The sequence below is a fragment of the Chryseobacterium sp. AG844 genome (assembly GCF_003182335.1).
GTDB lineage: Bacteria > Bacteroidota > Bacteroidia > Flavobacteriales > Weeksellaceae > Chryseobacterium > Chryseobacterium cupriresistens.
Genome location: NZ_QGTV01000029.1, coordinates 1 through 57,671, shown reverse-complemented (window position 1 = coordinate 57,671; position 57,671 = coordinate 1). Strand labels below are relative to the sequence as shown.

51 protein-coding genes (1 of these 51 running past the window's edge) are annotated in these 57,671 nt (G+C 36.6%); 33 read left to right on the top strand and 18 right to left on the bottom strand.

Features of this window, described 5'->3' with window-relative positions; all coding sequences use genetic code 11:
• Together DEU40_RS20645 and DEU40_RS20640 are read left to right on the top strand one after the other, a co-directional pair.
• Nucleotides 1-1,037: the 3' portion of a GTP-binding protein gene (locus DEU40_RS20645; protein WP_110011591.1), read on the top strand. The gene continues 166 nt to the left of window position 1, outside the view; only the last 1,037 of its 1,203 coding nucleotides appear in the window; the start codon falls outside the window, past its left edge; the stop codon is at nucleotides 1,035-1,037.
• Between the two features lie 78 nt (nucleotides 1,038-1,115).
• Nucleotides 1,116-2,513: an alkaline phosphatase gene (locus DEU40_RS20640; RefSeq protein ID WP_110011590.1), complete on the top strand. Its 1,398-nt coding sequence runs from the start codon at nucleotides 1,116-1,118 to the stop codon at nucleotides 2,511-2,513.
• 83 nt (nucleotides 2,514-2,596) lie between these two features.
• Here the strand turns inward: DEU40_RS20640 and DEU40_RS20635 are convergent, their stop codons facing one another.
• Nucleotides 2,597-3,421, bottom strand: a complete 825-nt coding sequence (locus DEU40_RS20635; RefSeq protein WP_110011589.1) for an anti-sigma factor domain-containing protein — start codon at nucleotides 3,419-3,421, stop codon at nucleotides 2,597-2,599.
• 1 nt (nucleotide 3,422) lies between these two features.
• Nucleotides 3,423-3,932, bottom strand: a complete 510-nt coding sequence (locus tag DEU40_RS20630) for an RNA polymerase sigma factor (protein ID WP_228406587.1) — start codon at nucleotides 3,930-3,932, stop codon at nucleotides 3,423-3,425.
• A gap of 401 nt (nucleotides 3,933-4,333) precedes the next feature.
• On the opposite strand from DEU40_RS20630, the gene DEU40_RS20625 reads away from it, so the two are divergent.
• The 7 genes from DEU40_RS20625 to DEU40_RS20595 all read left to right on the top strand — a co-directional run bounded on the left by DEU40_RS20625 (nucleotide 4,334) and on the right by DEU40_RS20595 (nucleotide 15,737).
• Entirely contained in the window at nucleotides 4,334-4,903 is a 570-nt protein-coding gene (locus DEU40_RS20625) for a fasciclin domain-containing protein (RefSeq protein ID WP_110011588.1), read from the top strand.
• A gap of 78 nt (nucleotides 4,904-4,981) precedes the next feature.
• Nucleotides 4,982-5,692, top strand: a complete 711-nt coding sequence (locus DEU40_RS20620) for a ferritin-like domain-containing protein (RefSeq protein ID WP_110011587.1) — start codon at nucleotides 4,982-4,984, stop codon at nucleotides 5,690-5,692.
• A 22-nt stretch (nucleotides 5,693-5,714) separates the two neighbouring features.
• Nucleotides 5,715-6,530, top strand: a complete 816-nt coding sequence (locus tag DEU40_RS20615) for a ferritin-like domain-containing protein (RefSeq protein WP_110011586.1) — start codon at nucleotides 5,715-5,717, stop codon at nucleotides 6,528-6,530.
• Between the two features lie 403 nt (nucleotides 6,531-6,933).
• A complete protein-coding gene (locus DEU40_RS20610) occupies nucleotides 6,934-10,860 on the top strand; it encodes a response regulator (protein WP_110011585.1) in 3,927 nt (1,308 codons plus the stop codon).
• Between the two features lie 12 nt (nucleotides 10,861-10,872).
• The gene (locus DEU40_RS20605; protein WP_110011584.1) at nucleotides 10,873-11,229 is read left to right on the top strand and encodes a response regulator transcription factor; all 357 of its coding nucleotides are present in this window, start codon (nucleotides 10,873-10,875) and stop codon (nucleotides 11,227-11,229) included.
• 9 nt (nucleotides 11,230-11,238) lie between these two features.
• The gene (locus DEU40_RS20600) at nucleotides 11,239-12,306 is read left to right on the top strand and encodes a HEAT repeat domain-containing protein (RefSeq protein WP_110011583.1); all 1,068 of its coding nucleotides are present in this window, start codon (nucleotides 11,239-11,241) and stop codon (nucleotides 12,304-12,306) included.
• On the top strand, nucleotides 12,300-15,737 hold the full coding sequence (locus DEU40_RS20595; protein ID WP_110011582.1) for a sulfatase-like hydrolase/transferase: 3,438 nt from the start codon (nucleotides 12,300-12,302) through the stop codon (nucleotides 15,735-15,737). The genes DEU40_RS20600 and DEU40_RS20595 overlap by 7 nt, the downstream gene beginning before the upstream one ends.
• Here the strand turns inward: DEU40_RS20595 and DEU40_RS20590 are convergent.
• The gene (locus tag DEU40_RS20590; RefSeq protein ID WP_110011581.1) at nucleotides 15,734-16,969 is read right to left on the bottom strand and encodes a YaiO family outer membrane beta-barrel protein; all 1,236 of its coding nucleotides are present in this window, start codon (nucleotides 16,967-16,969) and stop codon (nucleotides 15,734-15,736) included. The two genes, DEU40_RS20595 and DEU40_RS20590, sit on opposite strands and share 4 nt — an antisense overlap.
• 189 nt (nucleotides 16,970-17,158) lie before the next feature.
• Here DEU40_RS20590 and xth point away from each other — a divergent pair, with 189 nt between their 5' ends.
• Nucleotides 17,159-17,938: an exodeoxyribonuclease III gene (xth, locus tag DEU40_RS20585; protein ID WP_110011580.1), complete on the top strand. Its 780-nt coding sequence runs from the start codon at nucleotides 17,159-17,161 to the stop codon at nucleotides 17,936-17,938.
• A 71-nt stretch (nucleotides 17,939-18,009) separates the two neighbouring features.
• On the opposite strand, the gene DEU40_RS20580 is transcribed toward xth, so the two are convergent.
• Complete coding sequence (locus DEU40_RS20580; RefSeq protein ID WP_110011579.1) at nucleotides 18,010-18,798, bottom strand: XRE family transcriptional regulator; 789 nt, start codon at nucleotides 18,796-18,798, stop codon at nucleotides 18,010-18,012.
• A 437-nt stretch (nucleotides 18,799-19,235) separates the two neighbouring features.
• On the opposite strand from DEU40_RS20580, the gene DEU40_RS22535 reads away from it, so the two are divergent.
• From DEU40_RS22535 to DEU40_RS20550, 6 genes are all read left to right on the top strand, one after another.
• Nucleotides 19,236-19,520, top strand: coding sequence for a bacteriocin-like protein (locus DEU40_RS22535; protein ID WP_002979306.1), 285 nt, complete (start codon nucleotides 19,236-19,238; stop codon nucleotides 19,518-19,520).
• A 181-nt stretch (nucleotides 19,521-19,701) separates the two neighbouring features.
• Complete coding sequence (locus tag DEU40_RS20570) at nucleotides 19,702-22,086, top strand: TonB-dependent receptor (protein ID WP_110011578.1); 2,385 nt, start codon at nucleotides 19,702-19,704, stop codon at nucleotides 22,084-22,086.
• A gap of 285 nt (nucleotides 22,087-22,371) precedes the next feature.
• Entirely contained in the window at nucleotides 22,372-23,865 is a 1,494-nt protein-coding gene (locus DEU40_RS20565; protein ID WP_110011577.1) for a BspA family leucine-rich repeat surface protein, read from the top strand.
• Nucleotides 23,866-24,245: 380 nt separating this feature from the next.
• Entirely contained in the window at nucleotides 24,246-25,880 is a 1,635-nt protein-coding gene (locus tag DEU40_RS20560) for an RNA-directed DNA polymerase (protein WP_110011576.1), read from the top strand.
• A 268-nt stretch (nucleotides 25,881-26,148) separates the two neighbouring features.
• Nucleotides 26,149-27,108: a DUF6624 domain-containing protein gene (locus tag DEU40_RS20555; protein ID WP_110011575.1), complete on the top strand. Its 960-nt coding sequence runs from the start codon at nucleotides 26,149-26,151 to the stop codon at nucleotides 27,106-27,108.
• A 727-nt stretch (nucleotides 27,109-27,835) separates the two neighbouring features.
• Nucleotides 27,836-28,297 carry a VOC family protein gene (locus DEU40_RS20550; RefSeq protein ID WP_228406586.1) on the top strand — a complete coding sequence of 154 codons (462 nt, stop codon included), beginning with the start codon at nucleotides 27,836-27,838 and terminating at the stop codon, nucleotides 28,295-28,297.
• 322 nt (nucleotides 28,298-28,619) lie between these two features.
• On the opposite strand, the gene DEU40_RS20545 is transcribed toward DEU40_RS20550, so the two are convergent.
• Nucleotides 28,620-29,402 (bottom strand): YdcF family protein, encoded by a 783-nt coding sequence (locus DEU40_RS20545; RefSeq protein ID WP_110011574.1) that lies wholly within the window; start codon nucleotides 29,400-29,402, stop codon nucleotides 28,620-28,622.
• A gap of 32 nt (nucleotides 29,403-29,434) precedes the next feature.
• Nucleotides 29,435-29,560 (bottom strand): hypothetical protein, encoded by a 126-nt coding sequence (locus tag DEU40_RS22795; protein WP_262510410.1) that lies wholly within the window; start codon nucleotides 29,558-29,560, stop codon nucleotides 29,435-29,437.
• Nucleotides 29,561-29,904: 344 nt separating this feature from the next.
• Between DEU40_RS22795 and DEU40_RS20540 the strand changes: the two genes are divergently transcribed.
• Complete coding sequence (locus DEU40_RS20540; protein ID WP_110011573.1) at nucleotides 29,905-30,693, top strand: O-methyltransferase; 789 nt, start codon at nucleotides 29,905-29,907, stop codon at nucleotides 30,691-30,693.
• Between the two features lie 241 nt (nucleotides 30,694-30,934).
• On the opposite strand, the gene DEU40_RS20535 is transcribed toward DEU40_RS20540, so the two are convergent.
• Complete coding sequence (locus tag DEU40_RS20535; protein ID WP_228406585.1) at nucleotides 30,935-31,165, bottom strand: SymE family type I addiction module toxin; 231 nt, start codon at nucleotides 31,163-31,165, stop codon at nucleotides 30,935-30,937.
• 150 nt (nucleotides 31,166-31,315) lie between these two features.
• Between DEU40_RS20535 and DEU40_RS20530 the strand changes: the two genes are divergently transcribed.
• From DEU40_RS20530 to DEU40_RS20500, 7 genes are all read left to right on the top strand, one after another.
• A complete protein-coding gene (locus tag DEU40_RS20530; protein ID WP_110011572.1) occupies nucleotides 31,316-31,738 on the top strand; it encodes a helix-turn-helix transcriptional regulator in 423 nt (140 codons plus the stop codon).
• 28 nt (nucleotides 31,739-31,766) lie between these two features.
• Nucleotides 31,767-33,068, top strand: coding sequence for an AbiH family protein (locus tag DEU40_RS20525; RefSeq protein WP_110011571.1), 1,302 nt, complete (start codon nucleotides 31,767-31,769; stop codon nucleotides 33,066-33,068).
• Between the two features lie 130 nt (nucleotides 33,069-33,198).
• Nucleotides 33,199-33,531 (top strand): ArsR/SmtB family transcription factor, encoded by a 333-nt coding sequence (locus DEU40_RS20520; RefSeq protein ID WP_110011570.1) that lies wholly within the window; start codon nucleotides 33,199-33,201, stop codon nucleotides 33,529-33,531.
• Nucleotides 33,532-33,833: 302 nt separating this feature from the next.
• Complete coding sequence (locus DEU40_RS20515; protein ID WP_110011569.1) at nucleotides 33,834-34,298, top strand: SRPBCC domain-containing protein; 465 nt, start codon at nucleotides 33,834-33,836, stop codon at nucleotides 34,296-34,298.
• Between the two features lie 251 nt (nucleotides 34,299-34,549).
• The gene (locus DEU40_RS20510) at nucleotides 34,550-35,128 is read left to right on the top strand and encodes a YdeI/OmpD-associated family protein (protein ID WP_110011568.1); all 579 of its coding nucleotides are present in this window, start codon (nucleotides 34,550-34,552) and stop codon (nucleotides 35,126-35,128) included.
• An 18-nt stretch (nucleotides 35,129-35,146) separates the two neighbouring features.
• Nucleotides 35,147-35,545, top strand: a complete 399-nt coding sequence (locus DEU40_RS20505; protein ID WP_110011567.1) for a DoxX family protein — start codon at nucleotides 35,147-35,149, stop codon at nucleotides 35,543-35,545.
• Between the two features lie 325 nt (nucleotides 35,546-35,870).
• Nucleotides 35,871-36,425, top strand: coding sequence for a DUF4256 domain-containing protein (locus DEU40_RS20500; RefSeq protein ID WP_110011566.1), 555 nt, complete (start codon nucleotides 35,871-35,873; stop codon nucleotides 36,423-36,425).
• Between the two features lie 9 nt (nucleotides 36,426-36,434).
• On the opposite strand, the gene DEU40_RS20495 is transcribed toward DEU40_RS20500, so the two are convergent.
• The gene (locus DEU40_RS20495; protein WP_110011599.1) at nucleotides 36,435-37,397 is read right to left on the bottom strand and encodes a hypothetical protein; all 963 of its coding nucleotides are present in this window, start codon (nucleotides 37,395-37,397) and stop codon (nucleotides 36,435-36,437) included.
• Nucleotides 37,398-37,624: 227 nt separating this feature from the next.
• On the opposite strand from DEU40_RS20495, the gene DEU40_RS20490 reads away from it, so the two are divergent.
• The gene (locus DEU40_RS20490) at nucleotides 37,625-38,128 is read left to right on the top strand and encodes a hypothetical protein (protein ID WP_110011598.1); all 504 of its coding nucleotides are present in this window, start codon (nucleotides 37,625-37,627) and stop codon (nucleotides 38,126-38,128) included.
• A 182-nt stretch (nucleotides 38,129-38,310) separates the two neighbouring features.
• Here DEU40_RS20490 and DEU40_RS20485 read toward each other — a convergent pair whose 3' ends face one another.
• On the bottom strand, nucleotides 38,311-39,339 hold the full coding sequence (locus tag DEU40_RS20485; protein WP_110011565.1) for a threonine aldolase family protein: 1,029 nt from the start codon (nucleotides 39,337-39,339) through the stop codon (nucleotides 38,311-38,313).
• 85 nt (nucleotides 39,340-39,424) lie between these two features.
• On the opposite strand from DEU40_RS20485, the gene DEU40_RS20480 reads away from it, so the two are divergent.
• Together DEU40_RS20480 and blaIND are read left to right on the top strand one after the other, a co-directional pair.
• Nucleotides 39,425-40,078 carry a metal-dependent transcriptional regulator gene (locus DEU40_RS20480; protein ID WP_110011564.1) on the top strand — a complete coding sequence of 218 codons (654 nt, stop codon included), beginning with the start codon at nucleotides 39,425-39,427 and terminating at the stop codon, nucleotides 40,076-40,078.
• Nucleotides 40,079-40,298: 220 nt separating this feature from the next.
• Nucleotides 40,299-41,027 (top strand): IND family subclass B1 metallo-beta-lactamase, encoded by a 729-nt coding sequence (gene blaIND, locus DEU40_RS20475; protein ID WP_110011597.1) that lies wholly within the window; start codon nucleotides 40,299-40,301, stop codon nucleotides 41,025-41,027.
• Between the two features lie 52 nt (nucleotides 41,028-41,079).
• Here blaIND and DEU40_RS20470 read toward each other — a convergent pair whose 3' ends face one another.
• From DEU40_RS20470 to DEU40_RS20455, 4 genes are all read right to left on the bottom strand, one after another.
• Nucleotides 41,080-42,255: an aminotransferase class V-fold PLP-dependent enzyme gene (locus DEU40_RS20470; RefSeq protein WP_228406584.1), complete on the bottom strand. Its 1,176-nt coding sequence runs from the start codon at nucleotides 42,253-42,255 to the stop codon at nucleotides 41,080-41,082.
• A gap of 99 nt (nucleotides 42,256-42,354) precedes the next feature.
• On the bottom strand, nucleotides 42,355-43,494 hold the full coding sequence (locus DEU40_RS20465; protein WP_110011563.1) for a hypothetical protein: 1,140 nt from the start codon (nucleotides 43,492-43,494) through the stop codon (nucleotides 42,355-42,357).
• 25 nt (nucleotides 43,495-43,519) lie between these two features.
• Complete coding sequence (locus tag DEU40_RS20460) at nucleotides 43,520-44,422, bottom strand: TssN family type VI secretion system protein (RefSeq protein WP_110011562.1); 903 nt, start codon at nucleotides 44,420-44,422, stop codon at nucleotides 43,520-43,522.
• A 54-nt stretch (nucleotides 44,423-44,476) separates the two neighbouring features.
• On the bottom strand, nucleotides 44,477-45,394 hold the full coding sequence (locus DEU40_RS20455; RefSeq protein WP_228406583.1) for a type VI secretion system baseplate subunit TssG: 918 nt from the start codon (nucleotides 45,392-45,394) through the stop codon (nucleotides 44,477-44,479).
• Nucleotides 45,395-45,877: 483 nt separating this feature from the next.
• Here DEU40_RS20455 and DEU40_RS20450 point away from each other — a divergent pair, with 483 nt between their 5' ends.
• From DEU40_RS20450 to DEU40_RS20425, 6 genes are all read left to right on the top strand, one after another.
• Nucleotides 45,878-46,669: a S1/P1 nuclease gene (locus tag DEU40_RS20450; protein ID WP_110011560.1), complete on the top strand. Its 792-nt coding sequence runs from the start codon at nucleotides 45,878-45,880 to the stop codon at nucleotides 46,667-46,669.
• 374 nt (nucleotides 46,670-47,043) lie between these two features.
• The gene (locus tag DEU40_RS20445) at nucleotides 47,044-47,910 is read left to right on the top strand and encodes an RNA polymerase sigma factor RpoD/SigA (RefSeq protein ID WP_002979276.1); all 867 of its coding nucleotides are present in this window, start codon (nucleotides 47,044-47,046) and stop codon (nucleotides 47,908-47,910) included.
• Between the two features lie 186 nt (nucleotides 47,911-48,096).
• Nucleotides 48,097-48,705: a hypothetical protein gene (locus tag DEU40_RS20440; protein WP_110011559.1), complete on the top strand. Its 609-nt coding sequence runs from the start codon at nucleotides 48,097-48,099 to the stop codon at nucleotides 48,703-48,705.
• Between the two features lie 14 nt (nucleotides 48,706-48,719).
• Nucleotides 48,720-49,220 (top strand): GNAT family N-acetyltransferase, encoded by a 501-nt coding sequence (locus DEU40_RS20435; protein WP_110011558.1) that lies wholly within the window; start codon nucleotides 48,720-48,722, stop codon nucleotides 49,218-49,220.
• 22 nt (nucleotides 49,221-49,242) lie between these two features.
• Complete coding sequence (locus DEU40_RS20430) at nucleotides 49,243-50,361, top strand: FAD-dependent monooxygenase (RefSeq protein WP_110011557.1); 1,119 nt, start codon at nucleotides 49,243-49,245, stop codon at nucleotides 50,359-50,361.
• 72 nt (nucleotides 50,362-50,433) lie between these two features.
• Nucleotides 50,434-52,467 carry a S9 family peptidase gene (locus DEU40_RS20425; protein ID WP_110011556.1) on the top strand — a complete coding sequence of 678 codons (2,034 nt, stop codon included), beginning with the start codon at nucleotides 50,434-50,436 and terminating at the stop codon, nucleotides 52,465-52,467.
• A gap of 105 nt (nucleotides 52,468-52,572) precedes the next feature.
• On the opposite strand, the gene DEU40_RS20420 is transcribed toward DEU40_RS20425, so the two are convergent.
• The 5 genes from DEU40_RS20420 to DEU40_RS20400 form a co-directional block, all read right to left on the bottom strand.
• Complete coding sequence (locus tag DEU40_RS20420; protein ID WP_228406582.1) at nucleotides 52,573-52,863, bottom strand: heme-binding domain-containing protein; 291 nt, start codon at nucleotides 52,861-52,863, stop codon at nucleotides 52,573-52,575.
• Between the two features lie 12 nt (nucleotides 52,864-52,875).
• Nucleotides 52,876-53,502 carry a DUF3347 domain-containing protein gene (locus tag DEU40_RS20415; RefSeq protein WP_110011555.1) on the bottom strand — a complete coding sequence of 209 codons (627 nt, stop codon included), beginning with the start codon at nucleotides 53,500-53,502 and terminating at the stop codon, nucleotides 52,876-52,878.
• 27 nt (nucleotides 53,503-53,529) lie between these two features.
• Complete coding sequence (locus DEU40_RS20410) at nucleotides 53,530-56,298, bottom strand: multicopper oxidase domain-containing protein (protein WP_110011554.1); 2,769 nt, start codon at nucleotides 56,296-56,298, stop codon at nucleotides 53,530-53,532.
• A 104-nt stretch (nucleotides 56,299-56,402) separates the two neighbouring features.
• A complete protein-coding gene (locus DEU40_RS20405; protein WP_110011553.1) occupies nucleotides 56,403-56,876 on the bottom strand; it encodes a DUF3347 domain-containing protein in 474 nt (157 codons plus the stop codon).
• A gap of 120 nt (nucleotides 56,877-56,996) precedes the next feature.
• Entirely contained in the window at nucleotides 56,997-57,377 is a 381-nt protein-coding gene (locus tag DEU40_RS20400; RefSeq protein WP_228406580.1) for an HYC_CC_PP family protein, read from the bottom strand.
• Between the last annotated feature and the right edge of the window lie 294 nt (nucleotides 57,378-57,671).

Here is a 57,671-nt window from a genome sequence, read left to right as displayed (position 1 = left end):
CGCTTTCAAGAACTGAAGAAAAACTGGTAGAAATGAGTAACGGATGCATCTGCTGTACACTTCGTGAAGATCTTATGGTAGAAGTAGAACGTCTTGCCAGTGAAAACCGTTTTGATTACCTCCTTATTGAAAGTACGGGAATCAGTGAACCGATTCCTGTAGCCCAGACCTTTACTTATATTGATGAAGAGAGCGGAATAGATCTTTCCCGTTTCAGCTATGTAGATACAATGGTAACGGTGGTCGATTGTTTCAATTTCATGAAAGATTTTGGATCTAATGAACTACTGATGGACCGCGATCTTACTGATATGGAAGGCGACTACAGAACGATTGTTAATCTTCTGACCGATCAGATTGAATTTGCCAATGTGATTATTTTAAACAAAACAGATCTTATCAATACTGAGACACTTGGCTTTTTAAAAGCAGCAATCAGGAAGTTAAATCCGGAGGCAATCCTTTTACAATCAGAGTTTGGAAAAATTGATCCTCAAAAGATTTTGAATACACAGCTTTTTGATTTCGAAAAAGCACAGTCATCCGCTGGCTGGCAAAAAGAATTACAGGCTGATCATCACACCCCGGAAACTGAAGAATATGGAATAAGTTCACTGGTTTTCAGAGATAAAAAGCCCTTCCATCCCATAAGACTCTGGGAATATCTGAACCATCATTATCCGGAAGGAACCATCAGAGCAAAAGGCCTGTTCTGGCTGGCTTCAAGACCTGATGATGCATTGAATTTTTCTCAGGCAGGAGGTTCTTTCAGACTTGAAAAAGCAGGAGTCTGGTGGTGCAGCATGCCGATGAGTCACAGGGTTCAGTATTCTTCATTTTCAGATAATCAGAAGTTTATAGAAAGCAGATGGGATAAAAACTGGGGCGACAGGATCAATGAACTGGTGTTTATCGGGCAGAATCTGGACAAAGATCAGATGCTGGCAGATCTTCAGCAATGTCTTATTAATGAAAAAGAAGAGGAACAATTCGATAAGAAACTAAGTTTCGAGGATCCGTTCCCAAAGAATATTTAAAATTAACTTTTAATTAATGCAACAAAGTTACGATAAAGAATTAAATATAATAACTTTCGGCATTATTTCAAAAACAATATGGACAGAAGAAAATTTCTAAAAGGATCTGCAATACTTTCAGGATTATTAACCTTATCGCCATCTGATCTCTGGAGCTTCGGGAAGAATACCGAACTGCACAGGAAAGGAAAAGCTAAGAATATTATTTTTATGATCAGTGACGGGATGAGCCTTGGAACGCTTTCAATGGCAGATCTGTATTCACGGAATATTTTAGGAAAGGGAAGTAACTGGCTTAATCTGTATCATGATAAAAAGGTAACCCGTGCTTTGATGGACACCGCTTCAGCAAGTTCTGTTGTGACAGATTCTGCTGCCGCAAGTTCGGCCTTTGGAGGGGGAATCAGAGTGAAAAACGGAGTTTTAAACATCGGAGCTAACGGAGAGAAACATCTTCCGATATGGCAGCAATATAAAAAAGCAGGAAAGAAAGCAGGCTGCGTGACTACTGTAACCATTACTCATGCTACTCCTGCCGGATTCTGTGTAAATTCTTCGAAAAGAAATGCTGAACCCCAAATTGCTGAAATGTACGCCGAGCTTGAACTCGATGTGCTCTTAGGTGGTGGAGACGAATTTTTTAATCCCTCCAAAAGAGAAGACAAAAAAGACCTCTATTCTGTTTACAGCAAAAAAGGATACAGAATTCTGAAAACACAAAATGACCTGAAAGAAATCAAAGAAGGAGAGAAGCTGCTAGGTATTTTCAATACAGGAGCATTGCCTTACAGCATCGACAGAACACATCTTCCGGAATATAAAAACACACCCACTCTTGCTGAAATGGCCAATACTGCTATCCGTCAGATGAAAGATCATCCCGAAGGTTTTGTTCTTCAGATCGAGGCCGGAAAAGTAGACTGGTCTGCCCATGCCAATGACGTAGCAGCACTCATCCATGATCAGCTGGCACTTGATGAAGCGGTGAAAACAGTCATGGATTTTGCTGAAAAAGACGGAAATACTTTAGTCATAATCACTACAGACCATGGAAATGCTAATCCGGGAACTATTTACGGGGCAGAGGCTACTACACATTTTAACAGCATTGCAGAATACAAATACACCAATGAATACATTCTGAACAAGATTAACAAAGATGATTCGGTAAAAGATATTAAAGACTGGATTTATGAAGGCAACAAGATTACTCTGAGTGACGATGAAGCCAGGCATATGCTAAGTTTCTACAATGGTCTTGAAAAAGAGGAAGCGGGACTTTATAATTACAAGAAACTGCCTTTTAAACTGTATTCAGAAATTCAGAAAAGCAGAAATTCCGTAGGATGGATCAGCATGGATCATTCTGGAGATTACGTGGAAGTCGCTGCTTACGGCCCCGGAAATGAACTTTTACAGCCATTTATTAAAAATACAGACCTTCACGATCTGATGCTGAAGGCCTGTCTGGTATAGACATTCATATTTTTTCATATTTAATTATTTGGGAGATACGAGGCGGATTGATTGTGTCCGCCTTGTTTTGTATCAACAGGGGTTTAGATTTCCCCCATTACAAACATATTTTCCATAGTAGGAACATTACTTCCACCTGCTTTTTCAAGTGTAATGGCAAAAGCCTGCGCTTTGGGAATATTGGCCAAAGCAATTTTGCTGTCTTTATCTTCAGTGTACATTCCTGCATTGATCGGTTTTCCATCTTCTATGGCCCAAAGCTGATACTGCATTCCTTCGGGAGCTTTAGGAAGTTTTTCCGCATTCAGATACACTTCTTTTGTTTTTTTATCCCAGAAAACCATTGCTTTGGCGTCTGTGTGCTTCTCTACGCCCTTCAGCATCACCATCTGCATATCGGGATTGGAAATCATATCCATCTTTCGGTTCATTTTTTCCATAGCCTGATCCTTCTGCTTTTTATCAGCTATCATTAAAGCTATTTCTTTTTGGCTGGCAGACTGGCTGTTCATCCAGAATACATTTCCGGCAACACTTACCAGAAATAATACCGAAGCTGCTATAGCATAGGTTTTCCAGGGAGTGCTTCTCTGAATCACCTTTCTGTCTGTATTATTTTCGGCCTGTCTTCCTACTTCAGGAATATCTGGTGAAAGAGCAGGAGTTATTTCTTCAACCACCTGTTCCTGCTGAATTTTGTTCCAGATCTTCGATTTCAAATCATCTGGAGGTGTTACAGCCTGAGCTGTAGCAAGATGTTCCAAAGTTTTCTGTGCTTCTTCAAAAGCTTCTTTTACTTCAGCATTATTCTTCATCACACACTCCAAAATCCCTGCTTCCTCAGGAGAAGCATGGCCAAGAATATAAGATTCTATAATTCCGGATGATATGTATTCTTTAGTGTTCAATTTATTGATAATCTTTTAGCAAATCCTTTAATTTCATCAGCGCATTCCGCATTTTCGTTTTTACCGTTCCCAGCGGTATCTTCAGCTTTTCTGATATTTCATGTTGGGTATATCCCTGATAATAAGCAAGGTCGATGAGCTCCTGTTTATCTGTTTCCAGACCTTCCAGCACGTTGTTAAATCCGATATAATCGGAAGAATGATTAGTCGTTGAAAGCTCTGCAGTATTATATACGAAATCCGGAAGTGCTTGGTTTTTAAGCTCATTCTGGAAAGCTTTTGATTTTAAATAATCAATGGCTGTATTCCTGGCAATATTGATGATCCAGGTATAAAACCTCCCTTTGGAAGCATCATACTGATGGATAGAATTCCATATTTTAACAAAAACATCCTGAATAACTTCTTCGGTATATTCCTTAGACTGAACGATACGAAGAATAATCCCGTACAACGCACCGGAATAGTGGTCATACAGATAATGAAAACCAGTTTCGTTTTTCTCTTTCAATAAAACGATAAGCTCCTCTTCAGAATAGGTTGTTTTAATAGCTTTTATTTTTTCTTTCCAAATGTAATAAAATAAAACACATAGACAATAAAATCTAACACATCTTTTATTTCGTACACAATTTTATATAAATCATTGAAAAATATTCAATATCAGAAATTCTAACCTGTAAAGCTATAGAATAATCCTATTGAGAATATCATTATTGTACCTCAGAATTGGTTTAAAAAACGGTTTTTAAAAATCGAAAGTATTATAAAATCACTATGGATTTAAAATTAATAGACTGAAAATCAATATGTTAAAATAAATTTATTTTTTTTTCAATCTAAAATAAAACCAACCTCGTAAATGACATTAAAAGCACGAATTAAATATAATTAACAAAAAAAATAACTACAATGAACACACAATCAAAAATCACAGTTCTAGCAATGGTAGCTCTATCATTTGCATTCAGTGGGAAGGTAACTGCACAAACGATGAAAGAAAAAACAGTAATGGTAGGGGGAGCTCCTATGTATCCTTCTAAGAACATTATTGAAAACGCTGTCAACTCAAAGGATCACAAAACCCTTGTCGCTGCAGTAAAAGCTGCCGGCCTGGTAGAAACATTACAGGGTGCGGGACCTTTTACAGTATTAGCACCTACGGATGCAGCCTTTGCCAAACTTCCGAAAGGTACCGTAGAAAACCTTGTAAAACCTGAAAATAAAGCGATGCTTACTTCTATTTTAACCTATCATGTTCTTCCAGGAAGATATAGCGCTAAAGAAATATGGGCCGCTGTAAAAGCAGGAAACGGAAAAAGCATGATGAAAACTGTACAGGGTGAAGATCTTACATTCTGGACAAAAGGTAAAAATCTTTACATAAAAGACGCAAAAGGAAACAGCGCCAAAGTAACGATTGCTGATGTGAATCAGTCTAATGGAGTGATTCATGTAATCGATACAGTATTGATGCCATAACAAATTCCAAGATTTCAAACAGCATATTCCAATGTGCTGTTTTTATCTCTTATTTATCCAACACTAAAAATAAATACTATGAAAAAAACAATTCAGGTTTCTAATCAGGGTGCAACCCTTGATACCAGCAGAAGAAGCTTTTTAAAACTAAGTGGAGTAGGATTGGCTATTGCAGGCCTTACCATCATCGGATGTAATGATGATGATGACTTCCAGATTATAGAAGAATCAAAGTATGATCTTGGAACCGGAGATGTAGGAGTATTAAATTATGCCTATGCTTTGGAACAGCTTGAAGCAGATTTTTATACGAAAGTGGTCAACAATTTTTATACAGGAATTTCAAGTATTGAAAAAGAGATTTTTACAGACCTCTATCATCATGAGGTGATTCACAGGGATTTTTTCAAAGTTGCCATTAGTGGTGCGACAGATCATGTGCTTCCCAAGCTTGAATTCCAGTATCCGAATGTGAATTTTAATGATAGAAATTCAGTACTGGCTACAGCAAAGGCACTGGAAGATACCGGTGTTGCAGCTTACAATGGAGCAGGAAAATACATTTCCAATCCGGCTTATCTCGTTATTGCCGGTAAAATAGTTTCTGTGGAAGCCAGACATGCTTCTGCTATCAGAAATTTAATCAATCCCGGATCTGCAGATTTTTCAGGAGATGATGTGATCGATGCCAACGGACTTGATCTTGCCAAAGAGCCGAAAGATATCGTAATGGCTGCCGGAGCATTTATCAAAACACCATTTACCTGGAAAGAAAGAGGAATCAACTAACATCAACCTAAAAACTCACATTATGAATATTCTTAGATTACTGGATAAACTTTCTGATGATAAATTTTTCACCAAGGAAGCATCAAGATTAGAAACGATTACTGATATTTCATTATTAGGGAAAAAAGCAGCTACAGCAGCTGTACCCCTTGGTTTGGGTGCTATGATGGCCACTCCTGCCAAAGCAGAAACTACCAAAACAGCATTAACAGGTACTGCTTTAAAAAGTACCCTTACAGATGCTTTACAACTGGCGCTGGTACTGGAATATCTTGAAAATGAATATTACAGCATAGGATTGTCAACCCCGGGACTGATTCCCAATGGAGACAGAACCGTCTTTATGCAGATTTCAAAGCATGAATCGGCTCATGTAAGTTTTTTGAAAAGTACACTGACTTCTTTAGGAACAACTCCCGGAAATAAACCTATTTTTGATTTTACAGCCGGCGGAAACTTTATGCCTTTTACAGATTATAACCAGTTTCTTATCCTTGCGCAGGCTTTTGAAGATACCGGAGTGAGAGCTTACAAAGGGCAGGCAGGAAATGTGATGTCCAACAAAGTGGTTCTGCAGGCAGCGTTACAGATTCACTCCGTTGAAGCCAGACATGCCTCACAGGTAAGAAGAATGCGAGCGAATAAAGGATGGATTGAGCTTGCCAACGGAGGAAGTATGCCCTCCGCCACCAATCCGGTTTACGCAGGAGAAGAAAATACCAACCAGGCAGGTTATAATACCGGAACTTTATTTGGTGCCGCAGCAGGTTCTGCAGCCTACGACGAAATTTTAAGCGGCAGCGATGCACAAGCCATTGCTTCCCTGTTCATAGTATAGTTGTGATTTGGATGATGATAAGTGGTGAGTCCATTTCCGTATTTTCAGGGAATGGACTTTTTTCTAAATCAATCCTCAGGCCTTAAGAAAACACATAATCAACATCTTATATTCATCCCGATTCATCTTTTAAGTACCATATTCACTTATGGTGCTTTTATTTTCATAATGCTCGTTATTTCAATATAAATACAGAATTCACGTAAGCTAATTTAAAATAAATACACATATAGCTTTATTAACATATTTACTGTAATAGAATACAAAATTATTTCGTAATTTGGTTTACTTATTAAAATAATAATTTAAAGCGCTTAAAAATATTTAAAATATAAACTTTAAGACCTTGATTATCATTTTTTAATAATCAAAAAAGAAAAGTCTCTAATTGTTGATATAATATATGAAGAAGTATCCAATTCCTGCGAATGAAGAAAGCCGAATGAAGAAACTGGAGTATTTTGGTCTTTTAAATCTTGAAAAAGACCCCCAGTTAGATATTTTCGCAGAAACAGCGTGTCTGGTGACAGACTGCCCGGCAGGGCTTATTGCCATGATGGAAAGCGAAACCCAGACCATCCAAAGCTGTGTGGGGCTTGCTCTTGATTTTGTAGACAGGAAGAATACTGTATGTCAATACTCTATCGCCAGTGGTGATATTGTTATTATCAACGATACTTTATTAGACGAAAGATCTTCTGATAACGCAATTATTCTGGCAGGTGGAATCCGGTTTTATGCGGGAGTTCCCCTGATTGATGATGAGGGATTTGTATTAGGAACACTCTGTGTTATCGACTACAAACCTAAAACAATTACAGATGATCAGATTTCAACCCTGAAAAAAATAGGGGAGGCAGTCACAAAAGTTCTCATGGGAAAAAGGAAAAATCTCCAGGCTGAGTATTTTCAGCAGACTTTTACCATTTCCAATAATCTGATCTGTGTTCTGGATAAGGATTTTGTGCTGAAGGATGTGAACCCGACTTTTGAGAAGGTGTTTCAATTAGATAAAGCAGAGGTTATTAATCAGAATTTCATGGATCTGATAGGGAATCACAATTCTCAGCTGCAAATGCTTTCCAAAAATCTTCCCGATACCGATGAAGAAGTTACATTTACGACTTCAACAAAGATAGATGATACTCAAACCATCATTATTGAATGGTATTTAAAGCTCAATCAAAACCACTCGGAGATTTTTTGCTTCGGAATCAATATCACCCAGCGTATCGAAGAAAAGAATAAACTGGAAAGCTCTGAACGCCGCTTCAGAAGCTTCTTCGAAAACGCCATAGGATTGATGAGTATGCATGATATGGAAGGTAATATCATTGCTGTCAATGAAAAAGGAAGAGAAACCCTGCAATATTCTTCTGAAGAAGTAGAAAGATTGAATTTAAGAGACCTTGTTCCCCAAAAAAACTGGCACCTTCTCGAGCAATATCTCGAAAGAATCAATAAAAACGAGGAAGATTTCGGAACCATGATCCTGAAAACAAAAGGAGGTGAAGAAATGATCTGGATGTATCACAATCTTGTGGAAATCAACAAAGAAGGAAATCCTTATGTGGTAAGTACTGCCCTGAATGTTACTGAAAGAGTAAGTTTGGAAAAAGACCTTGTTCAAACCAAAAAGATGCTGGAACAGACAAGTGCTGTGGCACAGGTGGGTGGATGGGAAGTCAACCTGAAAAACAATACCGTTTTTTGGTCACAGTCTACCAGGGAAATCCATAAAATAGATAGAGATTTCCAGCCCGATTTTGAAAATGCACTGGGCTTTTACAGTGAAAAAAGTAGGGAAAAGCTGGAGTTTTTATTCGAAAAGGCTGTAAAAGAAGGCGTTCCCTACGATGAAGAATTACAGCTTATACAGAATGACAGCGTGATGATCTGGGTAAGGGTAAAAGGGATCCCGGAATTTGAGGATGGAGTATGCACCAGAGTGTACGGAATCATTCAGAATATTGATACCTTCAAAAATATCTACCTGGAACTGGCTAAAAAAGAGGCTATGCTGCAGTCTTTTGTAAAATACGTACCTGCTACAGTAGCCATGTTTGACAAAGATCTCAATTATGTTTCTGTAAGCAGAAGCTGGAAAGATGAGTTTCAGATGAATGACATCAGGCTTATTGGTGAAAATATGTTTAAGATATCGCCCAATGTACCGGATGAAAGAATAAAAATATATCAGGATGCACTGGCCGGAAAGGCCTATAAGAATGAAGACATGGCCATAGAAATTCCTGGTAAAGAAATCATTCAGCATTACAGCGTAGAGGTGACACCATGGTATCTTTCCAATCATGTTATAGGAGGAATTATTGTTTCTGCCCAGAATATTACAGCCTCAGTAAGAATCAACAGAGAACTGAAAAATGCCAAGAAAATGGCAGATATTGCCAGTAAAGCAAAAACTGAATTCCTGGCCAACATGAGCCATGAAATCCGGACTCCGCTGAACGGAGTAATCGGTTTTTCCGACCTTCTTTTAAAAACTCCATTGAACGAGATACAGACTCAATATCTCCACTATATTAATGAATCAGGAGAAAATCTGTTGAATATCATCAATGACATCCTTGATTTTTCTAAGGTAGAATCCGGAAAAATGGATCTTATTGTGGAAAAAGCCAATATTTACGACATGGTAAGTCAGGTAATCAATGTTATCCTTTACCAGTCGCAGAAAAAAAATATAGAATTGCTGCTGAATATAGAACCGGGACTTCCTGAAACAATCTGGCTGGATGAATCAAGGCTGAAACAGATTTTGATCAATCTTCTTGGAAATGCCGTAAAATTTACAGAACAGGGAGAAATAGAACTTAAAGTAGAAAAACTGAATCTGGACAGCAAAAATATCACCCTGAGATTTTCCGTAAGAGACACCGGAATTGGTATTCCTAAGGAAAAACAGCAGCATATTTTCGATGCCTTTACCCAGGAAAACAGCTCAATCAGCAAACGCTATGGAGGAACAGGTCTCGGATTGACCATCTCCAATAATATTCTGAAATATATGGGAAGCAGCTTGTCATTGGTAAGCGAACTTCATAAAGGTTCTGTCTTCTATTTTGATATAGAGGTTCCTTATGAAATGTCCGACCGTCATGAAGATGAAGAGCTGCCAATCAATAAGGTTCTTATCGTAGATGACAATGAAGCCAACAGGATTATTATTCAGCACATGCTGGCTTATAAAAATATAGATTCAAAGCTGGCTGCCAATGGAATGGAGGCGCTTCAGATCTTACTTGCGGGAGAACGCTTTGATGTTATCCTGATGGATTACCATATGCCAATTATTTCCGGGCTGGAAACCATAGAAAAAATCAAAGACCTGTTTAATCAGCAGAATGAATCCTCACCTTTGATTATCCTTCATACCTCATCTGAAGAACATGATGTGATTAATTATTTCCGTCAGGAAAGCGATTCATACTTCCTGTTAAAACCTATTAAATCAGAAGAACTCTATAAAACATTAAGCCGGGCTGTGAAAAATACGGAAAAAGACGTAACCAGCATTTCACAGCAGGAAACCGAATCTTCCTTTTTGATGCAGTCACCACAGGTTTTACTCGTGGACGATAATCCGGTTAACATGGTTCTCAACCATAAAATGATAGGTTCATTGATTCCTGATGCGGAGCTTACAGAAGCTACGGATGGGCTCCAGGCATGGCAGCTTTGTCAGGGAAAAAAATTCAATATCATTTTAATGGATGTCCAGATGCCGGTAATGGATGGTATTGAAGCTACAAAACAAATCCGTTTGCTTCCGGAATATTCTGATATCCCAATTATTGGCGTCACTGCCGGTAATGTACTTGGAGAGAAGGAAAAGTGTCTGGATTCCGGGATGAATGACTTCCTTCCTAAACCTTTAAGACAAAATGATCTGCTGGAAATACTGAAAAAATACATTCCTGGTGAAAATAATGTTCCAGAGGAGAATAATGTTCCGGACGAGAATACCACAGATACAGAAAATGATCTCGATATAAATCTTCTGAACGAACAGATAGGTGATGATGATGAAGATTTTAGAAAAATATTCCTGGATCTTGTCATGCAACAGCTTACTCAGGCTGAAGAAGATATTAAAAAACACGCAGCTGAAAAAGACAGTACTAATCTGAAACTGATCCTTCACAAGCTTAAAGGAACAGCCGGAACAGCGGGGTTGGTAACACTTACAAAAAATACGGCCAGCTGGGAGAGTAAAGCGGAACCCGACATGGATTTTATCTCCATGGAAAAAGAAATGATCCGGGAAATAACAAAAGGATTACAATTAATTAAAAATTTAATACAATAAAAAACCAAAATTATGCTGATTCTAATCGCCGAAGACGACGAACTGATTCTAAAAACGATTGAACACAAATTATTAAAAGAAGGGCACGAAGTGATCCTGACCCGCAACGGGAAAGACGCTATTGAAACCCTTAAAACCAGGGAAGTAGATCTTGCCATAACAGATATTATGATGCCTTTTGCTTCCGGAATTGAAATACTTTCTGCCATTAAAACCATGGGCAAGCAGATACCGGTAATCATGCTTTCCAGCATGGGACAGGAGGAAGTAGTACTGAATGCCTTCGATTTGGGTGCAGCCGATTTTATTGTAAAACCATTCAGTCCCAATGAATTGATACTAAGAATAAAAAGATTTTCTTCAAAATAAACGACAACCATGTTTCTCACCACTTCTGTGCATTTTCTCTTTCTTGTTTTTCTGGGAATGCTATCTTTAGTACTTTTACTGATCATCGTTGTACTGATCTACAGCTTTTATCAGTACAGAGAATCTATCCGGGTTTTCAGATGGTCTGAAGTAATCAATAAAAAGATCTCAGAAGTAATTGTATATGGTGAAGAAGAATTGGCTGCAGACACTAACTTTTCATCAGCATCTGGTAGTGCTTCATTCAGAAATCTGTTTCTTCAGAAACTGGCAGAATCTGAGAAAAAATTTTCCGGAGCAGCACAGAATAAACTTAAAGATTTATTTCAGGAGTATGATCTTCAGGAAGAAGCATTGAAAAAACTCAATCAAAAGAAGGAACATATCATCGCAGGAGGAATACAGGAACTTACCGCCATGCAAGTACAGGAAGCGTTGCCAAAAATTTCCACATTTTTAACCCATCGCTCCCCACAGGTGTATCAGGAAGCACAATATGCGATGGTTAACTTTAAGGGGTTTGAAGGTCTTCATTTCCTGAACAGCATTTCCTCCAAAATATCAGAATGGCAGCAGCTTCGTCTGCTTATTTCCGTAACACATATTCCGGAGAATTCCCGAGACAGCATTAAAAGCTGGATGGAAAGCTCTAATGAATCCGTAGTTATTTTTACCCTTAAACTCTTAAGAAAATTTCAGATATTATCACTTTATCCAACAGTTACTGATTTGTTGAATCATCCATCTGCTGATGTACGGGTTCAGGCGGTGCAAACTTTATTATCGCTGGAAAATTCTTCAACAATCGCTGATCTTATGGAAATCTATCCCCATCAGCCAGCTGAAGTACAGAAAGAGATTCTCAAAGTCATGAAAAAGTCAAAAGACCAGTACAGTACGGATTTTCTGAAAGATCAGTTATTGGAAAATCCGGATTCAGGGATAAAAGTATATGCAGCAGAAGCTTTATGTGCATTGGAGAAACAGGAATTACTGAAAGAGATATCCCAAAAGGAAACCTCTCCTGAAGAATTAATTCAAATTATTAAATACGCATTACAGGAAAAAGCATGTTAGAATTCTCACACATCATCTATGAAGTTGTTATCTGGCTGTTTCTGATTTACGGAACAGCAGTAGCCCTTATCTATGGCTGGATAGGAATTTATGCGCTTGGCGCTGTATTACGTTATAAAAAAGAAAATACATTTACAGACTACAGCATTATTGCGGCCAATCCCAATGCTCCGGTATTCAGCGTTATAGCTCCGGCATATAATGAAGGAATGACCATTGTAGAAAATGTACGTTCACTGTTATCCCTTTACTATCATAATCTGGAAATTATCATTGTAAATGACGGAAGTAAAGATGATTCCATGCAAAAGCTGATTGAGGCTTACGAACTTGAGTCTGTAGCTTATTTTATTCAGGGAAAAATTGAAACCAATGCGGTAAGAGGAGTTTATAAAAGTAAAAATCCGGCCTTCAAAAAACTGATTGTTGTTGATAAAGAAAACGGAGGAAAAGCCGATGCCTTAAATGTTGGAGTCAATATTTCTTCCGGAGACTATCTGGTCTGTATTGATGTTGACTGTATTCTCGAGCAGGATTCGATTTTAAAACTCGCAAAACCAATGCTGGAGCAGACTGATAAAAAGTTTATTGCCTGCGGTGGAGTGATTCGTCTGGCCAACAACTGTGTCATTGAAAACGGAAAAGTAGTAAGTGTCAATATGCCGACAACCCTACTGGGAAGAACACAGGCATTGGAATATATCCGGGCTTTTGTACTGGGACGTATGGCATGGTCCAGAGCATCAGGACTGATCCTGATCTCCGGGGCTTTTGGAGTCTTTGACCGGAAAATTGTACTGGCCTGCGGTGGCTATGATAAAAACACAGTGGGAGAGGACATGGAGCTGGTGGTAAGAATGAGAAAGTATATGGAGGAAAAGAATGAGCCTTACGAAGTACTTACCATTCCGGATCCGCTATGCTGGACAGAAGTTCCGGAATCTAAAGATATTCTCAGAAAACAACGAAACCGATGGATGCGCGGAACCATGGAAACTCTGTGGAAACACAGAAAACTCATGTTCAATCCGAAATATAAAAAATTAGGAATGATCAGTCTTCCTTACTGGTTCTTCTTTGAATTTCTGGGGCCGCTCATCGAATTTTCAGGGTATATTATCTTTATCATCTTTTTATTGCTTGGGATTATCAACTGGCCCTTCTTTCTGATCTTGTTTGCCCTCGTCATCTCAATGGGATTCCTCTATTCCATCTATGCGATATTGGTGGATCTTGTCAGCCATCAGGTTTATACCAAAAGGAAAGACTTCCTTAGACTAATTTTTACCGCTTTTTCCGAACCTTTTTATTTTCATCCTATTGTCGTAAAAGCAGGCGTTAACGGATTTATAGATTATTTCAAAAAATCCCATGGCTGGGGTGAAATGACAAGACAGGGCTTCAATCAAAGCACACAGCATTTACCGCTGAAAGAAAGGATATATGCCATTCTTCAGGCAGGACTTAAAAAATGGGGAATGCTGGCATTGGCTTTCTTTGCCTTATTTTTATTAGGAATAACCGCAGAATCACTGTGGTACAAATATACTTTTCCAAAATTTGAAACATCAGCCATTATTGGTCATCTTTTCTTAGAAAACATTTTATTTGCGCTTCAACTGACATTCTGTGTCGGAATTATATATCTGATTATTAATTTTGTTAAAGAAGGATGGGCAAAAATTCTGGGAATAATCACCCTGGTTATTGTAGCAGTTACTCAATATATTTTGTTCCTGTATTTTTCTGAAACCCGCAATGTTTTGGGTGCCGACCTTTTATACTACAGCAAAGAAGAGATGAAGCAGATTTTGCAGGCAAGCGGAATGCTGAACTTCAAAAACTTTGCATTGCTGGGAATTTTAATCGTGGGATCCTTGATTCCTTTGTGGATTGCAGGAAAAGGAGCTTTAAAATCAATCTATCCGGGAATAATACTATTGATTTTCGGGTTAACAGCATTTTTTATTCCTTCCAATGTAGTGGGAGCAAAGATTTTGAGTTCCGAAAGTGAGTTTAATCAAAATGCAGCAAAAAGTAAATGGGCTTATTTTTTTAAATCCAATAAAGACAATTTTATCAGCGACCATCCGGAACTCACTGAATTGCTGGGTGAAAATGAAGATTTTACTGCCAATGCAGAAATGATTGATAAAAACTATCCGTTCTGGAGAAAAGAAAACACACCGGATTTTTTAGGTTCTTACTTTAATCGATCTGAGAAAGTTCCCAATCTTGTTTTTCTTGTGATGGAAGGTTTCGGACATGCGTATACTTCCCCAAAAGGATATATCGGAAACTTCACTCCTTATCTTGATTCTTTATCCCATAAAGGATTGTATTGGGAAAACAGTTTAAGCTCAGCAGGAAGAACATTCGGAGCATTACCATCATTAACGGGATCTCTTCCCTTTGGTAAGAACGGCTTTCTTGAAATAGAAAAAACACCGGAGAATTTCAATCTTTATAATATCCTTAAAGCAAACGGTTTTGAAACAGGATTTTATTACGGAGGTCATGCATCATTTGACCGCTACCGTGAGTTTCTTGAGTACAGCGGTGCAGATCATATTATAGACCAGGCTTCCTTCAGCAGCCCTTACCGTAAGCTTCCTGCCAACAACGGAGAGAGCTGGGGATATGAAGACCAGGCTGTTTTAAGTAAAATGCTGCAGCAACAAAAACCCCAGAATCAGCCTTATTTCAATATGATTCTTACACTTTCCACACATAATCCTTTTTTAATCAACAATAAAGATTATTATGAAAAGCTGTACAATCAAAGGCTTAATTCAGGAATTTTGACTCCTGAACAGAAAAAATGGGCATCTGCCCACAAAAATCAGCTCATTTCGGTATTGAATGCAGATGATGCTATTAAAGTTTTTTTTGAAAGTTACAGCAAACGACCGGACTTCAAAAACACCATTTTCATCATTACAGGAGATCACAGTATGCCTGAAATTACATTGCAGTCTAAAATTGACAGATTCCATGTGCCATTATTAATCTATTCTCCGTTATTAAAAGAATCAAAGCGATTCTATAAAACGGTAAGTCATTTTGATATTGCGCCTTCGATTCTGGCGTACTACAGAAATAATTATCAAATCAAAACACCTTCTACCGTTACATGGGTAGGACGTGGCTTTTCTGCAGATTCTGAAATCAGCAAGGCCGGAATCCCTATGATGCAAAGTAAAAACCAGCTTATCGATTTTGTTTCTGAGAAATATTATATCCATGACCGGCAGCTTTTCACCCTTAAGAACATGGAGGAAGATAATTCCAATGATGCAGCATCCCTGAACAAGATCAATACCCGGTTCAATCAGTATAAAAGCATGAATGTCCGGTTTTATTCCACAAAGAAACTGATGCCGGATTCGGTAATGGTTAATTTTAAGAAAAAAACAAGGTCAAAGTTTTAAAACTTCCGGGTGTAACCTAAGGTAATGTCAAACTGATTTCCTCTCTCACCAGGACGGAATTCCTGGTTATAATACATGGTTCCTAAAGAAAAAAGATTGACAGAACGGTAAGAGAAATTATACTCAGCACCTATTTTAAAGGTTTTAAGCTTAAAGGTTTCATTTTCCAGAAGGTTATTTCGGTATTCTTCCGGGCTTATCCCGGTTCCGATCTGAAAGGCAACATAATCCTGAGCGCCTTTTGTGTAATATCTCACCGTTCCGGTATAAGAATGTGAAATATTTTTACTGTCAGGTGTGATATAAGTACGAAGGTTGAACCAGAAATTTTTATAATATTTTCCTACAGCCGCAGTATACATCCAGATATTGTTGCTGAAATGAAGCTGACGGTAACCCAGCTCTGCCTCAAAACTATGAGGAAGATTGGCATTCAGGGAAACTCCGGTACGGTATTTCGGAAACAGACCTACATCATCAGAATATCCTCCGCCAACATATAAATAGAACATTTTGGAAAGTCTTGGATACGCTTCCAGCTCAATCTGTGTTCCGCCTTGTGCAAACTTATTGGCATAATTGCCACGAAGGATTACAGAACCAATAGATGTAATTCTTTTGTAACTTACTCCCACAATATGCCAGTCATCATCAAACTGCTTGTCAAAATGGGAATAGTTGTAAATAATTCCAATAGCATTTTTAGAAGACAGATCCTTGATTCTTACTGCAAGAGCCCTCGCTTCTGTATTTTTGGGATTAATAGATAATAGAGTGGTTACCGCTTTGTCAGCTTCTTCATAATTATCCATTCCAAAATATACTTTTGCCTTTAGCAGCAGTAATGCCTCAGATTTTGAATGATAAGAAAGTCCTTTATCTATAATTTCAATTGCCTTTGTATTCTGATCATTCCAGTATTCCAATGAAGCATACGCCAGAAAATAATCTTCATCCTGAACCTCTCTTTTTCCGAGATCTTCAAACACAGCTCTTGCCGCTTCAATATCTTTATTCCAGGTATATAACCTTCCCAAAAAAACAGAAATATCGGTATAATTGGGAGCTTTTGCCAACGCCTCTTTTGCCAGGGCAATAGATGTAGTATAATCTTTCTGTTCAAAAGCGGTGGTGCGGGCTTTAACAAACAGTTCATCAGCAGTAAGATTCTGCTGGCTATACATGGTAATGGGAAAAAGTAATGCTAATAAAAAGGTCGGATATCTTTTCATCGAAGTTTATTATTAATGAGCTACATCTTTAACACAAATATATTGAACTTTTATCTCTCTACCCAGAGATTATTCACCAAAACTTATCTTTTTAAGATTATTCTTCCACAAAATATCAAATAACAGATATTTATGATGGAATAATTATTGTCGTAATTGAAAATAATTTATTTTCTAAAAACCTTCCTCATGAAAATAGCAACCTATAATGTTAACGGAATCAATGGCCGGCTTCCTGTTTTACTGAAGTGGCTGAAGGAAGCTTCACCAGACATCGTCTGCCTTCAGGAGCTAAAGACCCCACAGGAGCGTTTCCCTATACAGGAAATCAATAAAGCAGGATATCAGGCGATATGGAAAGGGCAGAAAAGCTGGAACGGAGTAGCCATATTGGCCAAAAATAAAGAAATAACTGAAGTACAAAGATCTTTGCCAGGTAACGCAGAAGATGTTCAAAGCCGATATATAGAAGCGATTATAGATCAAATGGTCATCTGCTGCCTGTATCTTCCCAATGGAAATCCTTATCCGGGGCCTAAATTTGATTATAAATTATCGTGGCTCAAACGTTTTAAAAGACGAACCAATCAGCTTATCAAAATGGAACTTCCCGCCATCCTTATCGGCGATTTCAACATTATTCCGGAACCTGTCGACGTTTATAAACCTGAGCGCTGGGAAAATGATGCCTTATACAGAACAGAAGTAAGAAAAGCATTTAAAGAACTTCAGAAAAAAGGCTGGCTGGATTCTCTGCGAAGTCTTTATCCTGATGAGAAAATCTATACATTCTGGGATTATTTATACAAAGCCTACGACCGCAATGCAGGAATGAGGCTGGATCATATTTTATTAAGTCCTTATCTTCGGCCGAGATTATCATCCGGTGGAGTAGACACACATGTACGGGGTTGGGAAAAAAGCAGCGATCACGCTCCGGTTTGGATTGAACTTTCGGATCATCCCTGATAACTGAAGTCCATATATAAAAGACTCCCGGTATAAAACCAGGAGTCTTTATATGATATCTATTTTAACTATTAAGATTGCTTGCGGCGGCGGCCTGAAACCTTTTTGTCAAGATCCCTGATATCCTGTCTCAGTTCACGGAACATCTCTTTAAAATTGTAGCTTTCATAATCACCCGGCTCGAAATCTTCCGGGAAAATTCCTGAAGCATACTGCCAGATTTCCACTACTTCTTCAAAAGGGATATCATAAGGCTCATAAAATGAATTATCAGCACTTACGCAAATTGCATTTTCCTTTCTTTCTTTAAAACGCTTGTAGGTAATTCCATCATTTAAAGTAACAAAAACATAGGTTTTGCCTGGTTTCAGTTCATTAATTCCTTCTACATATTTTCCTACAATATAAGATCCGCTTCTGAAAGGAGGCATAGAATCACCATCCGCAGGAAAAGCCCTGTATTTACCATTGGTAAGAAAAGGAAGAGCAATACGCTGAAGACTTTCAATGTATTCTATATCGCTATAACCTTCCAGATATCCCATTGATGCCTTCTGAGGAATAATTTCTATGGTATCATTTCCATGAGTATCCACTGCTACCGGAAGAACGATTCTGTTATCCGGAAGCTTTAACATTTCATCTATCGGATGCTTCTCAATATCTACTGAAAGCATAAGATCAATACTCACATGGAAATATTTTGAAATTTTTACCAGCAGCTCAATTGGAGGTTCAGAAATTCCGTTTTCATATTTTGAATACCGGACTCTTGAAATCATGAGTTCATCGGCTACATTTTGCTGGGAGAGCTTTCTCCTGGCTCTTAAAAAGCGTATATTATTTGAAAAAACTGACATTGATATAAGTATGTCAGCAAAAATACAAAATTTGATTCCTTTATCAATCAACCCAAGTGGGTTTTACCCGATAAGAGTACAAATTTCATCGATGTTTTTTTATTTTTTATCTAAAATAAGGAAATCCAGGTATTTCAGCTTATCCATTTTACCTGTTACAGCTCTTTGTAAACGGTTTTTCCAACATTGAAAAATAAATATTAATAATTAAGATTTAATGCAAAAATAATAACTCCAAACTCCATAAATTGAGTTATGTTTTTTAACTTTTAGAAAATCAATCACATATAAGTGAAAATAATATTATCAATTATTTGTATTTATATTAATGAAATATTAAATAATATAAACATATAATTAATTTATTTAAAATAATTTGCAATTTTATTATTATTATTCATATATTCGTGATGTAATAATCATATAAAATTATAGTTATGAAAAACTTAAAAAAATTGGACAGAAACGAATTAAAAGCTATTTCAGGTAACGGATTACTAGATCCAATCGGCGGACTTCTAGGTGGACTAGGAGGAGTAGTTGGTGGTGTAGTAGGCGGTGTAGGTACTATCGTTGGTGGCGTAGTTACAGGCGTAGGATCTACAGTAGGTGGAGTAGTTGGCGGTGTAAGCACTGTTGTAACTAACGCTTTATGCCAGACACAATGTGTTGTTAATGGTGTAATCCACATCAAATTACTTGAGTGCGGATCAACTTGCTAGTCAGAAAGCATTACATGTAAAAAACAGACCGCTCTTTTCAGGGCGGTTTTTTTCTTATCATATCATTCCTTTTCAGTGACTTAGATTTATTAAATAGCTTTTGATAAACCGCAATAAAGCAACAATGTTGCATTAATAAATTTAATTTTCTAGCTTTGCCGGATCATTAAAGTATATGCACATGAAAAGGACCTTTTATTTTTTGGCAGGCAGCTCACTTATTTGTTCGTCATCACTTCTGAAAGCGCAGAAAATTACCCCCGAAAAAAGAACGGTAAAAGACATAGAGTCCATTCAGGTACAGGGAAAAACAAATTATAACGCTGCCAATATTTCAAGAAAAAAACTGGATTTCATTCAATCCAATACACTGGGAGAAACATTGAGTAAAATTCCCGGAATTCAAAATTCGGGATATGGACCGAATTCCGGAGCTCCCGTTATCAGAAGCTTAAGCGGAAACCGGGTAAAAATACTGGAAAACGGAATGGCCGTGAATGACCTTTCGGGAATAAGCCCGGATTTTAATACGGATATCGAAATGAACAGTGTTCAGAATATCATTGTTTACAAAAATTCTGCATCGGTTTTGTATGGTGGAAAAGCTATTGGAGGAGCTGTAGATATTGAAACAGATTATATTGCCAGACAGCTTCCTGAAAAAAAGATAAATTTCAAAGGACTCCTTGAAGGAGGCAGTAATAGTGGTCAGAAACAGGCTTTTTCAGCCAGAGGAATTATTGCTAAAAACTGGGTTTGGACGGTTGGAGCATCCAATCAGAAGCAGGAAATAGTCAGAATTCCGGGAAAATCAAAAGACGACAGATGTTATGATCCTGAGCTTGTAGGTTTCAACAGTATTTTACAGTCACTTTGCCAGATCAATGTAGATTCGAGACGTGTCCTGAACAAGAGCCTTTTTCCTTATATCAGCCAGTTTGCCAAAGATCATATGATAGAGTATGAACTGTCTGAGGATGATCTTTATACATTCAGTTCCACGTATTACAATCCTGCTGACGGTAAATATTATCCCAACCCGAAAAACGATTTGTATGTTCCTGGTCAGGATGCCGTGAAAGACCGATATAAAAGTGAAGTAAACGGAATCAAAGATTATGTGGAAACAAAAGATGGTGAGATTCCCAACAGTCATTCGGAAAGCAATTCATTTTATGTCGGAACCAGTTATATCGGAAAATCATTGTATGCAGGAGGCGCGTATCAGAATTCTTACTCCTATTTTGGGGTCCCGGGATATGCAATCCCTAAAATCCCCAAACATAGCCATGGAAAACCACAACCCAAAATAGAATATAGTCCCATCAACATCAGAAGCCTATCTCATAAAGCCATGTTTGAATCCGGTTACAAGTTTACCCATTCTCCGTTTTCAAGCATCAAACTGAACTATATGGGAGTATTTTCAAAAAACGCAGAACTTCTGGACCGTTACCGCGCCAATCAGTTTGCTGTGAATCAACACAATGGACGCCTGGAAATCAACCAGCAGAAATTACAATTTCTTACCGGAACTACGGGGCTTGAAATACAATACAGAGATATGGAAGGCACCGGAGGCCAAAGATACTTACCCAATAATATAAGCCGTGAAATTGGAATCTTTACCATGCAGCACCTTGATTTTAATTTTCTTCAACTGGATCTTGGGTACAGAAACGATCATGTACAACGCAGGGCAGAAGCAGATAATAAGTATGTCAGAAGCCGCGGACTTTCCGGAGGAAAACTCAGTGACAGAGATTTCACGCTTCACCAATTTCATAGTTCCGCACAATGGACTCTCTTTAAAAAAGGGTATCTGAAAGTACAGTACAACCATTCAGAAAGAGCACCGGAGGTGAATGAGCTTTATTCAGGAAACAATCATTTTGCGATCCTGACAGAAGAAAATGGTGATGATACACTGGATAAGGAAACAGCCAATACCGTTGAAATCGGGACCGGAGTTAATCTGAAGAACCTGCGGGTATCTGCCAGCTGGTATCATACTTCTTATAAAAACTATATTTATCTTGCCCACACCGGAATTTCCAGAGAAGTTTTTCTGGTAAAAGAATGGCGCTCCGATGATACGGAAATCAATGGAATTGAAGCGGAAGCTGCTTATAAAGCAGATCTCGGAAAAGCAGGAAAGTGGGAGATAGGTGGATATTATGATCTGGTAAGAAATATAAGCGTTGCCGACAGCTCCATAAGAAAGTGGAGTGATGGTGATTATATGCCCAATATGCCAACAAGCCGTTTCGGGTTCAATCTGGAAGGAACTCTAGAGAACTTCAGCGTGAATATCAGCTTAGACCATTACTTACGGCAAAAATATTTAGGTAAAAATATTAATCCTGAACTTCCAATGCCCGCATTTTCACTGTTGAATGCCCGTATTTCCTATAAGGACAGTAGTCTGGGTTTAGGTGATCTCGAATATTATATCATAGGAAACAATCTGCTGAATGCTGAAGCCAGACTTCAGAACTCTCAGTTAAAATTCCTCAGTCCGCTTCCCGGAATTACTATTTCCGCCGGTGTGAAAATCACTATATAAATCAATCTGTTTTCTGCAGTTATTATTACTTAATAGCTGCAGATTTTTTTAGGTTATCCATGTAAAACCACCTTTTAGGATGCAGAATATTTCTGGTGGTTTTTACCTTGTTTATTTATACAAAAATTAATCAAAAAAAAAGAAAAAAAAGAAGGAAAAAATTTTAATACGACGAGTTTTGTCGCTGTGCGCCAGTACTTTTGTATCAGAGATAAGATAAAGAATCCCGGGAAATTAATTGTCTTACCCAACCCAATTTTAACCTTAAAACAACTTTTTTAAATTATGTGTAAAAAACAACTAATAATCATTTTTCTCCTTTTATTTTGCATTTCCTATGCGCAGAATGAATTCACTACCATCTGGAAACCCAATGCAAACGGCGTCATTGATCATTCAATAAGATTCGGCGGCACAGGAACCGATTACACCATTTACTGGCACGAAGTAGGATATCCTGAGCATAACGGGATGTTTGATAATGTAAACTCTAGCAGCAATGAGCCTTTACTTATATATTTTGGGCCATCATTCCATCCAGATCCTCTGCAGGCCACTTACGAATTAAAAGTATCCAGCGGTAACGGATCATTTTACGGATTCAGGGCCAATACCGAAATCATTCCTCCGGGTGGAAATCAGGAACTTATAGAACTCAGCCAGTGGGGAAATACGACATGGCTTCAGCAATTCGACAGAGCATTCGCCAACTGTCCCAATCTTAACGTAACAGCTGCAGATACTCCTGATTTGACACAGATAACCAGTTTATCACAAATGTTCCTTAACTGTTCATCTTTGACAGGCCATACTTCATTTTCTTACTGGAATCCATTCCGTATTACGGACATGAGCGGTATGTTCAGCGGAGCGACGCTGTTTAATCAGAATATCGGAAACTGGGATACGGCAAAAGTAACGAATTTCAGCAGCATGTTTTCTTCTGCATCTTCTTTCAATCAGGATATTTCTGGCTGGAATACGATGTCCGGAACTGATTTTTCCTCCATGTTTGCAGATGCAACAGCTTTCAATCAGCCATTAAATTCATGGAATACAGAAAATGCAACTAATTTCCGCTATACATTCTATAATGCGGCAGCATTTAATCAGCCCCTTGATAACTGGAATAAAGGTAAAGTGACAGATTTTGAGCATATGTTTGAAAATGCAGTATCGTTCAATCAGCCCATCGGAAACTGGGATGTAAGTAAGGCGGATTATTTCGCCGGATTAAATATGTTTGCAGGTGCTTCCCATTTTGACCAGGATATTTCTTCGTGGAATATCAAGCTGCAGAACTTCAACTGGAATACAATCTATTTCGGATTTAAAAATGCAGGCTTATCATGTACGAATTACAGCAATTTTCTCATCGCTCTGAATAATAATCCTACCTGGGCGAACTCCACAATAACGTCCGGAACTATAGATGCAACAGGATTGGTTTATTCTACACCGCAAGCGATGCTGGCCAGAGCCCAGCTGATCAGCAAAGGGTTTAATATTATCGGAGATTCCTATATTTCAGGTTGTTTTCTGTCAACAAGAGAAGCTTCCCCAAAAACAAAAACTTCCGCCTATCCTAATCCAACGACAGGAGTGATCAACGTGGAATCCTCAGTAGATGAAAATGTTTATTTATATGACAATAACGGTAACCTCATTAAAAATATATTGTTCAGAAAAGGGAAAAACACCGTCGATCTGACTGAATATCCTTCAGGAGACTATATCTTTAAAGGTGATACTTTTTTCCATAAAATCACCAAGCAATAGTACAACAGCCGAAAGGTTAGCTATTTAAACCCTGCTCCAAAATCTGCGGATTTTGGAGCTTTATGGTTTTCCTCATTTTATATATAAATAACTGTGTTATATTTGTGTACACTGGAATAACCAACTGCAAACTAATGGTGTAAATTAATATAGTGACCTATAAAGGTTTGCAATTAGCCAGAGTAAGAGGCCAAACTGGGGGGAAACCGAAGAGTTTACTGAGGAAACAATTAGTAAGCTGATAATTATGAGAATTCTGTATAAAATACCTAAGCGCAAATCCTGAAAAAATCATGAAGTTCCCAATATCAAGAGTTACATTTTTGTAGATATTAAATGATTAAAAAAACTAAAATTATATCCATGAAAACTTTATTAATATGATTAGAAAAAGTAAGATTATTAGAAGCTCTCTTTTAAATAAGGGATTTTTTCCAGAAGTTCTACCTCCTTGTTTTGTAAGCACAAATTTAGCCCGAAGTTTTAATGGATTGATAAAAGATATCTTAGGTAAACAGTACCATAAAAGGAGTTCAGCATACATAAGATACAGTGGTACAAAACACGATGGAAATAGACGATATTACGGAGCAGTAAACCCTATACCTTATTTCAATTTATGCGATTTTATTGATAAAAATTGGAAAGAAATAGATATAAAATTGCAACAATCAAATTTTGGTATTAGTAATATCAAAATGGGAAAAGAAGAAGATGATAGAGCTATATTGGTTCATTCTTTAAGTGAAGTAGTATCAAAATTGTCTTCACAAATAAAACATTCGCCTTATCTATTAAAAACGGATATTGCCCAGTTTTTTCCTAGTATTTATACACACTCTATAGTATGGGCTGCACATGGTAGGGAAGCAGCCAAAAAAGATACATCTAGGACTTCTAAAACATTATATTTCAATAGTCTTGATTGGTTTATACAGCAATGTCAAAATGGTCAAACGCGTGGTGTGATTGTTGGACCAGATGCTTTTCGAATCATAGCAGAATATTTAGTTAGTGACATTGATAATCTACTTCAACAGAAAGTTGATAATTTAATAATTGGAGGCGTAAGGCATGTGGATGACTATTATTTAGGCGTTAAATCAGAATTTGATAGCTCCATCGTATTGTCTGAATTGCGCGATATATTACAGAATTATGAACTTCAAGTCAATGACTCTAAAACACAGCTTTTACCTGGTTTATTTCCAATTGATGATGTTTGGGCTCAGGAATTACGGTCCGATAGAAATTATAGTTCCTTGAACGATACAATAAATTATTTATTGGATAAGGCTTTTGATATTTCTAACACAATAGGTTCTCAAAGCCCAATGAAATTAGCTCTTAGAAGATTAGATAAACTTAAGTTGTATTATAAAAACTATTGGTCTGATTTTGAACCTAAGCTTCAACGAATATTGTTTCATTTTCCGCATTGTTTAGATTATCTCTGCTTACTTCTAGCAAAGAGGGTAGCAATTAATAAATCAATCGATAAAGTTGGATGGGGAAATATAATACATGTCATTCTTGAAAAATCTATTGGAGCCGCACATCATCATGAAATTGTTTGGCTTTTATGGGTTAGTTTCGTATGTAAAATTGAAGTATCACAGACACTAATAGCAAGATTATGCAAAATAAATAATTCGTTTGTAAAAAGTATTCTAATTGCTGCTTATCAAGAGGGACTTTGCTATAACATCAATTCAATTAAGTTAGGAAGTAATCTTTCAACAGAAGATGAAACTTGGCTTCAAAATATAGTAGGCCGTTCAACAGGGTATACAGGAGCTAAATTTTCAGGTTTGTATGCTACAGAATTTGAACAGTTAGTAACCAACGGGGTTCGATTTATTGATTTTAAAAAGCATATGAGCCTAATGGCTGATAAACACAAAGAGGCAATAAGTAAATCAAAATATGGATATGATGCTGATAACGATAAAGATGAAGATGAGGATGAAGACACTTTTAATTTATATTATGATGAAGATGATTTCCCTTTTTAATTACAATCTTTCAACAGGATAATTATTGTATAATACACAACTAATGAATACAAAAAAGTTGAAATGAGGCAAGGCATATTAGAATCTTATCTTCAGAAAAGTTGAAAAAGTAAATCCACATGAATTTCAAAAACAAAAAATTCATCAATTAATCCAAAACTTAGCATGAAAATCTTTTTTGTGATCTCTTAACAATTTAATCATCAAAATAAATTTTATATTAGTAGAATAATAACCATCTAAAATCTAAGAATTAAATACAGAAAAAATGAGAAACACTATTTATGCTTTGTTGTTATTATTTTTATTCACAGGCGCTAATGCTCAGGAATACTCAAAATTAATAATTGAAGCTGATCAATTATACAGGGCAAAAGATTATAAAATGTCTACGGATGTATATGGTAAAGCTTTTAAAATCGAAAGCGAAAATCCAAGTCACTTATATAATGGCGCATGCTCATCTTCCTTGGCAGGAAATACAAAACAAGCATTCAAATGGCTGAACCTATCCATAGATAAAGGCTGGACCAATCTCAAGCACTTAAAATCTGATTCTGATTTGGATAATCTACATTCAAAAAAAGAATGGGGGAAAACAATTGAAAAGCTAGAAAAGAAAATAGCGGTCATAGAAGCCAATTATGACAAACCATTGCAGGCTGAATTACTGGCAATTCTTGAGGAAGACCAAAAATATAGAATGCAAATGGATGAAACGCAAAAAAAATTCGGTCCGCAATCTAAGGAAATGAATGATCTTTGGAAAAAAACAATGCAGAAAGACTCGCTTAACCTGTTAAAAGTAAAAAAAATATTAGATGAAAAAGGCTGGGTGGGTAAAGACAAAGTAGGCGCACAGGCCAATAGTGCCTTATTTCTTGTGATTCAGCATTCAGATCTGGAAACGCAGAAAAAATATCTACCGATGATGAAAGAAGCTGTCACAAAAGGAAATGCAAGTGCCGGTTCTTTAGCGTTGTTAATTGACAGAATAGAAATCCGGGAAGGCAGAAAACAAATATACGGAAGCCAGATAGGAATCAATCAAAGTAATAATACTTACTATGTTTTACCTTTACTAGATCCGGAAAATGTAGATAAAAGAAGAACAGAAGTTGGCCTGGGTCCAATCTCTGACTACGTTAAAAACTGGAATTTAGCTTGGGACGTTGAAAAGTACAAAAAAGATTTACCTGAATTAGAAAAATTAAATAAAAAGAATTAAATCAATAGAAAAACTTCTGATCACAGCAGTTTATAATATGGCGGATTAAGGGTGTTAAAATCCTTTAATCCGCCATTTCTAATTAGCACAATCTTGAATAGAGTTGTGTATTACCTGAAAAACCCGATATTAAGATCAGGAGAGCAAAGTAATGAAACCTAAGATGTTCTGTGAATCTTTGAAACCAGAATAATATACAATTTAACATAATATAAATTATAGGATTTTTATTATAAAAAAGAAATAGAGCACTACTGTCTGAGAATCCGGTATTCTTAAACTTTTTCTACCCAATAGCTTTTAACGAATTCTCGGAACTCTTCTTTGTCGTAAACCTAAAATCTCCGGCTTATCGTCATCCAATTCTTTGAAATTTTGGTAAGGATAAAACAAAACGAAAAATTCTATTTCAGAACTTTTTACAACTTCCCCTAAATCTTTTTTCTCTGATTTCTGATAAAGGAAAAATTTTCCTGGTTCAATTATTTGAAAAAATTAGTTGTAGAGAGCGCAACCCTTGTCAAGGTTTTGAACCTTGACAAGGGTCTTTAAGGGGTCTTCGATCATTAATTATAACTTAACTCCTTTTATATTATGTTAAATTACCCAACAGGAAATTTAGAAGGAAACCCATCATAAAAGTCAGCCCTTACGCTCTTAATATTTGAATCTAATTCCTGAAGTAAAGTTTCCATAATGTTCATTTACCCCTTAAAAATACGAAATCTTGTCCCATGACAGTTTTTATTCTGTAAAAACAAAATACCTTTATCCTAACCAAAATATCACCGATATGAAACCTAAAATGATCTGGGCCAATCTGGCCGTAACCGACCTTGAACGCACACAGAAATTCTATACTGAACTGGGTTTCAGGCCCAATAATCCACACACATCCAATGAACTGGTAAGTTTTTTTATGGCTGGAAATGAATTCATTATTCACTTTTTCTTACAAACTGTTATTGAAAACAACCTGAAAAGTATGAAGTTTGGAGATCCCCACCACTCCAACGAAATCATATTTACCCTTTCTGCAGAAAATAAAACTCAGGTAGACAATTGGGCTGAAGAAGTTAAAAATGCTGGCGGAACCATTGTTTCAGAGCCTGAGACTTTCGGAGACAATTACTACGGTTTTGTATTTGCAGATCCGGATGGACATAAGTTTAATGTATTTTTTATGTAACCCTTTACAAAAACCAAATAATCAGGCTGAAATACAATTTGCCCGTATATCTCCTCTGTTTTCAGTCAGATAGCATAGTTACTGACTTGATAAATACGGCTTATTTGGGAGGTTTTATTGCTTTTTTTATAATTGACTAATATTTAACACTTTGTATGATTTAAAGGTTTAAGTTTTATTTTAAACTTCTGAACTCAAGTGTTTAAAAATGATAGGTTTTATGACTTTATGGTTTTTGTACAGCTTACATACGTTTACTATAAAAATAAAACCGGACACTTAAGTAATTTTAAGTGTCCGGTTTATATCATAAGTTTATGTATTACCCGTTCAATCCCAAACTGTTATACAGCTGCACCTGCCATATTCCCAGTACTTCTTTAAGCATCACAAAAGTAAATGCTGCGTTATAGCTGTTAGGAAACCAGGTAATTTCCGTATCTATAAAATCTGAAGCTTGCGGAACAGGTTTTACTCCAAATGTCTGAAACAAAGCCACAGACCTTTTCATATGAAAACCGGAAGTCACCAGGTAGACATCAGAAGGAGCCATCTGTTTAAGGATCTTGCTGGAATATTTTGCATTTTCATAGGTATTCATACTTTTGTCTTCTTTGATGATATCAGCATCCGGAACCCCCATGTTTTTAAAATTTTCGCTGAAGAGTTCTGCTTCACTTGTATGTCCTCTCCCCTTTCCTGAAATGACTATTTTACAAGGCAGATTATTTTTCCTGTATTCATGATACAGCTGATAAGCCGTCACCAGTCTGGAATAAGACAATGTATGCAGTTTTTCTGTATGGTTAAAATCTACAACGCCGCCACCCAATACAACGATAACAGGATTCTGAGGAGTCCTGTTTTTATTCGCAATAGTATTCACATAACTTTTCTGCAGATATTCTGCGGTGAACTTTCCGAGAAAACCGTTCCCTATAAAAATGATCATTAAAACAGCAACAATGCCAATTCCTATCCGTAGGTTTTTACGTTTGTTTTTTCTTCTTAAAAGTGCAATGATAACCACTGCAAGAAATACTAAGAAATAAGGCTCTGTAAAAAGCTGAATCGTACGAAACAAAAGGTCTAATAAAAACTTCATCTTCAAATAATATTATTTAATACCTGCAAACATTAAAAGCCCAAAGATAAAGCAATTTTCTGAGTATAACTTTCTACAGCAGCAGACCAGTCAATATGATCAGGATGATTTCGTCTTATTTTCTTTTGATTTTTTCCATTTATTTTATACATTTGCATACAACACACTTTTTAGTGTGTTAAATAAAATACCTACCCCAGTGAAAAAGCAGAAAAGTATCACCGTTTTGATGACCGTACTCCATATATTCTTGGAAAGGCATTTTTGTAAAGGAAAAAACAAAAATTCTTCCTCACGTATAAAAAAACGATTTCTACTTTAATAAACTGAAAGCCAAACTGATCTATTCAATTAAAAACAAGAAGAGATCTCACCGATAATTTCCGGACTGTATTTATTACAAAACCTTAACAGATTTACTGTTAAAATTAATGTTGCCTCAATGCAATATGGCCTTTAAAAAAAGTACATTTGCTGAAAACTATAATACAACATCTGTGAAATGTCAACAGTCCTCAAAACATTTGTAGCTTATCTTAAAAGGCCCCCTCTTTATCCTGAACTGGGCAGGAAAATTATCAAAAACACATTCAACAGAAGAAGTCCGTCCAAAGGAAAAGCCAGAGCAAATTTCTGGGCTGCATCCATAGCCGTTTCTCAGGAAGAGGTGATCTCCAGACTTTTCTCCAGCAATGCTGATCATTTCAGATCTGCTTATGCCGATATCCTGCAAAAAGCCGGTGTAAAAGAAAAAGAATGCCCTGTCAAAATGGGTGAACATGGTGCCTTGGAGCTTATTTACTATGCATGTGAATTCACCAAAGCACAAAACGTTCTTGAAACCGGAGTAGCTTATGGATGGTCTTCACTGGCGATATTGCTTTCGCTTCAAAAAAGAAACGGCACACTCTATAGTTCAGATATGCCTTTTCTTGCTCAGAATGGAGATCAGTATGCAGGATGTGTTGTTCCTGATCATCTTAAAAAATACTGGAAGTTATTCCGTTTTGCCGATAGAGAATCTCTGCCTAAAATTTTCAAACAGGCTTCTTCATTTGATGTTTTCCACTATGATTCCGATAAAAGTTACCACGGAAGAATGTGGGCGTATCATCAGATCTATAAAAAACTGAGACCTGGCGGAGTGTTTATCAGTGATGATATCGGAGACAATTCCGCGTATCAGGATTTTTGCAACCGAATGAATATCAGCACTTGTGTTGTAGAATATAATGGAAAATATATCGGGATTTTTGTAAAAGAATATATTCCGCTCATTAGGGCTAAATAACGCAATTGATGAGATAAAACTATACTTAATTTAAAAACCATTAAGAAAGCGGTAAGCTGTTAAGAATATGAAGAGAACACAAGACATTCATGAAGCCTTACCGCTACATTCAAAAGCATTCTCATTGAAAGCTGAAACGAATCTTAATCCTCTTAACCTCTTCCTACAATCTTAATGGTTCAAAATAAAAAAACTTTAATTTAAAAAATTTAAGCCTCCTGATGGTTTAAAACCAATACTTTCACTCATAGCTCACTTCCCTTTCCAAAATAATCTGGTTCCTGCTTACGGTAACCAATATCTTATCTCCTGCCTGAAAGCCACATTGCTGTACCCACTTTCCTGTAATTCTTATTTCGGGAAAGTACACGATTCTGCCATACGCTCTTGAAAACGATTTGAGGAAAACCGTAAGGTTACGATTATGCAGTTCATTATATTTGCTGCTGTTCATTCTTCTTTTTCTTTTCATCTTTGTTATTTTTCAACAAATGAAGGGATAATAAGAAGGATAAACCATCCGGATAAAGGATATTTTATTCAGAAAGACGGATATTTTAGAATAGTATTTATTTTAAAACAGAGCATTATTTTTTTGTTCTAAAGCTTTATATTTGTTATTATGAGTTACACAGATATGCAAAATAAAAAAATACATCAGGGTAGAAATATAAAGCGTTTCCGCGAAATGCTGGGCATCAAACAGGAAGCTCTGGCTTTTGAGCTGGGCGACGACTGGAACCAAAAGAAAATCTCCCTTCTGGAACAAAAAGAAACCGTAGAATCTGATATTCTGGCACAGGTAGCAAAGATCTTGAAAGTTCCCGCGGAAGCGATTGAAAATTTTGATGAGGAATCAGCAATTAATATCATAGCAAATACTTTCCATGACAGCGCTGTTGCCAATACTTTTACTGATGGAGCGCAAGCAAACTTCCACTGCACTTTTAATCCTCTTGATAAAATGGTTGAGCTTTATGAGCGTATGCTGGAGCAGCAGAGGGAGATGATTGAGAAATTGGAGAGGTTGATTGAAAAAAATTAACTAAACTATTTCACAGAAACTAATAACAATGAATCGTATAATTTTAATTGGGAATGGTTTTGACCTTGCTCATGGAATGCCAACAAGCTATGGAGACTTTATTAATAATTATTGGGGAAATAAAAGAAAGGAGGTTTTAGACAAAAAATATTATGGTAAGTCCTATCAAGATGATAATATTACAATTAAACGGGTTCCATTAGTCTCATACCATGAAGCAGCTAAAGGTGAATCTGAATATAAAAGTCTTTTAACAAGTTTAAAATTTAATAAGGGTTATATAGATTATCAAAATAAATTTCTTGAAATATTAACAGAAAAAAAACATTCCCTAAATTGGGTAGATATTGAAAAGGAATATTATTCTTTGTTAAAAAAGAGTTATAAAGAACGATCTGCACGAAGTTACGATATAAGTAATCTGAATAAACATTTCCAAATTATTGAATCTTTATTAGAAGAATATCTTACAACAATTCAAACAGAATTTAATAAGAATTTTGCAAGTACTGATTATCAGATGTGCTTAAAAAGATCAATACATGAAGTGATATATTCCGATTTTAATTTTAGAGATTTTTCAGAGTTATACATTAATCAATTAACAGAAGAAATTTTTCAGACTGTTTACCCTAATATTAAACATTTAGATTCAAATGATATTAACACCCTAGAACTTGATTTATCAAATCGAGAAAAGAGGTTATATCAAGAGTTAATGAGCTTAGATGATAAAGGGACTAAAACAAAAATTAAAAAACTACTAAAATCAGAGGCATCAGCAAATTACTTTCGATATAGACCGGATGAAGTTTTATTCTTAAACTTTAATTATACATCAACTGAGATTCACTATCATAATCCTCCAATCGATAAAGAATTTGATAATGATATATCAATTGATGTAATACATATCCATGGGATTTTAAATAACAAAACAGATAATAGAATCATCTTTGGTTTTGGAGATGAAATAGATAAAGATTATTTAGAAATTGAAGATCTTGATGACAATGAATATCTTCAAAATATTAAATCTATGAAATATCTTGAAAGCGATTCCTATAAAAGATTACTGGACTTTATAAATTCAAATAATTATCAAGTTTTTATATTTGGACACTCTTGTGGGATTTCAGATAGAACTTTACTTAACACTCTTTTTGAACATAAAAACTGTTGTTCTGTTAAACCTTACTATCGTAAAAAAGATAATGGAACTGATAATTACAGTGAAATGATTAGAAATATCTCCAGAAACTTTACAGATAAAGCTTCAATGAGAGATAAAGTAGTCAATAAAAAATATACACAAGCTTTATTTAGCTAATAAAATGGAGAGCATTAAGTTCTCCATTTTTCTTTTAATAATAAGGTTTTTAATTATTTAATCATTTTTTTCAAAAAAAACTTGCGTAGCTAAATAACTACACATATATTTGTAGTCAAATAACTACACAATGAATTTAAGAAGAGATGTATTTCAGGCGATAGCGGATCCTACGAGACGGTCTATATTGATGTTGGTGGCGGCACAGTCGATGACGGCGGGAGCTATTGCTTCCAATTTTGATACGGCAAGACCTACCGTTTCAAAGCATCTCCAGATCCTTACAGAGTGCGAACTGCTGAGCTCTGAACAAAACGGCAGAGAAATTATCTATCACCTAAATCCCAATAAAATGAAAGAAATAGCCGATTTTATAGAACCTTTCCGCAAAATGTGGGATGAAAAGTTCAACAAGCTGGAAAGTGTGATGAAAGCGTACCAGAATGTGAATAATAAGACATAAAAGATGATAGACGGATAGATAATAGACAAGGGCATCAAGATTTAACTGGTGGATGTCAATAGTCAATTTTGCTTCGCAAGTGAATCGTCAATTATCAGTGAATAGGATGACAACCTTGAACTTTAAACTTCAAACCTTAAACTCGAATGTCAATAGTCAATTTTGCTTCGCAAGTGAATCGTCAATCACCAGTGAAAGAATGACAACCTTGAACTTTAAACAGCAAACCTTGAACTCTTTCCTCTAATACTCTCCCACTCTAACACTCTCAAACCCTCAAACTTAAACACCCAACTCAAAATATGGAACTTAAAACAAAAATCCACGCAGAAGACGGCAAACAGGAAATCTTCATCATCAGAGAATTTGACCTTCCTGTAGAACTTCTTTTCAAGGCATATACAGAAGCTGAACTTTTCGAGCAATGGATGGGAACGAAAGTAACCAAATTCGAAAACAAACCGCACGGAAGTTATCGCTTCGAAACTTTAAATCCTCAGGGTGATGTGGTCTTCAGTGCCAACGGAACCATTCATGACATTGTCCAGAACGAGAAAATTATAAGAACTTTCCAGATGGAAAACACGCCTTTTCCTGCTCAGATCGAGTTTTTAACATTTGAAAAATTAACCGATATCACCAGCAAAATTACCATCCAAACCATTTATAAATCTGTAGACTTCAGAGACCAGCACCTGAAAATGCCATTTGCACAGGGCATTAATATGGCGCATAACCGTTTGCAGGAGATATTAGGTAGCAGGTAGCAGATAATAGATAATAGACGAAGAGATGATAGACAATGGGCAACAGGGCTCAAATTGTGAACATCAATGTCAATAGTGAATTTTGCTTTGCAAGTGAATCGTCAATGATCAGTGAAGGATAACAACTTTAAACATTAAACCTTGAACCCTTATACTCTCCCACTCTAATACTCTCAAACCCTCCGACATAAATAATCCCGAAACCCAAAACTCTCCCACTCTCAAACCCTCTAACACAAAAACCCAGAACTATGAATCCAAAAGTTAATTTTTTCTTCGAAAATGCCGGACAATGGCAGGAAGAATTTGAGAAATTAAGAACGATTGCTCTTAGTACAGAACTTACAGAAGATTTAAAATGGGGCTGTCCCTGTTATACTTATGAAGGGAAAAATATTTTCCTGATCCACGGTTTTAAGGAATATTGTGCGCTTCTCTTTTTTAAAGGAGCTTTAATGAAAGACCCGGACCATATCCTGATTCAGCAGTCTAAAAATGTACAGGCGGCCAGACAGATCCGCTTTACAGAGGTAGGGCAAATCAATGATCTGGAAGATGTTCTTCGTGCTTATATGTTTGAAGCCGTTGAAATTGAAGAATCGGGTGCTAAAGTGGAAATGAAGAAAACAAAAGAGTTTGAAATGGCTGAAGAGTTTCAGGAGAAACTGGATCAAAATCCTGCTTTACAGGAAGCTTTCAAAGCATTAACTCCCGGAAGACAAAGGGCTTACCTGCTCCACTTCTCCTCTGCCAAACAGTCCAAAACCCGTGAAGCCCGAATTGAAAAATGCATTCCACAAATCATGGACGGAATAGGATTAAATGACTAACCATAAAAAAAACAGATCATGAACACACCACAACCTTCACAAAAAAGAACAAAAATCATCTATTGGATATTCACCCTATGGATGGCTCTGGGCATGGTTTCAACAGCTATTGTCCAACTGATGAAAAACAAAGATGAACTGGCCAATTTTACCCATCTCGGCTACCCATCTTATCTGATGACGATCATCGGAGTATGTAAAATTCTTGGCGTTATTGCTATTTTAATTCCTAAGCGTTTACTTTTAAAAGAATGGGCTTACGCAGGATTTTTCTTTGTGATGTCAGGCGCTGTTATTTCCCACCTTATCGTTGGCGATACAGCCGGCAGGACTTTTCCGGCAGTATTATTATTGGTATTGGTCATTATTTCCTGGTATTTCAGACCTGCAGAAAGAAAAATTACTATCATTGATTAATCATTATGATATTAAAATTGTTTAAACTTTTATTTTGAAACATTAAGATTGTATTAAGCTATTTAGAATATTAAGATGAGCTTCGCTTTAAGCTTAAAAATCAGAATGATCTTAACTATACTTTATTTCTTAAATCCTTCTTAATGGTTCAATATATACTGAACATTCTTTGATAGGTTTAAACAGTTTTTATTAAAATCATTTAAGATTAAAAAAGAAAGAAATTTTATCGAAGATAAAATCCTTGCGCCTTAAACACTCCTCAATAACAAAACTTGCGCCTTTGCGATTTCCAACAATACAACACAACAAAACAAAATTTGACATGAAAAAGAAACTAACCCCGGAACAAACCAACGAGCTTTTAAAAACACTAAAAACCCGTTTCGAAAAGAATATGAACCGTCATAAAGACCTGAAATGGGAAAAAATCCAGCAAAAACTGGAAGCCCATCCCGAAAAAATCCGCTCTTTATATGAAATGGAAACCACAGATGGCGAACCCGACGTGGTAGATTATAATAAAAAAACAAACGAATACTCTTTCGTTGACTGCTCTCCCGAAAGCCCAAAACGCCGAAGCTTATGTTATGATTATCAAGCCTGGGATGCCAGAAAAGCCAATAAACCGGAAAGCAATGTCATCGATACCGCTTCTGAAATGGGAATTGAACTTTTGACAGAAGAACAATACCGTCATCTTCAGGAATTGGGAAAATTTGACCAAAAGACTTCAAGCTGGATCAAAACACCACCACAGATCCGTGAACTTGGAGGTGCTGTTTTCTGCGACAGACGATACAATACCGTATTTACGTATCACAATGGTGCAGATTCTTATTATGCCGCAAGAGGTTTCAGAGGAATATTAAAAGTATAAGGAGAATAATCAACTGGGATCTCTCAGCCAGGGAGATTCCACACTCCAGAATATAATTTTTACACCCAGATAGTTTTCAGCATATTCTGTAAATTCTTCTTTGGTGAAAGGCTTTTTAGTTTTCGGATTTGTATACGTCAAAGTCGGCTCCTGAACGGCCATTGCTACCAGAGAAAGTTTTCCTTTGTACTGATTAAAAAAAGGATAGGAATTTTTCATTTGGGCTTTCTTATCCGGAACAATATCAGGTCCGCCCAGTCCTATATTATTTTGGTAAGCAAAATCGAAAAGTCTGGACATATACTGGTGATCATTTTCCCATTCGCACGGAAAGAAATTAACATACTGCAAAACATAGGATTCACGGAAAGCATTTCTCGCAAATTTAAGATTTTCCAATTCGGCCTGAAAATAACGGTCGCAGCTGAAACCTGTCTTATCTTTCTTCATATCAATATCGATCGATGTTTCCGGAAGATTAATTCCCTGGATTTTTCCGTCAAATTTCTTTGCGAGTTCTCCTATCAGCTTCTGAAATCTCATCCGGACAGCTGGATTCCATTGCTGGGCAACCCAGCCGTTTCCAACAGGTTTATTCTCTCCCGGATTATCATATTGAGGAACCAATCCCCCGTTATATTCTTTATCTTTCAATATATAATCAGGAACATATCGCGCCTGTGGCTCAAAAAATCTGTCCTGAAGCTGAATAAACAGTTTTTTGTTAAGGTTCGTCAGATAATTCAGATCTTTCTCAATAACCGAAAAATCATAGACATCTTTTGATGTTTCCAAAGCCTTCCAGTTGTAGACAATCTGTACACCGCCGATATCTTTACGGGTAATCATTTTTTCAATTCCCTGCAGATCTCCCGAGGAAGTGTAAATATAATTCTTAGGAGCCTGTCCCCCGACAAAACATATACCTAAAATAAATAATCCCAAGCTCAGCACTTTAGTAATCTTTTTCATTACAATCAATTTAAAAAAGTAAATCATTTTCCGTGCCTAAAAACAATTCATGCCATAAGTATTGGTAATTTCAATGTATTTTTTTAATTAATATTTTTCCTTAAAATCCATTTTATGAAATATTAATTTTAACCAAAAAATCATTATCTCTTCATATCCTATTTTTAATATACAAATACTATTATTATTTTAGCAGAATAGAAATTTGATTTTTAACAATGAAGGATATGAAAAAATTAATCTTATTGGGCGCTGTATCAGCTTTTTTAATCAACTGTAATAAGAAAACTGAAGCTCCGGCTCCCAAAGTGGAAGCAGATACCATTGCTGTGGAAGAACCGGTAATTGATACCCTTGGGCCAAAATCGTTCTGTTATATCGGGGTTACAGGAAAAGACAGTGTTTTTGCTTCTATTGATGACAATTTAGGAACAATCACCGGAAAATTATCCTATAAAAACAGTGAAAAAGACAGCTCAAAAGGAGATGTAACAGGTTTCAAATCGGGAGACACCCTGAAACTAACCTATGAATTCAGCTCTGAAGGGAAAAAGAGCAAAAGAGATATTTATTTCCTGCAGAAAGATAATATTTTAACGGAGGGTATTGGTGATCATAAGGAAGAGGACGGACAAACCAAATATGCTGACGAGAAAAAAATCAGTTATAAAGACGGACAGAAGCTAACGCCTGCAGACTGTAAAGTAGTCAATGAAGCTTTGAAAAAATAATTCATTATAAAATAAAAAAAGGCTGTCTCAAAAGTGTCATTCTGAACACAGACTGAAAGTCTGCGAACGAAGTTCATAAATTAGTGAAGAATCTCATGTAGTTGTTTGTCATAGAGATTCTTCCTTCGTCAGAATGACAAAAATCCACTATTGGACTTTTGAGACAGCCTTTTCATTCTATCTTAATTCTGTTCAATCATTTCAATAAAACGGTTCACAGCTTCATCTCCTGTACTCCACGAAGTAATAAGACGAATGGCTGAAAAATTTTCATCTACTTTCTTCCAGACATAGAATTCAAATTTTTCAGATAATATCTCTATAAGCTGGTTACTGAGAATAGGAAAAATTTGGTTGGTATAAGTATCTGAAAGAAATGCAGTTCCTTTTTTTTGCAAAGCTTTCTTAATCTTCATGGCCTGCTGATTCGCATGTTGTGCCAGCTCAAAATACAGGTTATCTTTCATCAGCTCTGAAAACTGGATTCCCAACAATCTTCCTTTTGCCAGTAATGCTCCTTTCTGTTTGATATTAAAAGCAAAATCTTCCTGTAGCAAAGGATTATTGATTACAATTGCCTCACCTATTAATGCTCCGTTTTTCGTTCCTCCAAGATAAAAAATATCGGTAAGAGCAGCTACTTTTTCCAGGGTAAGATCACTGATTTCTGCAGTCAGTCCATGACCAAGCCTTGCCCCATCCATAAACAGGTATAATTTATTTTCCTTACAAAATACAGAAAGCTCTTCCAGTTCTTTTGCCTGATAGATTGTTCCCAGCTCTGTAGAATTGGAAATATAAACCAGTTTAGGCACCACCTGATGCGGTACATTACTGTGTCCCTCTAAAATTGGAATAATATCTGATGGTTTTATTTTTCCGTCTGCCGTTTCGATACTCAGTACTTTATGACCTGTGGCTTCGATAGCTCCGGTCTCGTTATTCAGGATATGGCCTGAAGAGGCAGAAATAACACATTGATAAGGTTTTAAAACAGCAGAAATAACAATTAAGTTAGCCTGTGTTCCTCCGGAAACAAAATAAATATCCGAATGCTGATTATTGATTTTTTCCTTAATCAAAGCTTTGGCCTTCAGTGAAAATTCATCTTCGCCATAGCCGGCCTGCTGAACAAGGTTATGCTGTAAAAGTGCCTGTAAGATATTAGGGTGACAACCCTCAGAATAGTCGTTTTTGAATGAAAATTTCATAGAGTAAAAGTAAAAAAAGTTAAAATAACAAGAGCGAACTTTTCATTTTATTTTGTTAGATTTGTAATGAAAATCATCTAACATTTTGAGAACAACCCTAACAGAAGAGAATTACCTGAAAGCTTTGTTTCATTTAGTTGACAATGAAGGAAAGGTTACGATTAATGAACTCAGCAAATTTTTGAATGTAAAAATGCCGAGCGTCAATAACATGATGAAGAAATTTGCCGAGAAAAAATGGGTGGTCTATGAGACCTACAAACCCTTGATCGTTACAGAAAGCGGAAGACGTGAAGCTGCGCTGGTGGTTCGTAAACACAGGCTTACCGAAATGTTTCTGGTTAAAAAGATGAATTTCGGATGGGAAAACGTTCATGAGATTGCAGAACAGCTTGAGCATGTACATTCTCAAATCTTTTTTGATAAAATGGATGAAATTCTGGATCATCCTAAATTCGATCCTCATGGAGAACCTATTCCTGATAAAGATGGTAATATTATCGCCCAGGATTTACAAAAATTAAGCATTTGTGAGCCAGGAGAAACGGTAACTTTTGCTTCTGTTACCCTTTCCGACGATGCTTTCCTTACCTATCTGAATGACAGGAAATTACTGCTCAACACCAAGGTGAAAATTGTAAAAATAGAAAGTTTTGATAAATCAATGACGATAGAAATTGAGGGAAAGACAGAAATTTTAAGCAAAAAAGCCGCTGAGAAAATACTCGTAAAGAAATAAATCATTACAACTGAAAAAATAAACCTAACAGGTTTTTAAAACCTGTTAGGTTGGATATTCATACCAATCTTTATTTACCCTATTCCTTAAACTGTTAAAAAACGGTTAAACTCTATTTCTATAAATCCCGGAGATTTATTTTTAGTTAGGTTTGCAAAACAATCTGCAGACTTTGTCATTTCTGACAAGTACAAACATTAATTATTACTCAAAAAAAATTATGAAAAAAAGCATTCCGTTTTTTATTATTTCGATGCTGTTAAGTCCATTGGCAAGCGCTCAGAATACTCAGGTAAGAGATTTTGTCATTGAGCCTCAGATTCAGCCCAATTTTTATATTTACAAAACTTTCGGAGTATTCGGAGGGAAAGAATACTCTACCAATGCCGTTTATCTGGTGACCAAAAAAGGAGTTGTTTTATTTGATGTTCCATGGCAGAAAACCCAATATCAAAGTTTGATGGATACCATTCAGAAAAGACATAGTCTTCCACTTATTGCGGTATTTGCCACTCATTCGCATGAAGACAGAGCCGGAGATTTAAGCTTTTATAATAAGAAAGGGATCAAAACCTACGCTACAGCGAAAACCAATGAGCTTTTGAAGAAAGATGGAAAAGCAACTTCTACTGAACTGATTAAAACAGGAAAACCTTACCGCATTGGTGGAGAAGAGTTTATAGTAGATTTTCTTGGGGAAGGGCATACTGCTGATAATGTAGTGGTATGGTTCCCGAAATATAAAATCCTGGACGGAGGTTGTCTTGTAAAAAGCAAAGCAGCCGTTGATCTTGGGTACACGGGAGAAGCTAATGTTGCAGAATGGCCGAAAACCATGACAAAACTTAAAAACAAATATTCACAGGCAACTTTGATTATCCCCGGACATGATGAATGGAAAGGAGGGGGACACGTAGAACATACACTCGATCTTCTTAATAAAAAATAAATTAGAAGCGCCCTGGCGCATGCCAGGGCGCTTCAATTTTTAAACCATCATATTAATAATTACTATTTTCTAAAAGTTGTGATACTTTTTCAATTTCTTGCATCGTATTGAAATAATGAGGAGATAACCGGATCGCATGGTCTACATTTTTAAACGTAAAATCAATTAATGCATCCTGTCTGCGGTTTTCCTTGAAAAACACATTATGATCACTCAAAGCTTTATGAATCTTTTCAACCTTTCCATCTGCCTGGCAGAAAGTTACAATACTGCTTAATCTGTTTCCTTTATCCAGAACTCTGAAACCATTATTCTGCAAATTAATTCTTAAAGTATCGGTCAACTTCCGGTTGTGATTCTCAATTTGATCCATTCCTATCGCATTGGCATAGCGTAAAGCCTCTGTAAATCCAGCTAAAGCAGCATAAGGTCTTTCAAAAAGTTCAAATCTTTTAGCAGTGTCATGGAGTTGAAAATCATCAAATGATGTCCATTGAGCCCCAAAACTATCTAAAAACAGAGGATACATTTTCTGGTTTAATACTTTATCTGAAACATATAAAAATCCAGTTCCTCTGGGCCCTCGCATGAACTTTCTTCCGGTTGCCGTCAGAAAATCACAATGGATTTTTTCTACATCCACCACAATCTGGCCTACTGACTGACAGGCATCCACAAGATATAGAACATCATATTGTTTGCATAACTTCCCCACTCCTTCCACATTCTGAATTAACCCGGAATTGGTAGGAATATGAGTAACCGCAATTAATTTCGGATTATTTTTTTTAATTAATCTTTCAAAGTCTTCCAGATCTAATTCATGATCAGGAAGATTGGCAACCCTTACAATTTCAATATGACATCTTTTCTGCAGAGAAATAAAAGCAATCTGATTGGATATATAATCATCATTGGTGGTAATGATACAGTCACCTTCTTTAAAATCAATACTGGATAAAGCTTTTGCATATCCATCTGTAGAACTGCTTACAAATGCTATGTTGGAAGGTTTTGCATTAATCAGTTTTGCAGTTTCATCATAAAACCGGTTGATGAGACCTGTGTTTTTAGTTGCAGCTGTATAGCCTCCAAACTCCTGCTCTTCATATAAAAACTTAATGGTAGTGTCCACAACAGATTTAGGCATCAATGATGCGCCTGCACTGTTTAAAAAAATCTTATCCGAACATCCCGGAGTCTCCTGTCTTATAACCTCTAAATTCATTTTATCAATCCTTACAACAAATTTACTTTTAATTTTTCCTAAATACGACCATAAAAAATCCCGAATTTTCATCCGGGACTCTATTTTTAATTAATGATTTTAATCTAAAACACTCCAACCTCTTTTTGGATTCGTATTCGTGGATACTTCCTGCTCATTAACGATAATATTTTCTTTTCTCTGACCGATATAATCAAGCTCGCTCAGTTTAGAGAAAATAATTTCAAGGCTTCTCAACATCTGTTGAATATAAAGCAATGGTTCACCACAATTATGGTGGTCATAATTCGTTTCTGCTACAATAGAAAGCTGATTTAATAAGGTATGAGGAGCAATTTCACTCCACTCTAAGCTGTAGTTCAGCATTTCCTCCAGTTCTGCCGGAACAAGAAGCTGGGTTGAATTGTATAAATGAAGCGCCAGTCTTGCAAAAGATTCAATTAAAAATACAGGTGGCTGCCATGGTGTAATATTTCTGAACTGGAAATACATATCACCAAAAGTATTGATCATGGTAGTACACAAAAACTTAACGTTTTGTGCTAAAGCTGTATTCTGATTTTTGTGAGAAGCTTTCTGGATAATTTTAAAAGCATACTGCTGAAGGTTTCCAATAGATTTTGCATAACTGCTGTAATAATCTATCAAAGCCGGATGACTCTGCACAGAAGTACAAGGCGGAATAAAGTTGGAATCCACCTGGGCAATATTTCCTTTTAAATCTACCTTACCGATAATAAGATAATTTCCTCCTGAGTAGCTGCTGTTCAAGGATGTTACAGGAAGCAGTTCAATATGATGATTCGGCTGTGCACTTGGGTGGCGCGGTGGAATTTCTTCAGGATCAATATCGCCGAAAGGTACTTTATCAAAAGGATTTACAGAGATCAGAATATAATATTCCCCGTCTGCCTGCTCTTCATTCATTGATTTTGCCAAAGACTTCACACTGATTCTTCTGTCTGTCAGTTCAATACGGTATCCAGCCATGGTAACGGCGCTGCAACGCTTGATTACCAGTTGCACATCATTGGTTGCCGTGTTGTGAACGTCAAAAATGGTACGGTCTGTAAATTCATTGGAAATAGGCAGAAGCCCGTAGTTATATGTAGTAATTCCAAGGGAATTGGAATCTCTGATGGTATCGATTAAGAAATTATCCTGATCATTAAGGTGTCTCTGGGAAACTTTCATCCCATCCACCCAATTGATGGCAAAATGTTTAATAGGCTGTATCATGTTTAATACTTTTTAATTTTTTGTGTTATGATTTTCTTGTGACTCCCTCCTCTTCATGCTGAATAACTCTCTTACAAATCACCACTTCATTTTCAGAAATGTTGTTTGTCGTAATGTCGTGATCGAAATCTATATATTTTCTAAAACTGAAAAACGATTTTTTGGTGTAAAAGATCCAGTAATAAGGCTCATTTCCTTCGTCTGAAAGATGAATAATGGAACCCGGATTTTTATGATTGTAATCATCTACTACCCTGTAGAACCAGTCTCCGAAAGTAACTCCGGTAGGAAGTGTTTTGGCTTTAATTCTGAAACGGTTGGTATCTTCCAATTTTTTGCTCAGTTCAACATTCAGGACCATTAATCTGTCAAAATCGGCACCTTCAAAATCAGGCAGTTTCTGCTCCGGAGAATATCTCCACGTTTTATAAATATCAAAAGGAATGCTGATAAACTGGATATAGCAGTAATAAAAAACCATCGGAACCACAAAGATCACCATACTTGTTGCTGCCATTACAGCATATCCTGTACCTTTACTCATCAGGTTAAAGAGCAGTGTGAAAAGATATCCGCCCAAAGCGATACACGTCAGTGAAAGGATAGATTCAAACAGAATACTCATTGCCAGAGAATCGATGTGCTTTTTGAAATATTTATGCAGCAGATTCACATGGATAATCCCAAAAATAAGATAGATCACCTGTGCAATAAGATACCAGTACGGATTAAAAAGGTTTCCCGCAAACCCAAAAACACCCGGAATAGCCAGACATAAGCTGCAGAGCAGAACGTATATAATAATTACTTTAATTTTTATCGCAGGTTTATTTCTCCTGATTACACCCAGTATAACCATCATAATAATAGCGATTAAAGGCATTAAGATATACCTTAGAAAAATACCTTTTACTGAAGAAATTTCCATTTGTTTCTTTTCGAATTTATACTTTGTTGGTAGTTGTAAATATAATAAAATAATTTAGAGGAATGTAGAGTATCCAAGGCGGCTGGCATTTCTTTCATCGTCCTCAAGACTGAATGAATATTCCTTCTTTTCGGTGACAAAATTCTCCTCTACGTCCACTGTTACAGGAAGAAAATAATCATACAGAGCCTGAAGCACATTTCTGAACGGACTTCCCGGAATATATTTCTTCATATCCCCGTAAGGAATAGGACCAATATTCACCACCCAGTTTCGCTGCCCGTCCATATGAGGTCCGCTTGGAATATAGGTGACGCCCAATCTTGAATTTCCCAGTAACATGGAATCATCATTTTTCTCAATTCCGTCAATAATATTAGGTGAAAAACTTACTTTTACCGGTACCTGCAGAAAAGCAGTCATACATCTTTCAAACCATCTTTTGTCTCCTCTGATCTGATGGAAAAACGGTAAAATATGCATGAAAATATAAGCACTCTGCTTGTCAAGCATTTTTATAAGAGGCCAAAGCTCACTCACTGTTTCCAGCAAAGAATCTGTATTGCTTGTAATATCAAATTCTGATTCTTTAAGTAAAGCACTTATTTCTGTAAAAAATACTTCCAGCTCAAAAGGCCGGAAAAACTTACGGGCATCATCTTCTACCCTTTTCTGCTTCCGGATTTCTCTTACTACAGTATCTACATTTTTTCTGGAAGCTCCGAGAGACGGCGGATGGAATAATCCTTCCGGAAGATAGTCATAAATGCCTTCCCTGTAAGTCTCTATAGTAAAAACTTCCTCATCAAATCCTAAATAACTGCTTGAAATACTTTTAATATCTTTCAGGTAAGCACGGTCGTTTACGCCCACACGCTCAATGAAGATATTACTTACCGCACGATGGTATTTCAAGAGGTTTACAGCCACAGCTTCAGCCTTAAAGTCTGTCTGCAGCTTATTGTAATGCATATCTACAATATTATTCTCATACATAGTGTTTCCTCTGATTATGACTTGTAAAGATAATATATCTCATAAGTTTGAAAAAATATTTTTACAACAATTTTATCCTAAAAATAATAATTTATTGACATTAATAGGAATAATTTTCTACAAATTCCGTGAAAATACGGTAAACAGCCTATTTATTTGCTTTTTTAAATTTAAAATTAACTATTCAGAATCAATCGATTAAAGGGTTTTCATTTATCATTTAAGTTCAAGGTTTAAAATTTAAAGTGTAAGGTTGTGATTCAGATTCTAAACTATAATCCGTATTGTTCTCTTCTGTTACCTTTATTACCGGAAAAACCCAAGCGTCAAACCTACTGTAATTGCTTCTTTTATTTAAATTAAATTTTATTAACATCATCATATGGAATAAATTCAGGATAAAGCATGCTCATTCCGAAAGCGGGCCGTATCTTTGCAGACTGAAAATTGTTATTTAAAATGAAAAGTATTTATTCTAAAATTCTGATTTTAGCATTCATGGCCTCTTCACTTTATTCTTATGCGTGGGGATTAACGGGACACAGAGTGATTGCAGACATTGCACAAAACCACCTTTCCCGCAAAGCAAGAAGAGAGATTAAAAAGATCATGGGGAAAGAGCGCCTGGCTTACTGGGCAAACTGGCCGGATTTTATCAAATCTGATACAACAGGCGCATGGAAGCAGGCTTCATCATGGCATTATGTAAACATTGATCCAATGACTGATTTTAAAGCTTTTGAACAAAACTTAAAAGCACAGGCAGGGCCAAGCCTTTATACTCAGGTAAATACCCTTTCCAGCCAGATCAAAGATAAAAACACTTCTGAAAAAGACAGAAAAATTGCTTTGATCTTCCTTATTCACATTATGGGAGATCTTGCTCAGCCTCTACACGTAGGAAGAGCTGAAGATTTAGGTGGAAACAAAATCAATGTTACCTATTTCGGAGAAAAAACCAATTTACACTCTGTTTGGGATGGAAAATTAGTAGATTCTCAAAAATACAGCTACACCGAATATTCTAAGCTTTTAGATATCAAATCTAAAGAAGAAGTAGCACAGATTCAGTCCGGAACACTGGAAGACTGGCTGTACGATTCTCACAAAATCGCCAATAAGATCTATGCACAGACTCCAAATGATTCTAAATTAGCTTACGATTACCAGTACAAGTTTAATGAAACGATGGAAAGACAGCTTCTATACGGAGGATTGAGACTGGCAAAAGTATTAAACGAACTTTTCTAGTTACGAGTTGCGAGTTGCGGGTTCATTAACCATAATAGCCTGCAATAGCAATCTTAGATATAAAGACGGGACTTCGGTTTCGTTTTTTTTTGTTTAAAGTTTAGGATTTAGGATTTAGGATTTAGGATTTAGGATTTAGGATTTAGGGAAATTATGAAATTTGTAAATGAATTTACCTCTTTTAGAATTTATATTTATTTTTAAAATTATAAACAAAAACACACAACAATTTAGTTATCAGTTATTTAATCCATTATTAAAAAATCATTAATACATTTTATAGTATACTTTGCACAAAAATATTAAATCCTGTGTAACCTTTTTACCTTTTCATACGTATATATTATAGTAACTCTTTTTTGAGGAAAAAATAAATGAGACAATTAAAAATCACTAAGCAGGTTACCAACAGGGAAACTGCTTCATTAGACAAGTATTTGCAGGAAATTGGTAAAGTGGAACTGATTACTGCGGACGAGGAAGTAGAATTGGCACAAAGAATACGTGCCGGCGACAGAGCCGCACTTGAGAAATTAATCAAAGCCAACCTTCGTTTCGTAGTATCTGTATCTAAGCAATACCAAAATCAGGGTCTTTCTTTACCCGATTTGATCAATGAAGGTAACTTAGGATTAATGAAAGCGGCAAAAAGGTACGATGAAACTAGAGGTTTCAAATTTATCTCTTATGCAGTATGGTGGATCCGTCAATCAATTTTACAGGCATTGGCTGAACAGTCAAGAATTGTAAGATTACCATTGAACAAGATTGGATCTATCAACAAAATCAATAAAGCATACGCTCACCTTGAACAGGAAAATGAAAGACCACCTTCTCCGGAAGAATTGGCTGAAGTTCTTGACATGAGCGAGGAAGATATCAAAGAATCTATGAAAAACTCCGGAAGACACCTGTCTATGGATGCGCCTTTGGTAGAAGGTGAAGATTCTAATCTTTATGATGTATTACGTTCAGGAGAATCTCCAAGTCCTGATAAAGATCTGATGCTTGAATCTTTACAAATTGAGATTGAAAGAGCATTGAATACTTTGACGCCAAGAGAGGCTGATTTAGTAAGATTGTACTTCGGACTGAACGGAAAACACCCAATGACTTTAGAGGAAATTGGTGAAACTTTCGATCTTACAAGAGAGAGAGTTCGTCAGATCAAAGAAAAAGCAATTAAGAGACTAAAACACAATACCAGAAGCAAGATCCTTAAATCTTACCTGGGTAAATAATTTTAGCGTAAAAATTTTATAGGCGGAGTCTGTTTTCAGGCTCCGTTTTTTTATGGATGTAACATTTTTCAAAGTTTATTCAACTAATTAAAATCATATCCTTTAATCCACTTGCGTTAGCATTGAAATGATTAACTTTAATAGCTTTGGATATGATGCTGATTTTCAACCAAAACAAAACATACTATGAAAAAAATACTTTTCGCTTCTGCTGTGGTTCTTTCTTTACTTTCATGCAGTGAAAACAAACCGCAGCACGCTCCTGTGGTAGAAAATGCAGTTGACAATGCTGAATCTTCCGTTTCAGGCGCTATTAAAAAAAATACCAGGTACTCCTCACGTGAAGGAAATCTTGTTCAGGAAATCTATCTGGAGCTTATAAAAAATGATAAAGCTTTACAGGATCTTGACACAAGGATAGACAATATTCAAAAGGAAGCTGAAACCTCCATTTCGGAATATGATGATATTATCGGTAAATCGGAAACATATTATAATGATGCAACGGCACTATCAAATTCGGTAACCGATTCTGTTACAAAGAAGCAAATTGAAAAAGAGATAAAAGCAAGCGCTGAAAAATATAATGTAAAAACACAGACTATCCGAGACCTCATCGCCAAAATAAAAGCAAACAGGACCACACTTCATGATCAATACCTTGTATTCAAAATCAGAAAAACACTTCCTGAAATTGAAAAATATCAAAAGGCCCATCCTCTGAAAACAGACAGTCTCAATCAATTTATCAATAAGCAGAATAAACTGCTGGAAGAGCTGAAAAATCTGAAATAAAATCATAACACCTTATGAAATATACGACCCAATGGCTTACCGATAAAAGCCGCGTGAAAGAACTTGTAGACTTTTTTATTACGCATAAAACAGATGCTTATATTTCTCATGGCGAAATGATGTCCGGCAGAGCCATAGACTCACACCACTGGAATCCTGATCTTGAACTGATCCTGACAGAACAGCTGATCACCGATTTTAATTCCGATGGCAGTTCCAAACTGAATATTCTGGTTGCAGAAAATGAAAATGGAGAAATAGTCGGCATGATGGTTTTCAACGTCATCAACAGTCCATTTAAAAAATATGCCATTCTGGAGGACATGCTTCTGGATCAATCTGTGAGAGGGCAATCCCTTGGAAGCAAACTGCTGGAGAAAGCTATTCAAGAATCTAAAAGCTGGAATATCAGTTTTATCTTATTAGAAAGTGGAGTCAACAACCATGGCGCTCACAACTTTTTCAGTAAGTACGGTTTCAAAAAAGTGTCGGAGAGTTATATTTTAAGTGTATAAATTAAAATCCAGGTCCTAACTTATGAACACCATTTCAATTATCGGAGCCGGAATCGGAGGACTTACCCTCGGAAATGTACTGAAACAGCATCAGTATGATTTCACGATCTATGAATCTGCGCCGGAAATAAAACCGGTAGGAGCAGGAATTATGATGGCCGTCAATGCAATGCAGATATTCGATAAATTAGGTTTAAAGGAAAAAATAGAAAAAGCAGGTAATAAAATTCACAGAATTGTTATTACTGATGAATCTTTAAAGACTATTTCCAAAACGGAGATTAACAAACTGGAAGCCCTGTACAATTCCTGTAATGTTGCGATTCACCGGGCTGAACTTCAGAAAATTCTGGCAGAAAATTTAAACCCAAATTCTATACAACTCAACCATCCAGTACAAAAAATAAAGAAAGAAGAAAACTATATTCTGAATTTTGAAAATGGAACCGAGATCGAAAGTCAGATTGTTTTTGGTGCTGATGGCATAAAGTCTTCTGTCAGAAATCAGATCATGAAAACCGGAATAATAAGGGATTCAGGGCAGAAATGCTGGCGTGGCCTGGTAGATTTTGACCTTCCTGAAAAACATCATCAGGAAGCTTTTGAAATATGGGGAAAAGGAAAACGTTTTGGTTTTGTGAAAATCTCGGATAAAAAGGTGTACTGGTATGCCTGTATCAATGAGAAAAGCTTTGGTAGATATTGGCAGATTGAAGACATTTTCTATGATTTTGATCCCTTGGTGTTAAAAATCATTGGAGCCACCAGGCATGAGAACATCATCTGTAACCCAATTTCCGACCTCGCTCCTATTCCTCAGTGGTATTCTGAAAACCTCTGTCTGATTGGTGATGCAGCCCATGCCACAACACCCAATATGGGACAAGGTGCCTGCCAGGCCATTGAAGATGCTTATATCATCGGAAAATTGCTAGAGAAAAATCAGAATTTCAATGCAGTTTTTGAAGCGTTTCAAAGTATCAGAAGAAAAAAAGTAGATTATATCGTCAGTACAAGCCGTACCATCGGAAAGGTTTCTCAATGGGAAAAAGGAAATTCACTCCGGAATTTTCTGTTGGGTTTAATTCCGGAAAGTATAAATCAGAAAATGGCAAAAAGAATTATAGAACTGGAAATGTAAGCCATTATTGTAAGAATCAATAAAAATTAAAAATCATCAACAATTTATTAATAACAACTAAAACTTAAAAACATGAAAAAAATCTTTTATGTATTGCTCCTGCTCATAGGAGTACATACAGCACGAGCACAGGAAGTCCCGGTACTGGACAGAGCTTTATTCTTTGGTAACCCGGAAATTGCCGGAGGACAGCTGAGTCCCGATGGGAAATGGATTTCCTTTACAAAAGAATATGAAGGGATTATGAATATCTGGGTAAAAAAAATTGATGAGCCTTTTGAAAAAGCACGTCCTTTAACAAATAGCAAACGCCCGTTGAATGGATATTTCTGGACAGAAGACGGAAAATATATTCTGTATGTAAAAGATAATAACGGGGATGAAAACATGAATATTTTTGCAGTAGATCCTATGGCAAAAGTAACAAAAGGAGTTCCGGAATCAAGGAATATTACACCGCTTAAAGACGTAACTGCAAGTATCTACATGGCAAGCAGAAAAGATCCCGATTTGCTGATGATTGGATTGAATAACCGCGATAAAGCATGGCATGATCTGTATTCGGTGAAAATTTCTACAGGAGAACTGAAAAAGATTTACGAAAATAGAGACCGTATCACCAGCTATGAATTTGACTGGGATGAAAAATTAAGGGTTCTTTCCAAAACGGATGATAAAGGAACGACACAGTTTTTTTATAAAGAAGGTGATAAACTGACTCCTATTTACGAAACCCTGGTAACGGAAAGTGCTTATATCTCCAACTGGAACGAGGATAACTCCAAGTTTTACCTGGTAACCAATAAAGGAGATCTGGATAAATCTGCACTATTCCTGATGGATCCGAAAACAAAACAGATTACAAAAATAGAAAGTGATCCTAAAGATAAAGTAGATTTTGGAGGACTGTTCCTGGACAGAAATACAAGAAAAATGATCTACACTTCTTATACAGGAGATAAAACAGAATATTACTGGAAAGATAAAGCCTGGGAAACTAACTACAAATTCCTGCAAAGTAAATTCCCTGGAAGAGAGGTTGGTTTTGCAAGTTCTACCAATGATTATTCTAAGTTTTTGGTTTCCGTAGGAGGAGATAAATATGCTTCAGAAGCCTATTTCTTTGATGCCAAGACCAAACATCTGATATTCCAGTATACCCCAAGAACAGAACTGAAAAAAGTTGAAAAATACCTTGCAGCCATGACTCCTATCAGCTACAAAAGCAGTGACGGACTTGAAATTCCGGCTTACCTGACTTTACCTGTAGGTTCTTCTGGAAAGAATGTTCCTGTTGTGGTTTTAGTACACGGAGGCCCGAAAGGTCCAAGAGATTATTGGGGATATAACTCAACGGTACAGTTTTTAGCCAACAGAGGATATGCCGTGCTTCAGCCTAACTTCAGAGCAAGTGGCGGATATGGTAAAAAGTTCCAGAATGGCGGAGATCTTCAGTGGGGAAAACTGATGCAGGATGACATTACCTGGGGCGTAAAATATCTGATCGATCAGGGAATTGCAGATAAAAACAAAGTGGTGATCATGGGAGGAAGCTATGGAGGCTATGCAACGCTGGCCGGGCTGGCTTTCACTCCGGATGTATATGCTGCGGGAGTAGATATCGTAGGACCAAGTAATCTATTTACCTTGCTGGATTCTGTTCCTGCTTACTGGGAATCTGCCCGTGCATTCCTTTATGGGATGGTAGGTGATCCAAAAACGGAGGAAGGAAAAAAGCGTATGCATGATGCAAGCCCACTATTCAGTGTAGATAAAATCAATAAACCATTATTGATTGTTCAGGGAGCTAATGATCCAAGAGTAAAGCAGGCTGAGGCAGATCAGATTGTCATTGCTCTTCGTGATAAAGGTAAAAAGGTAAACTACATTCTTGCTGATGATGAAGGCCACGGATTCCGTAAACCTGTAAACAGCATGGCGATGTATGCTGAAACCGAAAAATTCCTTGCTGAAGTAATCGGAGGAAGATATCAGAAAGAAATGCCTGAAAATGTGGCAAAACGTCTGAAGGAAATGACGGTTGATATTTCAAAAGTTACTTATACGCCAGCAAAGACTGAAAAAACCGTGGGAGCTTCTAAATAAAAGCATCCTATATATTACATAAAGCCATCTCGTGAAAATGAGGTGGCTTTTGTTTTTTACTTAAACTCATAACATTTGTAATTGGCCTGCTTACGTTGACTGTAGCTACCCCCTTTCATTAAAATTCAATTCCTCTTTTCCTTTTTTAATATGCTTTTCAAGATAATAACTTAAAGGCTGTATATAGGAATAGAACGGATAATGCGTAGAATTGCTGTGACAGTCATAACAAGATTGCCTCAAAACAAACTGTACATTATCAGGAACTTTATAAACCTTTGAAATATCTGTTGAAGGAACCTGCCCGTAATCAATATTACGGGCAGGCTGAATGATCTGAATAAGTAAAAAAATGAGAACAAACCCTAAAAATATGCTTTTAATGTGCCGGTTCATTTCTTTTTACATTTAAAATACTTTTTTTACAGAGCCACAGTTAATCATTTTCTGTCCCTCATATGGATTGACAATCTCCTCCGACTCGCTGATCCAGGTTCCACCTTTTCCATTATTGTACATTGGACAGAAATCCTGGTATAATTTTAAACCGCCTGTTCCCTGTTCTTTTATTAAATCGGTGATATCATTACTCAGGGAAAGCAAATGTTCTCTCTGATGAGCTATATCATCAGGTTTTTCGCCTATATGTTCTGCGTTCTCTGCTGCACTTTCTATAATATCACGCAACTCAGAATTGTTTTTTGCATCAGTTGTACTGATGTCTATTTTCTTTAAGATGGAAAACAGGTTTTTAGCCGCATCGGAAGCTTTTTTAGAATCATCCTGAGCCAGGGCATTTTTTAGAGGAAGGTAACCTTTGATAACTTGCTGAATCGGAAAAGGTGAAAGCTCCTCTGCTTCTTTTTTATTTTCCGGGTTTTCTTTTACCACCTGATTTGAAGTTTCGCCAGCCTCAGTTCTTTCTATTGTTTTAATTTCCGGTTCAGCGGCTTTGTTTTCAGGTATTTTATGATCGGGTTTATTACAAGAATATAATGTAGCTCCCACAAACAATACGGTTATTATATTTTTCATTGTTTCTTAAATAATAGGGTTAAAAAATTAATATGTTAAAGTGACACCTGCGCCCCAGCCCAGTTCGTTATCATAATTTCCTGAAAGAGACAGCCATTTCTGAACGATATATCTCACCCCGGTTGAAAACTCGCCGTCTGAATTGACAGAGAAATTTCCTCTCAGCCTTCTTGAAAGTGGGATATCTTCGCGGCTCAATTCCAGCAGTACTTTTCCGTGCTGATCTACACTAGCATCAGCAGTGATCAGCATTGGCAGCACATACTGCATACCCACCATGAATGTAAACTTATTTTTGGAGGCTTTCTGCTGTCCGAACCAGGTCTTTTTACCATGAAAATCCGTTCCCATATCTTCTGCCATCTGTCTTTCCATGATCTCATGATTCTTTTGAACTCTGATTCCGGCATAAGGAAGCGCCCACTGGAATTTACCTAAAAAACGTCCCACTTTCGCACTTCCTTCGAAATGATCAAAGTTCCAGTTGGAATGAAACTCATTCAGGTTAGCCCATCTAGGCCCGAACATCGTCATCGTTTCTGCATGGATCTTATTACTTGCAACATCCAGCATCGCCATAGAACTGGTCATTTTATTATCCTGTATAAAATTTTTCCAGGCTAATTTCCTGTTGGGAAGCTGCGGATTGGGCTTTGAGTTTTCATAACTGAAGATTCTTCCCATTCCTGCCATCATATGGTATAAAATGTGACAGTGAAAAAACCAGTCTCCATCCTGATTCGCAGCAAATTCTATCGTTACGGTTTCCATTGGCATAATATCCACAACATTTTTCAATGGAGAATATTCTCCTTTTGAATTGATCAATCTGAAATCATGACCGTGAAGGTGCATCGGGTGACGCATCATAGAATTATTATACATCTTGATTCTCAGAACCTCTCCTTTTTTGATCAGAATTTTATCTGTTTCTGTAACCGTTTTGTTATCCAGTGTCCACAGATAATGGTTCATATTCCCTTCCAGTGTAAATTTCATTTCACGAATACTGTCTGTGGGAAGAATGGTTTTCTCAGGAGATTTCAAAATATTGTAAGACATTCTTTTGATTGTTTTCTCTTCCTTCATATCCATTCCGGCATGTTGAGAATGATCCTCTTTCTGATCTTCCTTCGTCTTCACGCCCATCATTTCATTGATGTGCTTCGCTGTAGTCTTTCTCTGGCTTTCGGATAATTCAGGGTACATCACTTCGTTCATATCCATCATCTGATTTCCCATCGTCATATTCATCGGTTTCATATTTCCGCTCATCTCCATCATGCCGTTCATCATTTTCATGCCTTCAAAAAGCATCAGCCTTGGAAGATTGGGAGCTTCAACCTTTTCTCCTGCACCCAGCCAAAGAGAAGCGTGTCCTATTCTGTCTTCAGAAGTCGCTCTGAATTCAAAGCTTTTGTTTTCAGGAATGGTCACTTCAATATCATAAGTTTCGGAAACTCCGACAATTAAACGATCAACTTCTATCGGTACCACATCATTTCCGTCATTTCCCACTACTTTTATCTTTCCTCCACCATAGTTCAGCCAGAAATAGGTAGATGAACCTCCATTGGCAACTCTCAGTCTTACTTTATCACCAGCTTTTACATTAGAATAATCTGAACTTGGTGCGCCATTGATTAAGAATTTATCGTAATAAACATCACTTACATCCATGGCTTCCATTCTTTTCCATTCATTCAGGGCTTTTGTCCCTAAATTCCCGGATTTGATGGCTTCCCAGTAACTCTGTACGGCATTTTTCTTTACCGCATACCAGTCTGTATTGGCCATATGAAGCCTTCTGGCAATCTGCATCGGATCATCATCACTCCAATCTCCGAGTAATACCGGAATTTCAGCATTGTATGTTGTTTTCGGCTCACCTTCTCTTTTTTTGAAAACCAGAATACCGTTCATCCCAATCTGTTCCTGAAGGGCTTCGTGCGAATGATACCAATAGGTTCCGTTCTGAGAAATTCTGAATTTGTATAAATGAGTTTCCCCGGGTTTTACAGGTTTTGTGGTAAGGTATGGAACACCGTCATGTTCATTGGGAAGAATCACGCCGTGCCAATGCAACCCTGTATTTTCTTTAAGCATATTGTGCAGGTAGATCTCAGCGGTATCTCCTTCTGTAAAATATAAGGTCGGAGCCTGAAGCTTCCCGTTGATCGCAATCGCTCTTCTGTTTTTTCCTGTAAAATTGACAATCGTATCTTTTACATAGAGATCATAACGAACCGTTTTTCCTCCAAAAGTAATCTTTCCATTTTCTGAATTACGTTTTAAAACAGATTTTTCTTCTTTAGGATTTTCAGCCTGTGTATGGGAATGATCTTCTTTTTCTACCAGTTCCATCCCGCATTTAGGACATTTTCCCGGTTTGTCCGAAACTATTTCAGGATGCATCGGGCAGGTATACGTAGTTTGAGCCTGTTTCTGAGCTTTAGATTCCGATTGATTTAAATCCTGAGTTTTAGCCGGCAATACAGTCTTTGTCTCACGTTTACCATCATTAACCTTTTTAGCCTCCGCTTTTTTCTCAACCTTTTTCTTATTTATTTTTGTTTCTGCAGGTTTTGCTTTAGTTTCTGTTTTAGGGGTAGGTTTTACTTCCGGTTTTGCTGCTACTTTGGGTTTTATAACCACTGTTTTTTTCACGAGAGTCATTCCGCATTTCGGGCAGTCTCCAGGTTTTGATGACACCACCTCCGGGTGCATCGGACAGGTATAATACGTTTTTGTAGTTTGTGCGAAAGTAAAAACAGAGAATAAAAGCATCAGAAACATTATAAACTTTTTCATAATATTTCGAACTTTTTAGAAGTTGCATGGATTAAAGTTAATTCTAATTTAAGCCATACAACTCATTGTTTTTAATAACAATACAGCAATTAATTAATTTCTGACTTTACACTTCCGCAAGAAAGCATAGACTTCCCATAGTATGGGTTAGCGATCTGTTTTTCATCGCTTAGCCAGCTTCCGTCTGCCATTGGGCAATATTGAACGTAGACTGGTTTTTCAGAAAGTTTGAACTCTTTGGTCAAAGCAATCATATTGTCGGAAAGATTGAAAAAAGTTTCTCTTTGTGCGGCTACGGTTCTTGCTTCAGAAATGGCAGAAGCATCTTTTCTGAGAATATTAAGATTTCCTTCAGAAACAACTTTATAGTCGATGGCTGAAGCTGTTTTAATGAATTCTGTTGCTGCTTTTGAAGTTGTGTCAGCATCATCTGAAGCTAAAGCTGATTTAATAGCGATATAGTTCTGATACAGCTTAGTAACCTGAGCATCCTTTTTAGATTGTGCTGATAATGAAATGATTGAAAATAAAGTTAAGGCTGCTGTGATGATATATTTTTTCATTGTTTTAAATTTTAGAATTAATTTTTTAATAAAGAATAAAGGGTAACACATCGGTAGTGCGTCAGAACATGTCGTCTGTAACGGTATATGATTCATTATACCGGAAACGACTGACGGATTCTAAATTCTAAAATTACAATGATTAATGTAGATAGGGACCGGCCGGTATTCAGGCGGCCCATTAATCTGGATCGGAGTAAATTTCGTAGCTGAAAAAGACTTGTCAACAACTGGAAACTGATGTTTCACCGGAATTTCTGAAACTGCACTTAAGAAATCCACATTCAGATAATCTGATTTCTGTGAATCGTCTACTTTTACGATTTTGATCTCCGTTTTGCAGCATCCCTTTTTATCTTTAACGCCGCATTTTCCACAGATGTCATCTACTTTCTGGCTTACGGAAACAAATTCTTTCATGCAATAATGAATGCTAAATGCCGCTCCGGAAGAGAATCCGAAGTAGAAAATAGAAAACAATATGGCAAGAATCTTTTTCATTGGTAGGACAAAGTTAAAAATATCTGTGATACCGTTGTTATAAAATTTGGTAATGTTGTTATAAAATTCGGGTAAATAAAAAAGCTTCCAAAAAAATTTGAAAGCTTTTATTTTACATATTTTCTGACAGATTAAGATAAAATCAACCTCAACCTTTAGTTTTTACAGTTTGAATTCCAGTTTTACATTAAAGAAACGGCCTGTAAGACGTACCGGAACAGGATACATATAATTGCTGTTATAATCTGTGATCCATTGGTTCGCTACCGTGTTATTGATATTGAATGCGTTAAA

Bases quoted from the DNA above. Each gene is read 5' to 3' on its own strand.
- DEU40_RS20640 (WP_110011590.1), top strand. From the start codon at position 1,116: ATGGACAGAAGAAAATTTCTAAAAGGATCTGCAATACTTTCAGGATTA.
- DEU40_RS20625 (WP_110011588.1), top strand. From the start codon at position 4,334: ATGAACACACAATCAAAAATCACAGTTCTAGCAATGGTAGCTCTATCA.
- DEU40_RS20620 (WP_110011587.1), top strand. From the start codon at position 4,982: ATGAAAAAAACAATTCAGGTTTCTAATCAGGGTGCAACCCTTGATACC.
- DEU40_RS20615 (WP_110011586.1), top strand. From the start codon at position 5,715: ATGAATATTCTTAGATTACTGGATAAACTTTCTGATGATAAATTTTTC.
- DEU40_RS20610 (WP_110011585.1), top strand. From the start codon at position 6,934: ATGAAGAAGTATCCAATTCCTGCGAATGAAGAAAGCCGAATGAAGAAA.
- DEU40_RS20605 (WP_110011584.1), top strand. From the start codon at position 10,873: ATGCTGATTCTAATCGCCGAAGACGACGAACTGATTCTAAAAACGATT.
- DEU40_RS20600 (WP_110011583.1), top strand. From the start codon at position 11,239: ATGTTTCTCACCACTTCTGTGCATTTTCTCTTTCTTGTTTTTCTGGGA.
- DEU40_RS20595 (WP_110011582.1), top strand. From the start codon at position 12,300: ATGTTAGAATTCTCACACATCATCTATGAAGTTGTTATCTGGCTGTTT.
- DEU40_RS20590 (WP_110011581.1), bottom strand. From the start codon at position 16,969: ATGAAAAGATATCCGACCTTTTTATTAGCATTACTTTTTCCCATTACC.
- xth (WP_110011580.1), top strand. From the start codon at position 17,159: ATGAAAATAGCAACCTATAATGTTAACGGAATCAATGGCCGGCTTCCT.
- DEU40_RS20580 (WP_110011579.1), bottom strand. From the start codon at position 18,798: ATGTCAGTTTTTTCAAATAATATACGCTTTTTAAGAGCCAGGAGAAAG.
- DEU40_RS22535 (WP_002979306.1), top strand. From the start codon at position 19,236: ATGAAAAACTTAAAAAAATTGGACAGAAACGAATTAAAAGCTATTTCA.
- DEU40_RS20570 (WP_110011578.1), top strand. From the start codon at position 19,702: ATGAAAAGGACCTTTTATTTTTTGGCAGGCAGCTCACTTATTTGTTCG.
- DEU40_RS20565 (WP_110011577.1), top strand. From the start codon at position 22,372: ATGTGTAAAAAACAACTAATAATCATTTTTCTCCTTTTATTTTGCATT.
- DEU40_RS20560 (WP_110011576.1), top strand. From the start codon at position 24,246: ATGATTAGAAAAAGTAAGATTATTAGAAGCTCTCTTTTAAATAAGGGA.
- DEU40_RS20555 (WP_110011575.1), top strand. From the start codon at position 26,149: ATGAGAAACACTATTTATGCTTTGTTGTTATTATTTTTATTCACAGGC.
- DEU40_RS20545 (WP_110011574.1), bottom strand. From the start codon at position 29,402: ATGAAGTTTTTATTAGACCTTTTGTTTCGTACGATTCAGCTTTTTACA.
- DEU40_RS22795 (WP_262510410.1), bottom strand. From the start codon at position 29,560: ATGCAAATGTATAAAATAAATGGAAAAAATCAAAAGAAAATAAGACGA.
- DEU40_RS20540 (WP_110011573.1), top strand. From the start codon at position 29,905: ATGTCAACAGTCCTCAAAACATTTGTAGCTTATCTTAAAAGGCCCCCT.
- DEU40_RS20535 (WP_228406585.1), bottom strand. From the start codon at position 31,165: ATGAAAAGAAAAAGAAGAATGAACAGCAGCAAATATAATGAACTGCAT.
- DEU40_RS20530 (WP_110011572.1), top strand. From the start codon at position 31,316: ATGAGTTACACAGATATGCAAAATAAAAAAATACATCAGGGTAGAAAT.
- DEU40_RS20525 (WP_110011571.1), top strand. From the start codon at position 31,767: ATGAATCGTATAATTTTAATTGGGAATGGTTTTGACCTTGCTCATGGA.
- DEU40_RS20520 (WP_110011570.1), top strand. From the start codon at position 33,199: ATGAATTTAAGAAGAGATGTATTTCAGGCGATAGCGGATCCTACGAGA.
- DEU40_RS20515 (WP_110011569.1), top strand. From the start codon at position 33,834: ATGGAACTTAAAACAAAAATCCACGCAGAAGACGGCAAACAGGAAATC.
- DEU40_RS20510 (WP_110011568.1), top strand. From the start codon at position 34,550: ATGAATCCAAAAGTTAATTTTTTCTTCGAAAATGCCGGACAATGGCAG.
- DEU40_RS20505 (WP_110011567.1), top strand. From the start codon at position 35,147: ATGAACACACCACAACCTTCACAAAAAAGAACAAAAATCATCTATTGG.
- DEU40_RS20500 (WP_110011566.1), top strand. From the start codon at position 35,871: ATGAAAAAGAAACTAACCCCGGAACAAACCAACGAGCTTTTAAAAACA.
- DEU40_RS20495 (WP_110011599.1), bottom strand. From the start codon at position 37,397: ATGAAAAAGATTACTAAAGTGCTGAGCTTGGGATTATTTATTTTAGGT.
- DEU40_RS20490 (WP_110011598.1), top strand. From the start codon at position 37,625: ATGAAAAAATTAATCTTATTGGGCGCTGTATCAGCTTTTTTAATCAAC.
- DEU40_RS20485 (WP_110011565.1), bottom strand. From the start codon at position 39,339: ATGAAATTTTCATTCAAAAACGACTATTCTGAGGGTTGTCACCCTAAT.
- blaIND (WP_110011597.1), top strand. From the start codon at position 40,299: ATGAAAAAAAGCATTCCGTTTTTTATTATTTCGATGCTGTTAAGTCCA.
- DEU40_RS20470 (WP_228406584.1), bottom strand. From the start codon at position 42,255: ATGAATTTAGAGGTTATAAGACAGGAGACTCCGGGATGTTCGGATAAG.
- DEU40_RS20465 (WP_110011563.1), bottom strand. From the start codon at position 43,494: ATGATACAGCCTATTAAACATTTTGCCATCAATTGGGTGGATGGGATG.
- DEU40_RS20460 (WP_110011562.1), bottom strand. From the start codon at position 44,422: ATGGAAATTTCTTCAGTAAAAGGTATTTTTCTAAGGTATATCTTAATG.
- DEU40_RS20455 (WP_228406583.1), bottom strand. From the start codon at position 45,394: ATGCATTACAATAAGCTGCAGACAGACTTTAAGGCTGAAGCTGTGGCT.
- DEU40_RS20450 (WP_110011560.1), top strand. From the start codon at position 45,878: ATGAAAAGTATTTATTCTAAAATTCTGATTTTAGCATTCATGGCCTCT.
- DEU40_RS20445 (WP_002979276.1), top strand. From the start codon at position 47,044: ATGAGACAATTAAAAATCACTAAGCAGGTTACCAACAGGGAAACTGCT.
- DEU40_RS20440 (WP_110011559.1), top strand. From the start codon at position 48,097: ATGAAAAAAATACTTTTCGCTTCTGCTGTGGTTCTTTCTTTACTTTCA.
- DEU40_RS20435 (WP_110011558.1), top strand. From the start codon at position 48,720: ATGAAATATACGACCCAATGGCTTACCGATAAAAGCCGCGTGAAAGAA.
- DEU40_RS20430 (WP_110011557.1), top strand. From the start codon at position 49,243: ATGAACACCATTTCAATTATCGGAGCCGGAATCGGAGGACTTACCCTC.
- DEU40_RS20425 (WP_110011556.1), top strand. From the start codon at position 50,434: ATGAAAAAAATCTTTTATGTATTGCTCCTGCTCATAGGAGTACATACA.
- DEU40_RS20420 (WP_228406582.1), bottom strand. From the start codon at position 52,863: ATGAACCGGCACATTAAAAGCATATTTTTAGGGTTTGTTCTCATTTTT.
- DEU40_RS20415 (WP_110011555.1), bottom strand. From the start codon at position 53,502: ATGAAAAATATAATAACCGTATTGTTTGTGGGAGCTACATTATATTCT.
- DEU40_RS20410 (WP_110011554.1), bottom strand. From the start codon at position 56,298: ATGTTTCTGATGCTTTTATTCTCTGTTTTTACTTTCGCACAAACTACA.
- DEU40_RS20405 (WP_110011553.1), bottom strand. From the start codon at position 56,876: ATGAAAAAATATATCATCACAGCAGCCTTAACTTTATTTTCAATCATT.
- DEU40_RS20400 (WP_228406580.1), bottom strand. From the start codon at position 57,377: ATGAAAAAGATTCTTGCCATATTGTTTTCTATTTTCTACTTCGGATTC.